Raw genomic sequence first — 56,275 nt, forward strand, 5'->3', positions numbered from 1 at the left:
CCTGGGTCACCAACTGGCTGGACCCGGCAAAAGCCCCCGTTCGCCTGCTGCTGTTCGGCATGATGTTGGCTGGCCTCGTCCTGTCGATGGCCATGCCGCGGGCGTTCGACGACCGGGGGCTGTGGTTTGCCAGCGCTTATGCGGCGATGCAGGTCGGCCGCACCCTGTTCTGGGCGCTGGCGACTCCAGCGCCGCGCCGTAGCGCGCGGGCGAACGCAATCCGCATCCTGTGCTGGCTCAGCACGTCCGCCATATTCTGGCTCCTTGGCGCTTTCGCCCACGGCGATCAGAGGCTGCTGCTCTGGGGCGTTGCGATCGCTATCGAATACGTCTCGCCTTCGGTTCGTTTCTGGATCCCCGGCCTTGGCGCCTCCACCATGGAGGACTGGACCGTCGACGGCGGCCACATTGCTGAGCGCTGCGCCGGCTTCATCCTCATTGCGCTGGGCGAGACCATCGTCATGACCGGGGCGACGTTTGCGGACATCGATTGGACCGAGGCCAGCGTTGCCGCCTTCTTCTGCGCCTTCGTGGGCTGCGTCTCCATGTGGGGGATCTATTTCAACCGTGGAGCCGAGGCCGGCTCCGAGCTGATCTCACGCTCGAGCGAGTCCGGGCGCATTGCGCGTTCTGCATACACCTATCTGCATATGCCGATCGTGGCCGGGATCATCCTGACGGCCGTGTCGGACGAGATTGTCCTCAAGCATCCGACGGGGCATTCAGACCTCAACACGGTCGCAACGACGATCGGCGGCCCATTCGTCTTCCTGTTCGGGACCATCCTGTTCAAGCGCGAGATCCGTGGAATTCTGCAGCTATCCCACGGCGTCGCCTTGATCGCGTTGATCGGGTTGGGATGGTTCGCGCCCGGGCTGTCGCCGCTGGCACTTTCAGCGCTGACCAGCGCGCTGTTGGCGATCGTTGCGGTCTGGGAGACGCTGTCGCTTCGGTCCAAGCCGGAGCCTCATGCCTCCGCGACCAGCGCTTGAACCGAGAACATCTTCGCCGCATCCGTCCAAACGCTCCGTACCGTCCAGCTCGAGCTGCGCGCTAGCGCAGCAAAGCGCTCGATGCTGTATTTGTAGCTGTTCTCGGTATGAATGCTTTCGCCTGCCCGGAAGTGAAGGCTGGTGCCGAGCAGCCGCACGGTCTGCGGCTTCTTGGCGATCAGATGCATCTCGATCCGATGCTGTTCGCGGTTATAGATGGCGCGGTGGACAAAGGCCGACACATCGAAATTGCCGCCGAGTTCGCGGTTGGCGCGGACCAGCAGATTGAGGTTGAAGCGGGCTGTGACGCCGGCTGCGTCGTTGTAGGCGGCGTGCAGGACGCGCTCGTCCTTTTCCAGATCGACGCCGACGATCATCAGCGCGCCCACGCCAAGGATCTCGCGCGCGGAGCGCAGGAAGCGGTAGGCCTCATGCGGCTCGAAATTTCCGATGGTGGAGCCCGGGAAGAAGCCGACCTTGGGAAGGTCCTTGATCGCGTCGGGCAGCTTGAACGACGTGGTGAAATCCGCAGTCACCGGATGTACAGTGAGGGCCGGAAAGTCCTGCCGGAGAGCTTCGGCTTGCGCGTTCAGGAATTCGCCGGAAATATCGACGGGAACGTAAGCTGAAAAGGTGCAGCTTTGCAGCAGCAGCCGGACCTTGGTCGTGGCGCCGGCGCCGAATTCGATCAGCGCCGCCTTCTCAGGGATGATCGCCGCGATATCAGCACCGCGATCGCGCAGGATGCCGAGTTCGGTGCGGGTCGGATAATATTCCGGCAGCCGTGTGATCTGCTCGAACAGCTCCGAGCCGGCGGCGTCGTAGAAATATTTGGGCGACAGCCGCTTGGGTTGATCTGAAAGGCCGGCAACGACATCGCGCGCAAATGCCGAGGTCTGCTCGTCCGGCAGATGAGCGTTGGCCAAGGCAGACATGTGCAAACTCATGGATACTCTCCTCAACGCGCAGTCGGACGCGCTGTGATGGAAAATCGAGACGGGAAGAAGACGGCGATCCTCAGGCGTAGTCGGCGAGCCGCAGCCCCGTGAATTGCCAGCGGTGGTGCGGATAAAAGAAGTTGCGATAGCTAAGACGGCTATGGCCGGCCGGAGTCGCAAGCGAGGAGCCGCGCAACACCATCTGATTGACCATGAACTTGCCGTTGTACTCGCCGAGCGCGCCTTCAATGGCGCGGTAGCCGGGATAGGGCGCATAGGCGCTGCGGGTCCATTGCCAGACGATGCCAAAAGCATCGTTGAGCTGGTTGGCGCGCGCGGCAACCTCCCATTCCATCTCTGTCGGCAGATGCCTGCCGCTCCAGCGGGCGAAGGCGTCGGCCTCGTAGTAGCTGATGTGGCAGACCGGCGCGTCGGGATCGACCGGCCGGAGACCGCCGAGCGTCATGATCTTCCATTCGCCATCGACCTTGTACCAATGGCCGGGCGCCTGCCAGCCTTCCTTGGCGACGGTGGCAAAGCCGTCCATGAGCCACAGCGTCGCGGTCTCGTAGCCGCCACTGTCCATGAAGGCGAGCCACTCGGCATTGGTGACGAGATTGCGCGCGAGTTTGACCGGGCCGACCAAAGTGCGGTGTGCGGGCTTTTCATTGTCGAAATGGAAGCTGTCGTCGGCATGACCGATGGTGTGGATGCCTTCAGGCAGGACTGCCCATTCCTCGGCACTTCGGTGCGACGGCGGAAGCCGCCAATGGATGTCATAGGCCGGCGCGATCGGGTTTTGCGCAAAGGCATGCAGGATGTCGGTGAGCATCAATTCCTGATGCTGCTGCTCATGGTTCAAGCCGACCTCGATCAGCGGCGCGACGGCTGCCAGTGTCGGCGCATCGGCTTCGCTCAGGAAGTCGACCACGGCGGCATCGACGTGGTGGCGATAGGCACTGATCTCCTCCACCCCGGGCCGAGTGATGAGGCCGCGCGCGCCACGGGTATGGCGCGGGCCGGCGCTGACGTAATAGGAGTTGAACAGGAATGCATAGTCGGGATGGAAGGGCTGGTAGCCTGGGCAATGCGCGGCCAGCAGAAACTGCTCGAAGAACCAGGTCGTATGGGCGCGGTGCCATTTGGCCGGGCTCGCGTCGGGCATTGACTGGACCACTTGGTCCTCGGCGCTCAAGGGTGCTGCGCGGGCTTCGGTCTCGCCGCGGACCGCCAGATAGGCCTCAACAAGATTTTGGACGAAGGACTCGGAGCCGGGCGCGGGCGGAGCAGCAATCGACGAACGCGCGGTCGCGGCGGAGGCTGGACTGGTCACGAGGGTCTCCGTTTGGGTGGAGAAAACGTTGCTCCCGGGAACAAGTTCCTGGCAGTCCGTCCTAGATGGGGGCTTGGTTGCAGGATAAAACCCTCGAATCCGCTATTATATTGTTACCATCAGCCTATCGATTTCGGCCCGCCCCTTGCATGCCAGCTCCGCGGCATTTTACTTTGGCGAAACAACCATCTGAGCTACATATAGATTCAGTGACGGTTGGCCGGGGACCGAGCCCGTCCGAGACGACCCAGCGGCAGGGGCCGCCAGGCGCCCCAAAGGAAGCGAAGATGAGCATCGAGCAATTCATTGACAATGAAGTGAAATCGAACGACGTCGTGCTGTTCATGAAGGGCACGCCGCAGTTTCCGCAGTGCGGCTTCTCGGGCCAGGTGGTGCAGATCCTCGACCATGTCGGGGTCGGCTATAAGGGCCTGAACGTGCTGGAGTCTTCCGAACTCCGCAACGGCATCAAGACCTATTCGAACTGGCCGACCATCCCCCAGCTCTATGTCAAGGGTGAATTCGTCGGCGGCTGCGACATCGTCCGCGAGATGTTCCAGAGCGGCGAACTGCAGCAGCTGTTTGCCGACAAGGGCATCCCGGCGGCGGCCTCCGCCTGAGCTTTCCGGTCCGCAAGCTCGGCGCGACCCGATTCGAGATCGTCGTCGCCGACATCACGCGCTTGCGCGTTGATGCCATCGTCAACGCGGCCAACACCTCGCTGCTCGGCGGCGGCGGGGTGGATGGTGCAATCCACCGCGCGGCCGGCCCTGAATTGGTGATGGAATGCCGGCAGCTTCATGGCTGCAAGACCGGCAATGCCAAGATCACGAAGGGTTACCGCTTGCCGGCCACCCACGTCATCCATACCGTCGGGCCAGTCTGGCAAGGCGGTGAGCACGGCGAGGACGGATTGCTGGCCTCCTGCTATCGCCGCTCCATCGAATTGTGCCACGATCGATCCCTCGCTTCGGTGGCGTTCCCTGCGATCTCGACCGGCGTCTATCGCTTTCCGGCCGCCCGCGCTGCCGGCATCGCAGTCCACACGACACTCGAAGCGATCGAGCTCGAGACCTCGCTGGAGCACATTGTATTCTGCTGCTTCTCGGAAGAGAGCGCTCGCCTGCATGATCAGGCGTTCGGTGAGGCGGTCGCCAGCCGCGCGCGTTGAGTTGCGCCGGTAGGATCGCCTCAATGGCGAACGGAGCATCTATGATCGAGCGGCTGGCGTCTCAATGCCTGGTGCTATGTGCGATCATCGCATTCAGCATTGGAGCTGCGTACGCAGACAATTCGTCCGCGACACCGGCGCGGCATTTCGATGCTCAGCGGCTGGAGAAGGTTGAGGACTATTTTCGTCGCGAGGTTGCGGCCGGCCATATTCCCGGCGCGGTGGTACTGATCCAGCAGCATGGTCGACCGGTGCTGCTGCAGAGCATCGGCGTACGCGACGTCGCCACGGGCGCGGCGATGACGCCGGATACGATCTTCCGCATCTATTCAATGTCGAAGCCGATCACATCCGTAGCTGTGATGATGCTGGTCGACGAGGGGCGTCTCAAGCTCGGTGATGACGTGGCGAAATACATTCCGGCGTTCGCGGAGGTGAAAGTCGCAGACATGGCGCGCGACGGCAAGACCGTGCAGTCGCTGCAACCTCTGGCACGCCCGATCACCATCGAGGATCTGCTGCGTCATACCTCCGGCATCACCTACGGCTTCTATGGCGAGACCGCCGTGCGCAAGCTCTATGCGACCTCGAACCTGTTCGACGACGATATCGATAACGCGACGTTTGCGAATCGCTTGGCGAAGCTGCCGCTGGCCGAGCAGCCGGGCACGGTGTGGGACTATGGCCATTCCGTGGATGCGCTTGGCCGTGTCATCGAGGTGGTCTCGGGGCAGACGCTCTATCAGTTCGAACAGGAACGGCTGCTCGATCCGCTCGGCATGCACGACACCGCCTTCTCGCTCGCCGCTCCCGACAAGCGCGGCCGTGTGGCCGAGCCGCTGCCGCAGGATCGTTTCGATGAACCGATCGCAGGCCTCGACGATCCCGTCCGGCCGAGGAGATGGGAATCCGGCGGCGCCGGCATGACCAGCACCCTCGGTGACTATGCGCGCTTTGCGCAAATGCTTCTGAGCGGTGGCACGCTCGATGGTCGCCGCTATCTGAAGGCCGAGACCGTGGCCTCGATGACGCGCGATCATCTCGGCCCGGAGATCGCGCACGACGATTTCTACCATCCCGGACCGGACAGCGGCTTCGGGCTCGGCTTCGCGGTGCGGATCTCCGCCGCGCCGCCGTTCACGTCAGGGGAATATCGCTGGGACGGCGTCGGCGGCACCTTCTTCTTCATCGATCCCAAGGACGACATGTTTGCGGTCGTGATGATGCAATCACCGACGCAGCGCGGCCGCATCGAGATCGAGACGCGGCGCCTGATCTATGAGGCGCTGACGCCGTAAGCCGCGGTCTTACGCCGCGCGTACGATCTCTCGGACGTGCCCGATGGTTTCCTCGATCATCGCCGAGGTTACGTCGAGATGGGTGCAGGCGCGGATGCGGCCGTCCATCATCGCCAGCAGCACGCCGTGCTTGCGCAATTCACCGACCATCTTGTTACCTGGAACTCCCGCGCCGTCAGGCTTGAAGAAGACCAGATTGGTCTCGGGCTCCTGCACCGCAATGCCGTCGATCTGCGCCAGCCCGCGCGCCAAGGCGCGCGCATTAGCGTGGTCCTCGGCGAGGCGGTCGACATGATGATCCAGCGCATGGATGCACGCGGCCGCGGCGACGCCGGCCTGCCGCATGGCGCCGCCCAGGCGCTGCTTCCAGCGCCAGACCTCGTCGATGAAATCGGCGCTGCCGGCGAGCACGCCGCCGATCGGCGCGCCGAGCCCCTTGGAGAAATCGATCCAGGCCGAATCCCAGCCGGCCGCCATTTCGGCGGCAGGAATGCCCGTCGCGACGGTTGCGTTCAGCAGCCGTGCGCCGTCCATATGGGTTACCATCCCATTTGCCTTGGCGATCGCGACGATCTCGTCGAGCGCCGCCTTCTGCCAGATCGTGCCGCCGCCGATATTGGCGGTCTGCTCCACGCTGACCACGGTCTGTGGCGGCTGATAGCGGGTGCGCGGATGGAGTGCCGCACGGAACGTGTCCGGCGTGAACTGGCCGTCGTCGCCCTTCAGCGGCATGATCTGGAAGCCGCCGAGCGCGGCATGCGCGCCGCCCTCGCGCGAGATGATATGCGCGGTCTCGTGCGCCAGGATCTCGTCGCCGGGACGGCAATGCACGAGCGTCGCCGCGACGTTGCACATCGTGCCTGACGGCATGAACACGGCCGCCTGCTTGCCGAGCAGGTCTGCGACGCGCTGGCACAGCAGGTTGACGCTCGGATCATCGCCGATCTGCTCGTCGCCGACATCCGCACGGGCCATCGCATCGCGCATCGCCGCGGTCGGGCGCGTCTGCGTATCCGACAAGAGATTGACACGCACCGGCGGGGCGTTCGGATCGCGCGGGGGAGGGGTGTAGATCATGGGAAATCCGCTTCACGCTTCAGGCTGCAAGCGGCGGATGTAGCCATATATCGAGCCGGCGGGAAGGGGCAGCTTCGAATGGCACGGCCACCAGAGGCGGTGCTTCGGCGTAGTCGAACAGCCAGGGTTCCAGCCGGCTTTGGCGCGACGGCGAAAGATAGAAAGAGCTGCCCATGTCCGGCGGGCGTTGCCGCCGCACATTCCAGCCCACGTTCAGCGCGGCCCAGCCGACCAGCATGGTCCGCCATTCGTCGGCCACCTCGCGCGCATCATCAAAGCAATGCAGAAGCTCGAGCGCGTGAGGGTCGTAAGCAAGCCTGGGGTCGGTGAACGTCAGCCCACTCTCCAGATGGCGGATGAGGTGGACGGAGGGGTCGGTCTGAACGTGCCAGGCGGACCGTTCAAGAATGTCAAAGACCGTCGAAGGAAAGGTGCCGTCGTTGAACCGGTAGCGAACCCCGGAAAGACGGCCCCGTAACGGTGGCGGGGCTCGCAGCGACGGCAAAGGCGGCGCGTTGACCGCGCCGGTCATGACAGTGCCAAAACAGATACTGCGCCTGTTGAACTCCATGGCGAACGCCCCGCTACTTCACAAACGCAGACATTGAATCACGGGACGGATGCGCTGTCAGCGGGGGTAAGGCGATTTCGTGGCAACTGTGGCATTCGGGAATCGGTCGCTGCGCCAGCCCTTCACGCAAAGAGCTCCTCACGCAAAAAGGCCCCGGCAAGCCGGGGCCTTTCACAACTACAATTGGGCGGTGAGCCCCGCCGATCAAGATCAGCGCGAATAGAATTCGACGATCAGATGCGGTTCCATCTGCACCGCGAACGGCACGTCGGACAGGCCGGGAATGCGCACGAAGGTCGCAGTCATCTTGGAGTGATCGGCCTCGATATAATCGGGCACGTCGCGCTCGGCGAGCTGGCTGGCTTCGAGCACCACGGCGAGCTGCTTGGAGGCTTCCTTGACCTCGATCACATCGCCGGGCTTGAGCATGTAGCTTGCGATGTTGACCTTGCGGCCGTTCACCTTGATGTGGCCGTGGTTGATGAACTGGCGCGCGGCGAACATCGTCGACACGAACTTGGCGCGGAACACCGCGGCGTCGAGCCGGCGCTCCAACAGGCCGATCAGGTTCTCGCCGGTGTCGCCCTTCATGCGGCCGGCCTCGACATAGATGCCGTGGAACTGGCGCTCGGAGATGTTGGCGTAATAGCCCTTGAGCTTCTGCTTGGCGCGCAGCTGCACGCCGAAGTCGGAGAGCTTGCCCTTGCGGCGCTGGCCGTGCTGGCCCGGGCCGTATTCCCTGCGGTTCACGGGGCTCTTCGGGCGGCCCCAGATGTTCTGGCCCATGCGGCGATCGATCTTGTACTTCGCCTCACTACGCTTAGTCATCGCGTCCTCTTTAGGTCTCAAGTCGTTTGGGTTTGAGGAAACGCGCCCTCCTGTGTGCCCGAAAATCTCGGGTCACCGACAGGCCCGACCCCTAAGCTTGTGAAGGGACGGACCACGGGTCGCGAAACGCGTCGCGGGCCGAAACGGCCCGCGAGCAGGGCGGTTTCTAGGCGAGAAACCGGTGGTTTGTCAAACCCTTCAGCTTCCATTTTGAGCCGAAATCGCGCCTCAGGCGCCCGATTTCGCCGGTTTTGGCCGTTTTGCGGCCCAAAGCCGGCCCTCAGCCGCCGCGCGCCCGCACCGCCTTCGGCTCGGCCGTACGCAAGGCCCGCAACTCGGCGGCGATGTCGGTATTGAGCACCTGTTCCAGCCGGTCGAACGTCCGGGCGATCAGCGCCGCGTCCGTCACCCGATGATCCCACCGAATCACCGTGGCGATGCTGCCGTCGGGTTTGGCGATATCGAAACTGAGGACATACGGGCCCGGGCTCAGCGCGTGCAGCTCGCCGCCGCCATAGGCCGCGACGCCGGTGACGGCGAAATTGCCGAACCAATTGCCGCGCTGGCGGCCGAAATTCAGCCCGATCCGCCAGGCGAGCCGCCGGAACGGCCAGGGCAGCCGGGTCGCCCGCATGATCTTGCGGAACATCGGCACTTCGGCGATCGGCGCCTCCTTGGCATTGCGGATCAGCCGGTCGATGTCGGTGAGCGCATGCCGGTCCGGTTCGCACACCCGCTGCGGCAGCACGCAAGGCTCGCCCTCTTCGACCCGGGCAATGGCGACCATCGCCACGTTGCGCGGCAGCTCGTAGAAGCAGGGCCGGGGCCATTTGGCATAGACCGTCCGCAGGGCCGGCTCGTCCCGGGCCACGATGGCGAAGGCCTTGACGAAGATCGCCGCAAAACCGGGCGGCCGGGCCAACAGGCTGCGGGCTTCGAGCAGCGGCCGGATGTTCAGGGTACGCGCCAGCGACACGAATGGCACGTCGGACGACGCATGCATCAGGTCGATGATCAGGCGGCGCGGCGGCGATATTTTCTTGCTCGTTCCGCGCATTCCTGGTCCGGACTCCCGAATGGCTCGTTATGGTCTGGCCGGTCGCCTGCCGGCGAGATCAGGCTTCGCTAGCTAGCGTTTATGGTGCCTGCGTGGCAAGCGGCTTCGTCTTGCCGGTCAGGACAAATCGCCCCGGGTCTTCAACCCCTTAATGTGCCTGCGCTGGTCCCAGCGGGAACTTTCCGCGGAGCTGCAGGCAATCGGGTAGGGGCAAGACCAGTTCATCAGCGTTTAATTCCCTCAAAGCTCGCCGCTATGCCGCGCTGAAACAGCGACCAATCGAAGCCGAGCGCCAGCGCCACGTAGCCGCGCGCGATCATCGCGTTCGCCTGCTCGGCGGTGCGCGCAACCCCACCGATCGGCACGCCGCTTCGCAAGATGCCTTGCTCGGCGCGGGCCATGAGCTCCTGCACCTGCGGATCGTCGATCAGGCCGCGCTTGTTGATGGAGGTGGCGAGATCGCCGGGGCCGATCACGGCGATGTCGATGCCTGGAGTGGCCATGATCTCGTCAATGCGCTCTACCGCCTCGACATGCTCGATCGTGATCATGCAGATCATGTCGTCGTCAGCGCTCGCCATGTAGTCAGCCATCGACACGTTCCAGCGGAACGGGGCGTGGAACGGCCCCCACAGTCGCTCGCCGCGGGGTGGGTAGCGCAGGCTGCGCACCGCCTTCTCGGCGTCCGCCCGGCTTGAGATCATCGGAAAATTGATACCGAGCGCACCGATGTCCATCGGCGCCTTCGCCAGATGCGGCTCGTTGGCGGCGACGCGCGCGAACGGCACGCAAGGCGTGCCTGCCGTCGCCATGATCATGCCATGGGCGGTTGAGAGGTCGATCGGCCCGTGCTCCAGATCGACGATGATCCAGTCCAGCGACTGCGCCATGATGCGAACGGTCTGGATGCTCGGGATGGTGGCAATGGCGCCGAAGGTCGGGCGTCCCTCGCGCCAGGCCTGCTTGAGATGATTGAGTGGCGGCGTCGACATGGGAGGCACAACTCCAGGTGATCAGGCCGGCACGCGGCCGCCAAAAAATGGCGTCAGGGCTCCGTTCAGCCGATGCGACTTGTTTGACGTAAAGATCAGGGTCGCGCCGGGCTGATCGGCCTTGGTGCCGGTCGGACCCATGAGATCCGATACGCGACGGGCGATCGCCGGCGCCGGATCGATCCAGGCCACCGGCCAGGGCGCGAGCCGCTGCAACCGCTCCAGCAGCAGCGGGAAATGGGTGCAGGCGAGCACGATGGTATCGGTGCGCGCGGCCGGGTCGGCAGCATCGCCAACGAAGCAGGGCGCGATCTCGGCGGCGATGTCGTCATCGGCAACGCTCTCGCCGCTGAGCGCTGCTTCCGCGAGCGAAGCCAGTTCGGGTGAGCCGACCAGCGTGACCTCGCAGCCCTGGCCAAAATCGCGGATCAGCCCGCGCGTATATTCGCGCGCCACTGTCGCTTTGGTGCCAAGCACCGAGACGCGCTTGGTCGTCGATTGGGCGCAGGCGGGCTTGATCGCCGGCACGGTGCCGACAAACGGTGTGGCGTAGGCGTCGCGCAGCTGCGCAAGCACCTGCACCGAGGCGGTGTTGCAGGCGATGACGACCAACTCAGGCCTATGGGCCGCGATCAGCTCGCCCATCAGCGGCACCACGCGGGCAATCAGCGCCTCCTGGCTGTGGTGTCCATAGGGGAAGAACGCGTCGTCGGCGACATAGACGTAATGCGTGTCGGGCTGCGCCTGCACCACCTCGCGCAGCACGGACAGGCCGCCGAGGCCGGAGTCGAAAACGAGAATCGTGGGATGATTTGGCACGGTGAGGGATTGTAGCTGATTGGACAGGGGGATTCAGCGGGTTTTTTCTGCGGGATGAGTAGGGACAATTTCTGTCTTCGCCCGGCTTGACCGGGCGATCCAGTATTCCAGAGGCGGATATGCTTGAGCGGAGAGGGTACTGGATCGTCCGCTTTCGCAGACGATGACCGCAGAGATTGTGGCGGTAAGGCTGCAACATGGCAAACAATCTCATCCTCGCGCAGCTTTCGCGCCGAGTCTTGCTGACGTCATCACCCTCTGAAACGAAGAGGGTGCAGGGAAGGCCGGATGCAGGGCCTGCACCCATGGCCCGCCTGCAAGAAAAAAGCAGGCGGCAGTCACCACAGGTACGGCCGAACACCGGCCTTCCCTGCGCGATGGTGTGACGGCTTATACGTGATCTCCCCGGGGACCGGCTTGTTTGCCCCCGTAGCGACGATGCGCCAAGGCGCATCGCGCAGGTCTCAGCACCGGGAGACCAGGACCACACGACTTCGCCGTGCGCATCGGATCGTTCGTCGGCATGATTGCTCACGCTGCAACCCGACACGCCCACCGCATCCCGCGCTCAACGTCCGTGACGACCGCGATACGCCCCTCAAGCCGAGGCAGGATGGAGGGGAGTATACATGATTTCTGAAAAAGCGAAAGATAAATTTTGCGGACAGGGATTGGGCGGGTGTGATTGGTTCAAGGTCGATTCGGAATGCGCGGTCAGCGCCGCTCCCGCGCCTCCGGGCTCGGATTTCGCGTTGTCCGCCTGAGGTCGTCTTCGCTCGCCGTCCAACTCATGGGCGGCTTGTTGATGAAATTCAACCTTGTGCTCATGGGCACTACGTTGGGGACAGCGATCGCTGCCTGGCGAAGGTTTTCGTCGATTGATCTGGCGACGAGTACACCGTAAACGGCTCGCCATCGTTCCAGAGCCTGATGTCATCCCTTCTTGCGCGTACGAAATTCCCGCTGATAGCAGACACGCAAGCCGGCGTTTTTGGGCTCCTGACAAAGCGTGGACGAGTACGGGTTCGTATCTTCAGCTGGATAGTGCTCCAGTATCACGTTCAGTGACTGCACCATGTCCTGCTGCCCGTCGGCCCGATAGGCGATCCGTTCGAACATGTCGGGCAACAGCGGCTTCAGAGCCTGGTAGGTTTCCGACGGCAGCTTGTTGGTCTCGATCGGTGCGACAAAGGCGTGCTGCTTCAGCGCCATCCGGATCAGTTCGATATCCTCCTGCTTGAGTTGTCCGGTCTTGAGCCTTTCATTGACGAAGCTTGCGACGAGTTTCGACTGCGTTGTTGGAATCAATGCGCCAACGCCGTAGTCCTGCTTCAAGATGGCATTGACCGTCGCCCGGTCATCCTCCGATGTGGGCGCGTCTGAAAGACGGGCCGGTTTTGACCCCGGCGCCACCGCCAAGCCATAGCGGCGATTGATCATCTCAAAGGGATCAGCGCTGCTGTTCGCAAAAGGCTCGGTCGCCGCGGTGAGGCACAGACTCGGAATTTCACCTCCACCACATCGTCTCGTCGTAAAGTAGAATGGAACGTTCGCAGAGCTCGCATGCAGCGCTGTCCTGATTTCGGCCGGGATGGCCTTACCGTCATGCTGCTCGGCGATCGTGATGGTGGTCGGATCGGCTTCGACGTTGGCGAATGCGATATTCAGATCCGGGCGCAACTGGCCGTCAGCACCGCGTATATCAAGGGGTTTGGACACTGACACGAGGACATCGGCTTCGCGCTGATCGATGGTGTCTTCGATCAAGCAGCGGCCGCCGACGACCTCGTGAACGAATTCAGGTGCGATCAGGCTCAGCGTGTCGGGACAGCTCTCGCGATGTTCGAGGTGAAATCTCCTCCAGCGCGGCAGCCAGGTGACGTGAACCATCCGATGCATCGCGCCGTCAGGCCCTCTTTCATTGGTCTCGGTGTTGGTCATCCGGGCGTTGCGCGAGTTGTGATCGCGGATGATGACGTGGTCGATATGCCCCTTGAACAGCAACTGCTGGCAAAGATCCGCGCAAGGCGGCGGAGGGGTTGGATCGTGGCTTTCGGGCTGGCGCCAGTTCATCCAGTAATTGTCCTGCTCAGGATACGGCAGTTCAAAGGAGCGCGGCTGAAATGACGATGGCAATGGGTCCGACATATCAGACGCGAGCAGTTTCTCGAGCTGGCGTTGGCCCAGATGGTGCGGCAAAAGCGCAGCCGCGACGAGCGTGATCGCCGCTACCGTGGCGCCGAGCAGGTTGGTTCCAAGAAACCGGGCGAGCAGATATCCGGGCAGCGCTGCGAGTGAGTAATAAAGCAGCGTGGGAGCTGCGATCAACGCTTGACCCGGGAGGATGAACAGCAGCAGGCCGAGCGTGATTATCCCCGGTATGAGCGCGATCAATGTCAGCGCCACCAAGACACAAAAGTAAATGCCGACGGGGCGCGGCATCAACGGCAGCGCATTGAAACGATCGGAAGGTGACGCAAAGTCCGACACGTGGCTTCGCTCCGTGCCAAAGGTATCCGTCTGCGTGGCGGGCTGAGCGCAATTAGGTAGCACCTGCCGATTTCGTCAAATTTTTCCGCCCTGGATGCTCAATTTTGCCTGAAACGGACCGATGTCCGGCCCGCACGTTAGCTGAACTTTAACGTTGACGATGCCGTCCCTGATCGCCGGTCAGAGCCGCCTTCGACGGCCGATAAGCGTATAGAGACTTGGGACCCCGACGCGGCGATCATCATCCGGACGCAAATTGCGAGGCCGCCTAGCCCTCGCGTCGTTGCGTTGAACGGAGCGATGAACCGACATTTAGCCGGATGCCTTTACCGTTCAACAAGAATCATCTATTGCCTCGGTAGTAAATCAACCGGAGCGTGCAAGCGGGGCAAGTGGCTCATCGGATCTTACGTGACGCGCGGTGACCGGCTTCAGGTCGTGATTTGCGGGGACCGCGTCGCGTTCGCGCTAGGGCATCAAACGCGTAAGGACCGTGGATATCTTCAGTCCACGAGACATTTTCTCCGGCTTGTAAGTGATCAATTGTAGCATGCAATGAACCGTCGCGATCGCAAGGCGGCCGCCAATCAGGGGAAACCCGACTCGAATGTTCATGCGAACGGCGAGTTCGCTGCGGTCCATGCCGAGGTGGTCGAGAAAATGCGGGCCGGGCGGCTTCTCGAAGCCCAGCTTCGTTGTCGGCAGGCGCTCGAAGCAACCCCTGAAGACGCCGAACTTCTGCACCTGATGGCGCAGGTCTGCCTCAATGCATCCGAATTCGATCATGTGGTGGAATGGGCATCGCGCGCCATCAGGAAGGATCCCAAGCCGTCCTACCTAGCGACGCTCGGCACCGCATTGCAGCGCTCAGGGCGACTCGAAGAGGCCTCGCAGGTCTTCGACAAAGCAGTCCAGTTGAAGCCGGACGATGCGGCGCTTTGGGTTCATCTTGGCAGCGTCCTTGATGAGTTGAAACGACTGTCTGAGGCCGCGTTATGCTTTCAGCACGCGCTCAAGCTTGATCCGCATTATCTCGCGGCCGCATGGGGCAGCGCCGCCACCCTTCAACAGCTGGGACGATTGGAAGAGGCGCTCGTTGACTGTGATCTGTGCGAGCGGTTGCAGCCGAACGATGCTCTGACGGCAACTCTGCGGTCGATGTTGCTGCGAGGCTTGAAGCGGTTCGAAGAAAGTCTGGCCGACGCCCGGCGGGCGCATTCCCTCGATCCAAAGAACGCTGACTTTTGCGTCAACGTCGGTGATGCCCTTTTATGGCTCGATCGTGTGGAGGAAGGGCTGGAGTGGTTCGAACGGGCGCTCGAACTTCGGCCATTCTTGTTGTCAGCGCTCGAAAGCAAAGGCAGGGCGCTGAGGAGGATGCATCGCCTCGTTGAGGCGACCGCGGTGTACCATCAGCTCAGGGCCATCGATCCGACCAATGCCCGCCTCGAGTTTGCCTTGGCGAGCCATCACTTATGGCTCGGAAATTTCGAGTCCGGATGGAGGGAGCGCGAAGCGCGCTGGCGCGTCCCAGGTCTTCCGATCCACTTCCCGGATAGTCCCGGGGCGGTTTGGCTGGGCGAGGAAAGCATCGCCAGAAAGAGCATCCTGATCTACTCGGACGAGGGGCTTGGCGACGCCATTCAATTCACGCGCTATGTGCCGCTGCTGGCTGCACAAGGCGCTCGCGTCGTTCTCGTGGTCCAGGACTCGCTGCAAGGCCTGTTGTCGACCTTGCCTGGCGTCTCACTCTGTCTCCCACATTCGAGCTCGACATTGCCGGCTGTGGACTTTCGTTGTCCTGCCACAAGCTTGCCGCTTGCGTTCAGGACGACGCTCGACACCATTCCGCCGCCGATCCGCTTATCCGCACCGGCCGATCGGGTGAGCGCTTGGGACGAGCGCCTCGGTCCGCGCGACAGGTTGCGAGTCGGCCTGGTATGGTCCGGCAGTCTGACGCATCCCAACGACATGAACCGGTCGATTGCCTTGCAGTCGCTGACGCCGATTTTGGATGTCGGCGCGACCTTTGTCAGTTTACAGAAGGATCCGCGTCCAGACGATCAGGCTGTGCTGCGCGAGCGGCCGGAGATCATCGACCTGACGGCGCAGCTGACGGATTTCCGCGAGACGGCCGCTCTCGTATCCTGCCTCGATCTGGTAATCACCGTCGATACCAGCACGGCCCACCTTGCCGCGACCATGGGCTGTCCGACCTGGATCATGCTGTCCCGCACGCCAGATTTCCGCTGGCTGGTGAACCGTGACGATAGCCCGTGGTACCCCGCTGTCCGGCTGTTCCGGCAGACCGAAACGCGGGAATATGGGAGCGTGATCGAACGCGTCCGTGCCGAACTGTCGGTGGCAGTCGGGCGCGCTGATCACGGAGGGAAGCAAGCCTAGCGAATAAAGCGGTTGCGCTTGCCGTCAGGTCTGACGGCGCGGGTGCGCGCGAGTCCTCATTGTTCGGGCATTGTGGTGGGGAGGGCGCGTCCTCATAAATCTTTGTCGGTGTCTGCTTCGCTCCGTTATCGACCGCTTCGTGCCAGCGCAGCAAATGTCGCGATGGGCCTGAAGCTGACTGCTGAAGTCTGCCCGCGACCCACGTCGAGCCTACTTGCCGCGATTTAGACAAACTCAGACCGCCTAGATCGGAACATCATGATGAACGGTTCGCGGGAGGCCGAACTTGCGGGCATCTATAAATTGTCTTGCAGCCCTGTGTATTCTCGTACTGAGCGCTCTCGGAGCGTTCGCCAGTGCGGCGGCGTCCGACTGTGGCGCACCTTCGAATATAAATGACGGATGGGTCATAAGTGAGCCCGAGAACCAGGCACTAAACTCGACGTTACTCTGCACGATGGGCGAAGGCATAAGTGAAGGTAAGCTCGCCAACGTGGACGACGTTGTCATCGTTCGCCACGGCATACTCGTCTATGAACGATACTATCCGCAGAAGCAGCTTCACGCCGACGCGACCACACTGCACCGTGGATATTCCATGACCAAGAGCGTTGTCTCGCTGCTTGTCGGCATAGCCCTTGATCGAGGTTGGATCAGGGACCTCGATGTACCGGTTGTTTCGTATTTCCCTGAGAACCCCGATCTCAGGATGCTCGACAAGGCACCGATTACTTTGCGTCATCTTCTGACGATGTCGGCAAAATTGGGCTCCAGCGAGGCTCCTGGCGTCTCCTTCGAATATAATAACGGTGAGACAGAACTCGTGGGCGCTGTGCTACAAAAAGCAACCGGGAAGACCGTCGATGTTTTGGCACGAGACAACGTCTTAACGCCGCTCGGCATCACAGATGTTGAATGGATAAGGGATCCGTTTAACGGAATCGCACAATCGGCTCGTGGACTCATTCTGCGCCCCCGCGACTGGGCCAAAATCGGTCAACTCGTTCTCAATCATGGGGTCTGGGAAGGTAAGCAGATCGTTCCGGCTTCATGGATCGCTCAATCCACGGCTGAGCAAATCAGCGCGGAAGGCCCGCTACCGGCTGAGCATGTCAAGGCAGAAGGTTCACGCTCTTATGGCTACCAATGGTGGCTCGGGCAATCACCAGGCAAAGATCGTGCGGTTCAGTGGGTTGCCGCTATGGGCTTCAATTCCCAGAAAACCATCATCATCCCCGCGCTTGACATGGTCGTCGTCTTCAACGCGTCCCGACAATCCAAAAACATGGTCGCGCCGGAGTTAGATCTATTGAACAGATACATCTTACCCGCCGCTGACAACTGACGCTGGTCCGCTCTCGGCCATTTTCGACGAATTCGGCGAGGGGTCTCGGTTGGTTGATGTCCGCTTTTGCCCATAAGCATCGAACCGGGCCAGGAATGCTGGTCGTAACGCGCTACGACAAGCTGGCGGCGAATGACCTCGCTTTCCTTTAGCTTGCCTCGATCAGGCGATGGCTTCGCGTGAGGGAGTCCACTCCATTGGCCGTTTACGCTTGTTCCCCAAGCCGCTATGGTAGGTAGGCGGCTTCGCAATGAGACCTGACGACTGGCGGTTCGTTCGCCCGTAGCACTATGACGAATACCATCGGGTGGATCGTTCGCACCGAAACGGCTGAGCACCATCGATATTGGAAAGTCGGTGAAGTCGACCCGGATCGGGCTGCGATGATGGCTCGCAACACAGCTAGCGCCGATGTGGCAAAAGCGATCACGCGCATTCCCTCTCACGCCTCGTCCATCGGCTCTGGTGTCGTGACGGAACTGGTTTGGCAGAGTGCACCGGTGCCCAACACGTCCGAACAATTCCAACTAGAAGATCAAGTCAGGACCAGAGAAGTCGCATCAGGAGAAGTCACATTTGACATCGTCGTGCCAGAGGAAGGAGTGAGATACGCTGAAGGATGTTATCGAATAGATGGCGGACATTGGCACGTTTACTACGTGACGAATCGGCACAATGGAGCGCCGTGGACCGGCGAGCCGGCCATCAGGAGCGACGCCATCTTTCAAAGCGGTATTTCCGGAGTTGACGGACTTGTTCCTGCGGACTGGATCCTCAACAAGATGACGATCAAGAAAATTCTAGCTGAGGCGCTCGGGGTTGGTGCATGGATCGAGGTGAGCGGGCCAGACTCGCTTATCCTGAAGTGATAGCACCCTCACGTTATGTTCGCCGAATTGTAGCCTTAGTTAAATCGCTCGTCGCCAATGTCCGCAGCGGGTCGCGAGCGGCCTTTCGGTTCCCGAGGTGGTACGTCCAGTTGTGCCCCGCGAGCTGAACTCATCCGGTCCGCGGCTTTCCGAAATCACCAAAGCGCCCCTCCCTAATGCACACAGAGGTGAACCGTGTGGCCGGTGTAAAGTGTTTCAAGAACAGAGACGCTTGCACCGAAACGTTCCGATTTCATGCCTGCGAAATATTCAACCCACCAAAGGGGTGTATCGCTTGGCTTGATAGCTGCAATTTATGTGATGAGTTCAGATGCACCTTGAAGCCGTGCCAAGAATATTTGGACGCCGGTAGGCCGACCTTCGCATGCCGTCGCTGCAAATCCGAAGAATAGAAGCATTACGCCGCACGATGTCCGCTCCCGGGTCACAAGCGGTCTTTTAGTCCTCCGGCCGCTCACTTCGGGTCGTCCCTCGAGAGAGTGGATATCCTCGACACAGACTGGAAGGTCCGAAATGGTCCAATAGCGACATCACGAGTGGCCTAGCGTCGCGACACACTGGCGGTGCTGCTCAAGCCACTCCGGCCGCTGCGTTGCCATGACCTCCACGCAGAACTGAACGCATTCGGTCGTCTGGGCAACGATAAACTGCTTTTGCAGCTTGGCCGTTCGGATGAATACGGTACGCATATCGACTTTAAGTGACGCCAAAAGCTCCACTTTGAATGGAGGACGCCATCGCTCATCGAAGGATCGATTCGGCTTGCTGCCGTCTATTGCGCAGCCGCTGCCGGATGATCTCGCCTAATGACGTATCTGGCGATTTGCGGAATGCCTTGAGCTTTTTCATTTGACCTTTGCGCAGTACCTGAGATTGGGCGTCGTCCGATCTTTCGGCTGCGGCTTGGCCTTGGGCTCCTACAAGGGCCTGTCTGATAACGCGGCGTTCACTCTGATGAGAAAGCTGCTTGCTGCGCGGAATGTTCTTTCGGCTGCTTTTCTGGTTTTCTCCGTATGTATTACGTCGGTCGTGTTCGTAGCTTAACCGCTTCTTTTCCTGAGGCGTTTTGACTTTGCTCACGATGTCTTCCTGCGCTCGCAACGATGCCCGTCGTCGTGACCATATCACAGCTACCGGACGGCCGATATGTCGCCCTGGCTCATTTTCGACGGATTCGGCGAGGGGTGTCGGTTGGTTGATGTCCGCTTCTGCCCATAAGCGTCAAACCGGGCCGGAGGGCCGGTCGTGACGTGCTGCGACAAGCTGGCAGCGAATGACCTCGCTTTCTCGAGAGTAGGCAGATTTGCTTTAGTTGCGACATTTGCTGATTGTCGGAAGCTTCAGGACGCGCGAAAATCCGGCACACTCATCTCTGTTACGATACGAAATTGATTAAAGGTAGGATCGCCGGATCCCGACCGGGCCAGACCAGGTCGCGAGAAAGGCCGATTATTTCTCTCACGCATTGGAATGACCATATCTTTGTCCGGCCAAAGGACAGTTGATAGGGTGTCGTGACAAGGATCATGCCAAATGTCGTCCGTTAATCTGACCGGCTCGCGCGCAACGTTGATTGCGAATATTATTGCTTCTATCGTGGCTTTTATGATCGCCGTTGAGGTAACTTATATTGAGGATGTGCAGTTTGGTTATGTGTTGCCGAACGACACCTTTCTCTGTTTCTTCCCGGCGATTGTGATGTTCTTAGTCCGGAACGAGCCGCTTTCCTGTTTATTCCTTGTGATATATTCGATCATTTTCATCGATTTGTTATTTGTAGCGCGAGATCTCTTTATTGGGATTTCTAGATTTTCCAAAGGAAATGATCCGCTATTGGTTCTCGTCCTATTCGCGATGGCGACAGGGGCGTGCCTAATTGCATATTTCCTTATCAGTCTCATGAGGCTCGCAATCTCATCGTCTAACAAGTGAGGTACTTAGTTGACGTGCTTGCGTGCATGGCTGAAAGCAACGGCCGGACGATCGACAGCAGCAAGCAATTTTTCAACCGAATCGAAGAGCTGACCGGGCGGCGTACTCGATCCGAGCCCTCGGGCGAAAGCAGAAGGAGGGGCGAGCATTGGCAGCCTCCCCAGCCCAGGCTGGGGAGAGTCGCGCGCCGACAGGGCGGATATATGATAGCTAGCCGCGATCGAGCGCTCGCTGTGCCGCCGCCACTGCGCGGTCGACATCGGAGCTGCTGGTCTGCCAGTTGCACACGGAGACGCGCATGCAGCGCTGGCTGCGCCAGGTGGTGCCGGCAAAGAAGGCTTCGCCTGAGGCCGTGATGCGCGCGGCGATGTCGTCGGTGCGGCGATCATGGTCCTCGTCGGTTGCGCCGGGGCGCGGATCAAAGAAACGGACGAGGCCCTGATTGATCACGGGCTCCCACATCACCTGGGCGCCCGGCAGGCTGCCGATCCGCATCACCAGCGTGTGGGCGTGCGCGCAGCAGCGCTCGATCAGCTCGGCCACACCGGCGCGCCCGAGCTGGCGCAGTGCGGCGTAGGTCGGAACGCCGCGGCCGCGTCGCGACCATTCCGGATTCCATTCGATCTGGTCGCGCGCATCATCGACGAACTGCGTATAGCTCGCCCGATGCGAGAAGGCGCTGCGATGCGCTTGCGGATCGGCCACGAACGCATAACCGCAGTCGAACGGCGTGTTCAGCCATTTATGGCCGTCATTGGTCCAGGAGTCCGCGCCGTCAACGCCGCGCAAGAGGTGACGATGCTTCGGGCTCGCGGCAGCCCACAGGCCGAACGCGCCGTCGACATGGACCCAGGCCCCGTGGCGGCGCGCAAGCGGGATCAACTCGGCGAACGGATCGAAGGCGCCGATATTGAGATCGCCGGCATGCAGCACGACGATGATCGGTTGCGACGGCGCGACGTCCAGGGCGCGCGCGAGCACATCCGGTTCGAGCCGGCCGCTGCCATCGCAGGGCAGGGCGGCGATCGCCCGCTTGCCGAGACCGAGCATGCGGACGGCGCGTTCGACCGAGCCATGCCGCTCGCTGCTGGTCAGGACGCGGATCGGAGGCGCCCCAGTGAGGCCGTGCTCCTCGACATCCCAGCCGGCGCGCGCGAGCAGTCGATGACGAGCTGCCGCAAGGCAGGTGACATGAGCCATCTGGGTGCCGGTGACGAACGCGAAGCTTGCGGTTTGCGGCAGGCCGAACAGGTCCTTCAGCCAGGCGCCCGCGATCTCCTCGATGACGGCTTCCGCCGGACCGCAGGCGTGGATCGCGGCGTTCTGGTCCCAGGTCGAGACCAGCCAGTCCGCCGCGAGCGCCGCGGGCAGGGTGCCGCCGATCACCCAGCCGAAAAAACGCCCGCCATTGCAGCCGAGAAGGCCGCCCTCGGCGTCGCGCACGAGATCGTCGATCACCTCTGCTGCATCGGTGCCGCTCTCCGGCAACGGCTTGCCGAACCGCGCGCGGAGCTCGGCAAGACCTGTCGTCGCGTTGACCGGGGCCGTCTCGGCTGATGAAAGATGCGCGAGCGCGTGCGTGAATGCTCGTTGCAAAGCGCGTTGGAAGGATTGGTCGCTCGACATCGTCATCCTCTTGCTTGCCGGTCCGGATCGCGCTCAAGTAGCAGTGCGGTCCCAACGCGGCTCGCCGGAATCGGACTCTGTCCTGGCCCGCGATGCTGGAAAGCCAACATGCTCGATGCGAAGGAATGTGAACGTGCGCGCGTGGCGCGGGATCGCCGCTATGACGGCCGCTTTTTCATCGGCGTCAGGACCACGCGGATCTATTGCCGCCCTGTCTGCCCGGTCCGGCCGGCGAAGGCCGGCAATGTCGGCTTCTATCCGTCCGCCGCGGCGGCGGAGGCCGCCGGATTCCGCCCCTGTCTGCGCTGCCGGCCGGAGACTGCACCGTTCTCGCCGGCCTGGCAGGGCACGCGGACCACGGTCGCGCGCGCCCTGCGCCTGATCGATCGCGGCGCGCTCGATGACGGGAGCGTCGAGCAATTGGCGGCACGTCTGGGAATCGGGGCACGCCATCTCAACCGGCTGTTTCAGCGGCACCTGCATGCAAGTCCGATCCAGGTCGCGCAGACCGCGCGCGTGCAGCGCGCCAAGCGGCTGCTCGACGAGACCGATTGGCCGATCACGGCGATCGCGTTGCAAGCGGGCTTCGGCAGCCTGCGGCGCTTCAACGCCGTATTCGCGGCGGTCTACCGGCGCCCGCCAAGCGAGATCAGACGGGCGCGCCGCAGCTGATCCGTTTCATCACCGCCAGGGTGATAAGACCGACAAGGCACATCTCATCAACTCATGGCTTTCACCGCCAGCCCGGAGCTCCGTCCGCGCACTCCGCCACGCGCCCGCCGGCGTGCATGCAGGCGCGATAGAGTGCGGGTTCGACGAAGCGGCCTGCCCAGATGCCGCGGCCGGCGCGGCGCGCCGCCAGCTGATCGGCGGCGTAGGCGCCGTGCGAATATTGCGGCTCCTCCACGGCGAGCCCGCGCGACACCAGCATCTGGCCGAGATCGATGCCTTGGGCTGCGCAGCGGGCAACGATGCGGCCATAGCGATCGCCGTCGACGGGCGTGCAGCGGACGGTCTTTCCCCTGGTGGTAGTGTACAGCGCCAGCGCGGCCTGCTGGCCGCAGCGATAGGGACGGCGGTCGCGGCCACGACAGGTTTGCGTGCTCTCCGGCGCGTCGACGCCCCAGAGACGGATGCGCACGTCATGGATATCCAGCGTGTCGCCGTCGACCACGCTGACCTGGCCGATCAGAGCTTGGCCGACCAGATCGCGCGCATTGGCGGGCAGGGCGTGGCAGACGATGACGATCGCGCAGGCGATGCGCTTCAGCTGGTCGATCAAATCCGGACCTCGATCAGCGCTGGAAGCTCAGTTTGCCCAGCCGCGCGTGGCGCGCCAGCGCATGCGCGATCAGCCTGTTCATCAGCTCGGGCTGCGGCAGGCCGGTGGCCTCCCACATTCTCGGATACATGCTGATATTGGTGAAGCCCGGCAGCGTATTGACCTCGTTGACGTAGACCTCGCCGCCGCTGACGAAGAAGTCGACGCGCGCCAAGCCCTCGCAGCACAACACGCCGAACACCTCGACGGCGAGCTTCCGGATGCGTGCGGCCAGAGCCGGGTCCAGCTGCGCCGGGACGTGCAGCGACGCGCCACCGGCATCGGTGTACTTCGCGTCGTAGGAATAGAAGCCGTGCTGCCCGGCCGGGACGATCTCGCCGAGCTCGGAGGCGCTGACCTCGCCGCCGGCATCCTCCAGCACCGCGCATTCGATCTCGCGCACCGGCGCGATGCAGCGCTCGATCAGGATCTTGCCATCGAAGCGCAGCGCGAGCTCGCAGCTCGCCGCGAACTCCGCGGCATTGCGCGCCCGGGAGATGCCGACCGAGGAGCCGAGATTGGCGGGCTTGACAAATAGCTCCGATGCACCGGTCGCGCGAACCGCGTCGTCGTAAGGGAGCGGCGCCGCGGCGGACATGGCGATGTAGGGCACGATCGGCAGGCCGGCATCCCGCAGCAGGCGCTTGGCGACGTCCTTGTCCATCGACGCCGCCGATCCCATCACGCGCGCGCCGACATAGGCGACGTCGGCCAGCTCGAGCGCGCCCTGCACGGTGCCGTCCTCGCCATTGGGACCGTGCAGGACCGGAAACACGACATCGAAAGCGGTGAGCTCGCGCATGTCAGTCCCACCGCTTTCGACGACCAGCGCGCGGCCCTGGCCGCCCGGCAGCAGTACGAGAGCAGGCCCGTCGGATGGGATGACCAGCGCAGGGCTCGTCTTGTCGTTGGCCGCATCGGCGACGACCCAGCGGCCGTCACCGGTGATCCCGACCAGCGTGACGTCATAGCGATCGGGGTCGAGCGAGCGATAGATGTTGGCAGCTGACGCCCTGGAGACGTCATGCTCCGCAGAGCGTCCACCGAACAGGATCGCGACCCTTATCTTGCGCTGTGTCATCTCGTTCTTCTGGATTGCGGTACGTTGCGTGGACCCGTTTACAGGAAAGGCACGAGTGCCGCAATTGACGCCGGCATCGCGGCGTGACCCGCGCATCTCGGCGCTCGCTCTCGCCGGGCTGGTTCTCGCGAGCGGAACAAGGCTGTGCTCGATACCGCGAGGCGCAATCGCCACGTTGCCGGCCGCAATTGCCGCTCTGTCCGATTTCTACAATCCGTTCGGCGCCGGTTCGACCTAGCGTCTCGGCTCTGAGCTTCGCCGGTCCCGTCGGAATTGCAGCGGATCGGTGCGTAAATTGGAGAGTCGCATGTCACGCATTGCCCTGTATACGTTCGGCATTCTCAACGCGGCCGCGAAGTCGGATGAGCTCGCGGACTTCCGGGCCGTGGCGCCCGCGGTCTATGGCGAAGCCGAGAGATCGGAAGGTTTTATCGCACATGCGGTCTCAGTGCGGCCCGACCTCTACGGCAAATCCCGGCTCGGCCAGGATTTCGGTCCATGGGGCGTCTATGTCGCGCCCCGCTTCTACCAGCCCGGCGGCGGCGACGACGACGGCACGATGATCGCGACCCTGTCACTCTGGCAGGACACGGACGCGGCATGGAGCTTCGTCTATGGCGGGCTCCATCGCGGCGCATTGCGCCGGCGCCGCGACTGGTTCAAATCGCCGGAATGGCCGGGCTACGTGTTGTGGTGGGTGCCCCACAGCATCGTGCCGACCTGGCGCGAGGGCGCCGGCAAGCTGGAAGCGCTGCACGACAATGGACCGCGTGCGTCCGGCTTCGACTTCGGCCATCGCTATGACGCCGAGGGCCAGCCGGACCTGCCGCCGATGCGGGCAGTCCGCTCGGCGTGACATGCGCAACGATCCTGCGCGACGAGACTCAGCGTGCCGGCAGCGTCATCGCGATGACGCCGGCGAGCACGCAAGCGAGCCCGAACCAGGCGGTGGGCGAGAGCCGCTCACCCAGCACGATGACGCCGATGGCGACGCCGATCGGCACCCGCAGATAGGACTGCGCGGTGGCGCCGATCGAGCCGAGCGTCTGCAGCAGACGAAAATAGATCACGAGCGCAAGCGCGGTCGAAAACATCGACAAAGCGAGCAGGGCGAAGGTCGAGCGCTCCGATGGCGCAAGCGTCCAGGGATGATCGACGAGCAGCGCGAGCGGAATGAGGACAGCGCTGCCTGCGAGCAGTGAGCCGGCCGCCGGCAGCATCGGGTCGAGGCCCTTGAAGCCCTTGCCGACGATCGCCGCACCGGCATAGCAGATGGTGGCGGCGACGATCGCAAGCTGCGCCCAGAGCGCGTGACCGAGCCCCGAAAGCGCCTGCACGCCGATGATCAGGCAGATGCCGGCGAGGCCGGCCACCACGCCCACGAGCTTGCGCGACGTCACCGGCTCATGATGCGTCACGCAGACGGTCAGCAGGAACGTGAAAATCGGCGAGGTCGAGTTCAGGATGGTGGCAAGCCCGGCGTCCGTCACCTGCTCGGCCCAGGCGATCAAGGTGAATGGCACCACGCTGTTGAGGCCGGCCTGGACGACAAAGCGCCGCCACGTCGCGACATTGCGCGGCCACGAGATGCCGCGGGCGCGGATGAGGCCTGTAAGTAAGAGTCCTGCGATCAGCGTGCGCGCCGCAATCAGCGTCACCGGCGGGATGGTCTCGACCCCGATCCGGATGAAGGTGTAGGACGCGCCCCACAGCGTGGAGAGCGCAAGCAGGAGCGCGAGCTCGCGCGCGATGGAAGGATGGCCGGACATGGCTGTAACGCTCGTTGCTGCGACGGCGCAAGGAATAGCCGCGCCGCGTGTGCAACGCTTCGATGCCGGTCGAACAACGGAAGCCAAAGCGGCGCGCTGGCGAGCGGGGATCTAACTCCGCCGAGGCCGCATTGCGAGGAGCCAAAGGCGACGAAGCAATCCAGACTTCCAATTGGGCTCTGGATTGCTTCCGACATCGCCCTTCGGGTTATGGCGGGACGAGTCGCTTCGCTCGCACTGACGACAGCTATCAGCGCCCGAGCTGAGCCGGACTAAGCCGCCGGCATGCTCTTCTCGACCAGCCGCACCCAATACGAGGCGCCGTGGGTGAGCACGTCGTCGTTGAAGCGGTAGGCGGGATGGTGCAGTTCGGCGCCGGGGCCGGTGCCGATGAAAACGAAGGCGCCGGGGCGCTCCTCGAGCATGAAGGCGAAATCCTCGCCGCCCATCCGCGGCACTGCGCGGTCGTCGACGCGATCGGGGCCGGCAATGTCGCGGGCGACGTCGGCAGCAAACGCGGCCTCGCGCGCGTGGTTCATCGTCACCGGGTACATCCGCGTGTAGATGGTCTCGGCCGCGCCGCCATAGGCGCGCGCGGTCGCGTCGGCCACTTCGGCGATGCGCCGCTCGACCAGATCGCGGATCTCGGGATCGAGCGTGCGCACCGTGCCCTTCATCTCGACGGTCTCGGGGATGACGTTGAACGCCGTGCCGCCATGGAAGGCGCAGATCGAGATCACAGCCGATTTCAGCGGATCGACATTGCGCGCAACGATCGACTGCAGCGCATTGACGATCTGCGCGCCGATCAGGATGCTGTCGACCGCCTTGTGCGGACCTGCGCCGCCATGGCCGCCCTTGCCGGTGACCTTGATCTCGATCGCGTCGGCTGACGCGAGCATCGCGCCCGGCGAGAGCGAGAAGTGGCCTGCGGGAAGGCCCGGCATGTTGTGCATGCCGTAGACCTCCTGGATGCCCCAGCGCGTCATCAGTCCGTCGTCGATCATCGCCTTGCCACCGGCGCCGCCTTCCTCGGCCGGCTGGAAGATCACGACCACGGTGCCGTCGAAATTGCGGGTCTCGGCGAGATGTCTTGCGGCGCCGAGCAGCATCGCGGTGTGGCCGTCATGACCGCAGGCATGCATCACGCCCGGCGTTTTGGAGGTATAGGGAACGCCCGAGGTCTCCTCGATCGGCAGTGCGTCCATGTCGGCGCGGAGGCCAATGGTCTTGCCGGAGGCCGTGTTGCGGCCGCGGATCACGCCGACCACGCCGGTGCGGCCGATGCCGGTGACGACCTCGTCGCAGCCGAAGGCGCGGAGCTTGTCGGCGACGACGGCTGCGGTGCGATGCACCTCGTAGAGCAGCTCCGGATGTTCGTGGAGATCGTGGCGCCAAGCCGCCATGTCGTCGGCAAGCGCGGCGATGCTGTTGATGATGGGCACGAGGAATACAACTCACTGTCTGGGATGAGATCGCGGGCAACTATGGCCCGGCGGTCCAGAGGAAGCAAGTTTCAGGCCGAGCCAGGAATCTCGCAGGTGAATCTCGTAGGCGCTCAGGCGGGCGGCGACGGCGGCACGCGCGGATATTTGTTCTCGGGCGCAACGATCAAGCGGAAGGCGCGCAGCCGCGGCTCCCGCCAGTCTGCGAGGAACGCGCCGCAGATGGTGCATTCAGCGCGCCCGGGCCGCCCGGCGGCCGACAGCGACTCCGCGACCTCGTAAGAGGCGCCGCAGTTCGGACAGGTGATGCTGGAGATCTTCATGCTACCATCCTCGCCAATCCGGATGCATGTGTGCTCCGTTCCGGAGTTCGCACCACCCCACCGGCATCCGCACCTGTGAACTTGAAGAGCGGGTGATGAAACCGATTGGGCTTCAGATTCGCCGCGCGCGCATTGAACTGGATCAATGTGCGCGGTCAACACGCGACGTCGACACTTGCGACAGCAAGCGCGCTCTGGCGGACGTCACGTCTCCGTGTCGTCGGACCAGGGCGTCGCGGATTTGGCGAAGTTGCGCCACGCCTGGCGCAAGGGCGCTTCAACGCCGAGCATGGCGTGCGCCTGCCAGCCGGCGATGGCGGCGGCTGCGATCGCGCCATCGGTCGATGTCAGGTCCAGTCCGGACAGCAGACCTGCAGTGACCGCCATGTCGTTATAGTGGCCGAGCTCCTCCTGCAGGTCGGCGAGTTTCTCGGAATATTTCTTGGTCGATTTGCGCTCGGCATAGAAGGGCAGCAGAAAGTCGACGCTGTAGCGCAGCTTCTTCAAGGCGAGCCGCACCCGGTGGCGCTCCTCGGCCGGCAGCGCCTTGAAGTGTCGTCCGCGCTTGAGCACTTTCTGGTGCCGCTCCGAGAGAATGTGACCGGCGAAGCCGATCGCGGGCTCGGCCAGTTGCCCGAGCGTCTCCGGCGTGACGTCGGCGCGCCAGCCGCGGGTCTCGATCCATTCGCCCAGTCCCAGGATGAAGGTCGCACAGCGGCGGTCAGCCAGCGCATGGCGCAGCTTGCGGTAGCCGAGATTGCGCTGCTTTTCGGCCAGCTCGCGCAAGGTGTCGAAGCCGGCAATGGTCGGACAACCCTCGGCGATGGCCGGCAGCGTCGCGGTGAGGAACACGTCCCAGTCGCGCGCCGCCGAGAGACTTTGCGCAAGCCACCGCGCATCCGTCAGCAGGCTGGTCAGCTTGCCGTTGGTGCCGACCGGCTGCATCAGGTGCAACGCCGCTCGCAGGCGGCGCAACGAGACGCGCAACTGATGCACGCCTTCCGGGTTGCGGCCGTCTTCCGCTGACGGCATCGCCTGCAACAGATGGTGGAAGCAGCCGCGCAGGATGCTGGCGAAGGTTTCGTCGAGCGACACCGCCGGATCAAGGTGGAGCTTGCGCGGCTTCTCCGCGCCAGGCGGCCGATCCGCGGCGAGGTCATAGCCGCGCGCGGACTTGCTGCGGATCGAGGGACGCAGCCTGCCGTGCTCGGACAGCCTGAGCGCGATCTCGTAGATCGCAGCCGGACTGCCGCTCTTCAACTCCAATTCGATCTCGCTGACTGGAGCGCTGCGCTCGCTGGCCGTGAGGGCGCCGTGATCAAACGCGATCTCGACCGTGCCGGACGGCAACTCGATCAGGCGCGTGTGGCGATGGACCTGGGCGATGAACACTGTCTCGAGCGCGGCGGCTTGCAATTCGCCACGCAGCTCCTCCGGAATCAGTGGCGTTGCCAGCGCAAGGTCGGGCGCGAGCGAAGGCACGCTGGCCTCCCATTCGCCACGGCGCAGCGGGTCGTTGCTGCGCTGCGCCTTCACGGTCTGCACGAAGCGGGCGCCGCTCTGGCGCACCCGCAAGCTCAGGCCATTGCGCCACAGCGTACGCTCGGGCGTGTCGTAGTAGACCGACTTCAGATGTTTGCGCGTGCCCTTGTTGCGCGCATGCGCGGTGATCACAGCGGCGTCGTTGAAGTCGGCCAGTTGATCGGGATCGACGAGCAGCTTCAGCTCGATCTCGCTCCCGGGCGTAGCCGGGTTGGGCAGCACGACATCGCTTGTTGTCGCGGGCGACGGTGTGCTCGGAGCATCGCCCGTTGCGACAGGAGCAGCTTCGGCCTCGGACGCCGCAGCAGGCTGCTTCGCCGTCGCGGAGAGATCCTGGTCGGGCATGGCGCCGTTGTGGCGCGGTGCGGCGTGGTCGGGTCCAGGAACAGCGTGAGCGCTGCCGCGGACCGATGTCGTCGCATCAGAATCGGGCATGATAAGTCTGTAACAGTTTCATGACAGCTACCCTCAAGCTATAGCCGATACGCTCGCAAAGTAACAGACGAAACATGCCGGCAGATGACGGCTGTGATCCGGTTGTGCACGCTGTTGCGCGATGCGCTTTTTGTCAGACACATCAGCGGCGTAGATGGACGTCGGAGCCGGACCTGCGACCGATCGGCGCAAGCCGTGCAAAAAAGGCAGGGTGTGCAGAAAAAATTGCCGCTGGTCGCTGAGGCCATTCCACGAACAGAGAGAGCAAATGTTGCGCCGGAACACCAGAGCGCTGCGCGGGTCCGGCCCGCGCCTGCCGGAACCTGACGTCAGCTCCGAACATTGCATCTGGGAATGCGTCTCACATGACGTGCGCGCATGCCACTGATCTGTATGGAGACGTTGATGGCAGGGGATGGGGCCGATGCTGCCGATCGTCCAAGCGCAGGCATTGAACGGGCCGGGCAAGGCGGCCGGCCGCGATCTCCGGCAGTGCGCCGTCTCTTGATGATCATCAATCGCGGCAGCCGCGCTGGTGGTGAAGCGGCCGGCGTCGCCGTCTCGCGGCTCACCGCCGCAGGGTTTGATCTCATGATCTCGGCCCCGCACAGCCCGCGCGAAGTAGCACCCTGGATCGAGGCGCATGCCGATGGCGCTCAAGCCGTGGTCGTGGCCGGCGGCGACGGCAGTCTCAACGCGGCGGCGCCCGCGCTGGTCAAGACCGGCTTGCCGCTCGGCATCATTCCAGCCGGCACCGCCAATGATCTCGCGCGCACGCTCGGGCTGCCGGACACGATGGAAGCTGCAGCCGACGTGATTGCGACGGGTCACCAGCGCCAGATCGATCTCGGTGATGTCAATGGTCACATGTTCTTCAATGTCGCGAGCCTCGGTCTTTCCGCCGAACTCGCGCGACAGCTAACGCGCGAAAGCAAGCGCCGGTTCGGCCGTGCGAGTTACGTGCTGACCGCGTTGAAGGTGCTGCTCAATGCGCGCCCGTTCCGCGCGATGATCGTCTCCGACGAAGGCGCGGCGCGCGTCAAGACCTTGCAGATCGCGGTCGGTAATGGCCGTTACTACGGCGGCGGCATGGCCGTGGAGCACAGTGCCGAGATCGACGATTCCCATCTCGATCTCTATTCGCTGGAGATCGGCCAGGTCTGGAAGCTGCTGGCAATGGCCTATGATTTCCGCAAGGGCCGGCACGGATTGTGGCGCGAGGTGCGGGCCACGCGCGGGCCGGCTTTCGAGGTCCGCACCCGCAAGCCGCGGCCCATCAACGCCGACGGTGAGCTCGTGACGTTCACGCCGGCCCGCTTCTCCGTGCGGTCGAAGGCGGTCAGCGTGTTCGTGCCTGCGCCAGTGCAGTCGTGATCACCGGCGCGGGGAAGGTTGTGCCGGTCATGGCTGTGGCTTCGATCTGCCGGCGGCAGGCCACATCCGCGCCAGTGTCTCGTCCTTCAGCACGAGCGCATGCCAAAGCGTGGCGGCGATGTGCAGCCCAACCGCGACATAGACCAGGTAGGCGAGCGTGTCGTGCGCGATCTCGCCGTTATGCGCGATCGCCTTGTCGCCGGCAAACAGGCGCGGCCAGCTAAAGGTGCCGAAATATTTCAACGAGTAGCCACCGGCGGAGGAGAACATGTAGCCGGTGACCGGCATCGCGAACAGGATGAGATAGAGCGCCCAATGATTGAGCCGCGACGCGAGCCGCACCATCGGCCCGAACGATCTTGGCTCCGGCGGCGCGATTGTCCTCGCACGCACCATCACCCGCAGGATGGCGAGAACGAGCAGCGTGATGCCGAGCGATTTGTGCAGCTCCAACAGTTCGCGTCGCGGCGAGGTGCCGGGCGGTTGCAGTCCGCAATAGAGCCCGATCAGCATCGCCGCGATGAACAGCGCCGCGGTGGCCCAATGAATCCAGCGCAACAACGGATCGTAGGCGGCGGTCTCCGACATCATGGCATCCTCAGCACGAACGAGTCTGCGAGGAGCCATAATGCGCCGGAGACAGCAAGTCGAAGCGCCTGAGGTCGACGAGATCGTGTGGGACAACCTGGCGCAGGTGATCTGTCGTCACGACTAGGTGATCTAAATTGGGCCGTGACGCTGCGCCCTCACAGCCGACCGATCTGCGTTACTTGGGCTTCTCCCACGCCAACTTGACCTTGAAGTCGGCTTTGCCGTCGCCGGCGACGACCCAGAGATCGCATTTTCCGCTCAAGGAGGCGCCGAACTCCATTTCCACCTTATCGGGCAACCGTTGCAGCCGCTTCAGCGCATCCTCAAGGGCGCCGACCAAATGTGCCAAGGACCCGAGCGCGGCCTTGAACTGCTCGCTGGTGGCTGTCGCGATCTCCTCGCCGATCCCAACCTCTGCGAGCCCTGCCGTCGGCTCCTTGCCAAAATGGACTTTCGCGCCATCGGGAAATTCCACTATCATTCTTGCGGGCATTTTCATTTCCCTAAAAGCAATGATTGAGCAGGCTCTTGTCTATATCCATTCAGTGTCAGCGACGCCACGCTTTGTTGGCTGCGGCGCGTTGATCGAGGGTGGTTATGTGGCGACCTGCCGGCATGTCTGGCGCATGGCGACCGGGCTGGGAGCGGAAGCTTTGCTGGAGCGAGCACCAGGAGAAGCGGCGGTTGTCGAGATCATCTATCCGCGATCGCTCGAGGAGAACGGAAAACCTGCACGCTCGTCAGCCGCGCTGGCCGATCTGTGTGAGGGGCAATATCCCGTACCCGATCTCGTCCTGCTGCGTCCTGAGATCATCCCGACCAGGGGAACCAGAATCTTACCGCTCGCGTCGCATGATCGCTTTCAGTCGGGCAAAGGTTACGCGATCGCTGGTCGGCTGGAGGACGAAAGCAATCCTGCAACTCTCAGATCCGTCGAAATCGAAGGTAAACTAGCTGATCACGACGGAACGGACGGACGACGCGAGTTCAAGGACTGCAACCCGAGTGCCTATTGGTTCAAGCGAGGGTCCAGTGGTTCGCCCGTGTTCAAGGACGGCGGCGAGCAACTCGCCGGAATTCTCAGTCTCTCCGAATTGGAGAGCAATCGGCGCGAAGCCTTTGTCGTCCCCGGCACCGTGATCCGATCCCATGCGGCCCGATTGACTGCTGCCCCTGTCGCTCACAACAAGCACCTCGCGGTCGAGGACCTGCAGCCTGTTCTCGATGCTCTCGGCGCGCAGGACGTCCCACTGGCGCAAATCCCCGAACGAATTACGACATTCATTGCCGAGGCACGTGCTCGGGCCGACAAGGCTGTACCTCGCTCCAAGGAGGGGGCCGATATCGATGCCGCATTGGCCGCTGCGCGGGCGAGTCTCGGCAAACTCGATGCCGCTGGAGCTCAGACCTTACTGAGTACGAAGATCGCAGAAGTCGAGACCGTGTACAGGCAAAGATTATTGCCCTTGCTGAGAGAAAAGGTGGCGGTCGCAAAGCTCTCATATGACTATTCGGAAGCAAAAATTGCGTTGCGAGGAATTCTTGAGCTCGATCCCGACGACGCGTGGACTTGGATTGACCTCGGTGAGCTCTGCCTGACAATGGGTTCCCTTTCAGATGCCGAGCCAGCGTTTCGGGAGGCTCTGGAATCGGCGGAGCGAACCGGGGACAAACAGGCGGAAAGCGCTGGATTCGACTGCCTCGGGGAGGTCTTGATGACGCGAGGCAACCTAGATGAAGCGCTAAGATGTTTTCGCAGCGGTCTCGACGTAAGCCAATCCTTGGCGCAAACAGAGCTCACCAGCCTCAAGCGGCGAGGCAGTCTGTCGTCTTTGCACAACAGGATCGGTGATGTCCTGAAAGACCAAGGCAAGCTGGACGAAGCTCTGAACAGCTACCGCGATGGCTTCGCAATCGCTGAGCGCTTCGCGCAAGCCGATCCCGCCAATGTCGCTTGGCAGCGCGACCTGTCAGTCGCGTACGACGTGATCGGCGACACCTTAGTAGACCAGGGCCAACTCGAAGATGCGCTGAAAAGCTATCGCGCCGGTCGCGCCATCATTGAGCCTCTTGCGAAGACTGATCCCACCAATACCATATGGCAGCGTGATCTGTCTATTTCCTATTCGAAGATTGGCGATATCCTGAAAGAGCAGGGCAAGCTCGACGATGCACTAAAAAGCTTCCGCGACGACCTCGCGATAATGGAGCCGCTTTCGAAGGCGGCTCTTACCAACACTGTATGGCAGCGCGATCTTGCTCTCTCCTACTACAGGATCGGCGACATCCTGAAAGAGCAGGGCAAGCTCAGCGATGCACTGGAAAATTATTCCGACGGCCTCGCCATCGTGGAAAGTCTTGCGGCGGCTGACCCCAGCAACACTATATGGCAGCGCGATCTGACACTCTTTTACTATCGGATCGGCGATATTTTGAAGGACCAGGGCAAGCTTGAGGATGCATTAAGACGGCATCGCGATGATCTTGCCATCGCTGAGAGCCTTGCGACCGCTGATCCGACCAACAGAACTTGGCAGCGCGATCTCGCTCTATCCCACTACAGGATCGGCGATATCCTGCAAGATCAGGGTAGACTTGACGATGCGCTAACGAGCTATCGCAACGGCCTCACTATCACGCAGAGTCTCGCTGTGGCTGATCCCACCAACACCATTTGGCAGCGCGATCGGGCTGCGTCGTATCACGGGATCGGGAATATCCTGAAGGATCAGGGTGATTTCGATGGTGCGCTGGAGCTTTGTCGTGATGGTCTGGCAATCGTGGAGAGTCTCACCAAGGCAGACCCAGCCAACACTACTTGGCAGCGCGATCTGTTCGCCGCCCACGCAAACATGGGCGAGGTCCTAAAGCGGCAAGGCAAACTCGACGATGCTATGAAGCACTTCCGTGAAGGCCTCGCCGTCTTGGAGATTCTTACGCAGGCTGATGCCGAAAACGGCTCCTGGCGACGCGATTTGGTTGTCTACTACAATAGGATCGGCAGCGCCCTGGAAGAGCAGGGCAGGCTTGATGACGCGTTAGAAAACTACCGCCATGGCCTCGCCGCTATGGAGACTCTTACGCAGGCTGATCCTAAAAACATTACTTGGCGACGCGATCTAGCCTTGTCCTATTCAAATATCGGCGACGTTCTGGCTGAACAGGGGAAGCTTGACGATGCTCTGACAAGCTACCGCGACAGCCTCGCGATTATCGATCCTCTGACGCAGTCCGATCCAACCAATTCGACATGGCGGAACGATTTGCAGTGGGTCCGCGAATGCATCGCGGCCGTGTCGAGTAAGAGAGGCGATGCTCCTGAAATTGGAGGTAGTTCTGCGGAGGATTGAACGACGATCTTCTTGGCACGCTCTCCAGACGTTCGCTTGCTCCAGCAGGGAACGTAGTTGGGGCCATGCGCAGGTACGCGGGCGGTCCCATCACGCATCGAGTGTGCACGGCCCCGCGTGGGGAGGGCTCCCCGCCTATTCCCCTGCAGTCCGTTCGTTGCAGGGAACAGTCGCCTCACGCCGCTCCGAACACGCGCCCGAAGATCGTGTCGACGTGCTTGAGGTGATAGCCGAGGTCGAACTGCTCGTCGATCTCGGCGTCGCTGAGATACTTCTTCACGTCGGCATCGTTCTTCAGCAGCGTCTTGAAGTCGCCTTCGCCGCGCCAGACCGGCATCGCGTTGCGCTGGACGAGCTTGTAGGCGTCCTCGCGGCTGGCGCCCTTCTGGGTCAGCGCGATTAGCACGCGCTGCGAATGCACCAGGCCGCCGAGGCGATCGAGATTCTTTGCCATATTGGCGGGATAGACCAACAGCTTCTCGATCAGGCCGGCGAGGCGTACCAGCGCGAAGTCGAGCGTCACGGTGGCATCGGGACCGATCATGCGCTCGACGGACGAGTGAGAAATGTCGCGCTCGTGCCAGAGCACCACGTTCTCCAGTGCCGGGGTCACATAGCCGCGCACCATGCGGGAGAGGCCGGTGAGATTCTCCGACAGCACCGGGTTGCGCTTGTGCGGCATCGCCGACGAGCCCTTCTGCCCCTCGGAGAAGAACTCCTCGGCCTCCAGCACCTCGGTGCGCTGCAGGTGACGGATCTCGGTCGCGAGCCGCTCGACCGAGGAGGCGATCACGCCGAGCGTGGCAAAATACATCGCATGACGGTCGCGCGGGATCACCTGGGTCGAGATCGGTTCAGGCGTGAGCCCCATCGCCTTGGCGACGTGCTCTTCGACCCGCGGATCGATCTGCGCGAAGGTGCCGACCGCGCCCGAAATCGCGCAGGTCGCGATCTCCTTGCGCGCGGCGACCAGCCGGTCGCGAGCGCGGGAGAACTCGGCATAGGCATAAGCAAGCTTCAGCCCGAAGGTGACGGGCTCGGCATGGATGCCATGAGAGCGGCCGATGGTCGGCGTCATCTTGTGTTCGAAGGCGCGCGTCTTCAGCGCGGCCAACAGGCGGTCGAGGTCGGCAAGCAGCAGGTCGGCGGCGCGGGTGAGCTGCACGTTGAGGCAGGTGTCGAGGACATCCGACGAGGTCATGCCCTGGTGCACGAAGCGCGCCTCGGGCCCGACGATCTCGGCGAGATGGGTCAGAAAGGCGATGACGTCGTGCTTGGTCTCACGCTCGATCTCGTCGATCCGCGCGACATTGAAGACGGCGTCCTTGGCCTTGGCCCAGATGGTCCTGGCGGCGTCCTTCGGGATCACGCCCAATTCCGCCAGCGCGTCCGCCGCGTGTGCCTCGATCTCGAACCAGATCTTGAACCTGGTCTGCGGTTCCCAGATCGCGGCCATTTCGGGACGGGTATAGCGGGGGATCATCGGCGGCTCCGAAGCGAGGCGGCCGGGGAGCGAACAGCAGCCCGGCGAGATTGTTTTTACGCTGCGCTTTAGCAGAGCGGGTTTGGCGAGACAAACAGGGCCGGTCAAAGAGGTGAGGAAAGACTCTGGCGGACTATAATACCAATCACCGAATATTGAGTGACAGATATTGAAATCTGTCAGCGAGAGATGCTATATCAGCTACCCAAGACACTGATACTGAAGTCACCCCGGCTCGCTGGCCATCGACCAGGGGTCAGGGCACGTTAAGGACGCCATCGATGAAGTTTGAAAGATTTTTTCCCAACGCACAGTTCGAGCACTGGCTCAATGAGCAGGTTGCCCGTCACCTGGAGGCTCAGGCTGCGACGTTCCGGCCCGCGGATCGCAAGGACATGGGACGATTGATCCATGTCGAGGCGGCTCCGGCGAAAGAGGGTATGGTGCGCGCATGAACGAGGCTGTGGTTCTGACATCCGAGCGAATCCTCGAAGTCACCGAGGATGTGTTGCGCCGTTATGGGCTCGCCAAGGCCACGGTCGTTGACGTGGCGCGGGCGCTCGATGTCAGCCACGGCAGCGTCTACCGGCATTTTCCGAGCAAGGCGTCGCTGCGTGAAGCGGTGGCGAAGCGCTGGCTCGATCGCGTCAGCGAGCCTCTGGAGCAGATCGCCGCGGAGTCGGGACCGGCGCCCGTGAAGCTGGAGCGCTGGTTGCGGGAGCTGGTCGACGCCAAATACAGACGGGTCTCCGAAGATCCCGAGATGTTCGCGACCTACCTGACCCTGGCGCGCGAGGCGTGCAAGGTCGTGAGGGCGCATAAGGAGCAGCTGGTTGTCCAGGTCGAGCAGATCCTATCCGAGGGAGTCGAACAGGGTGTGTTCCGGATCGACGACGTCAAAGCGGCAGCCGGCGCGATCTTCGATGCCACAAGCCGTTTCCATCATCCGGCCCATGCCGACGAATGGAAGGATCCGGCGCGCGCGGCCCGGCTGGACGCCGTGCTGACGCTCGTGCTTCGCGGCCTGGGAGCCGCGCGGAGCTAGAGGCGACAATCAGCCCGAAGCCGCGGCCCCCGCGCAGGATTGCCTGAGCCGGGACGCCAGAATTTCAAAGCTGCGCTGTCGCGCGACCTGATCGTAGATCAGCGTCAGTATCGTCAGTTCGTCCGCCGCCGTCTCGGCGATCAGCCTGTCGAGTTCGCCGAACACCCGATCGGGCGCGCCGACCACAGCAAGCGGCAGCGCCTTTGCCAGCGCCGCGCGTTCCTCCACGGTCGAGACGGTCTCGATATCAGCCACCGGGCGCTGCAGCGGTCCCGGAGTGCCGCGCAGACGCGCCAGCATCATCAGCTGCAGCGACGTGAAAAGGTATTGGGCGGTCGCGTCATCGTCGGCGGCGATGACGACGACGCTGATCGCCGCATAAGGCCGTTCGAGCTGATCGGAGGCACGAAAATTCGACCGATACTCGGCGAGGGCCTGGCCGACCAGATGGGGCGCGATCTGGGTCGCGAACACGAACGGCAGTCCCAGTGTGCCGGCTTCGGCGGCGGAAAATGTCGACGATCCCAACAGCCAAAGCGGCACCTGCAGGCCGCTGCCGGGCACGGCCTGGACTTCCTGCCCCTCGGCCGGAGCGCGAAAGTAGGATTGCAGCTCGCGCACGTCGGACGGATAGCGCTCGCGCGCTTCGGGCGCCAGCCGCAGAGCGCGCGTCACGATCGCTTCTCGTCCGGGCGCGGCGCCCACCGCGCGGCCCAGCCCGAGATCGATGCGGCCGGGATGCAGCGAGGCCAAAGTGCCGAACTGCTCGGCAACGATCAGTGGCACGTGGTTCGGCAGCATGACGCCGCCTGCGCCGACCCGGATCGAGCGGGTGTGACTGGCAATGTGGGCGATGACCACCGGCGTCGCCGAGCTTGCGACCATCGGCGCATTGTGATGTTCCGCCACCCAGAAGCGGTGGTAGCCGAGCTCTTCGACATGCGCTGCCAACTCAGTGGCCTGCAGCAGCGCATCCCGCGGCGTCTCGCCCTCTCGGATCGGACAGAAGTCGAGAACCGAAATCGGAAGCTTCGATAATTTGGCGCTCATTCCTCGGTGCTAGTCAAAACATCGCTTGGCATGAAGGGACGTTTGGCTACCGGCGTAACGCCGGGCATCACGTCTGTGTTGTTCTCTCCGTCGACGGACGCGCCGTGGGCTCCGATCGTGGTGCTACAGCTCGGTCAGTCCGCTGGCGACGGCGAGCCGCACCAATTGCGCATCGGTCTGCGCGCCGGTCTTGGCCTTGACCAGATAGTGATAGTTCTGGACCGTCTTGACGCTGAGATGGAGATTGGCGGCGATCTCTTCGGTGGTGAGGCCCGCGGCGAGCTGGCGGAGGATCTCGATCTCGCGATCGCCGAGCCGGTCGAGCATGGTCTGCGCGCCGTCGAGACTGTCGGCGGCGAGCGCATGGGCAACGTCGTCGCTGAGCGCCCGCTCGCCACTGATGACGCCGCGGATCGCCCGCACCAGCGCCGCCGGCTCGCTGCTCTTGGTGACATAGCCGCTGGCGCCGGCATTAAACGCGGCCTTCACCAGCGCTGCCTCGCCATGCATGCTGAACACGAGGATGCGGGCTTGGCCGTCGCGCGCGCGGATGTTGCGGATCGCCTCGATGCCGCTCGCGCCCTTCATCGAGATATCCATCACCACGACATCGGGCGCGTGCGCCTTGTAGGCGGCGTAGGCGGCTGCGGCGCTGTCGGCTTCGGCCACGACCGCAAAGCCGTCCTGGCTTTCCAGCACCCGCCGATAGCCCTGCCGGACCACCGGGTGGTCGTCGACCAGCAGAATGGTGATGCGGGTCGGCTCGGACATCGTGGGCGGCTCAGGCGGCAAGCGGGATGGTGGCGGCGACGCGAAGCCCATGCGCCGCACGTCCAATCGACAAGGAGCCGCCGACCGCGGCGATCCGTTCGCGGATGCCGGTCAGGCCAAAGCCCTTCGATTGCGACAGCTGCGCGGTGTCCCCGCCGCCATCGTCTTCGATGCAGATCACGAGCGCGCCATCGGGGCCGCTACGCCGCTCCACCTTGAGCGAGATCTCGCTGGCCGTGGTGTGGCGCAACGCATTGGTGAGGCATTCCTGGGCGACGCGATAGGCGGTGACGGCGACGGGACCCTGGATGTCGGCGAGATCGCCCTGCAGGTCGAGCCGGATGGTCGGCCGGGCCGCATGCTGGCAGTTCTCGGTCAAGGCGACCAGGCCGGCCGTGAGCCCCAGCTCCTCGGCAAGCGGCCAGCGCAGCCGGCTCAGCGTGCCGCGCAGGCAGGCCATCAGATGGGTGACGGCCTGCGTGATCATCCGCGCGTCTTGGGCGGCGCGCATCTCCCGCTGCGCGGTTTCCGTCTCGATCGTGCTGGCGAAGGCGAGGATGGCGGTGAGGTTCTGCCCGAACTCGTCGTGCAGTTCGCGCGCCAGCGCCCGGCGTTCCTCGTCTCTGATGTCGAGCAGCCGCTCGGTCAGCGCGGCCCGCTGCTCAGTTGCCTGCGCCAGCCGGTTGCCGAGCTCGGTCACCGCCTGGCCGATCATCGCAAGCTCCATCGAGCGGAAGATGGGCAGAGCGGGGCGGTGCTCGCCCTCGGCCATGCGTTGCAGCGCGGTGACGATGGCACGGGCCGGCGCCAGCGCATGCGCGATCGCGAGCGAGGCGAGCAGCCCGATCGCAAGCGCCATCGCGAGTGCCACGCCAAAGCTGTCCTGGATGCGCTGCCAGGCGAGCTGGATCGCAGCCTCGGGATCGGCGATCGCCGAGACCGTGCCGGCGGTGGTCGTGCGCGCGCTGATCGACTGCGCGACCGCGCTGTGGTCGCCGAGCAGCCCCTGCACCAGGGCGGCGAACCAGCGCGGTGGTGCCTCGCCCAATCCCTTGCTCTGGCCGCAGAGCGGCTTCTCAAAGGCGGCCTGCGGCTGGAATTGAATGCAGATGCCGGGCGCGATCAGCTTCATGGTCTCGGTGGTGCGCCAGTCCGGAACCGGCAGCAGATGCTCACGGTTCCTGCTGCTATGCAGCAAGAGCTCGCGCCAATACAGCGCTTCCAGCGCGTGCGACACCCGTTCGGCCGAGGCGGTCGTGGCGCGGTCGACACTGCGATAGGCATCGACAGTGACCCACGCGGCCGCCGCGGCCACGCACAGCACGACGATCAGGGCCAGGCGGGCGATGAGCTGAAGCACCAGGCGCATGCGGTCCCTCCACCTTGGTTTTGCCGACCGTAACACACCGGCTGACTCCGCCAAGCGGAAGCACTGCAGCAAAGCTGAGATCGGGAAATTTGCCCAACGCCTTCAGGGCATATCTCTTTGGACGGAGCCATGAGGCTCTGCTTAACTCGCCGCCGCGGTTCGCACGCAGGGTTGCGAACTGGAATTTCAGGGGAGGTGGAACGCATGAGCGCGGTCAGCAGTATCGAGGGGCCGACGGCCGTTGCCGATGCGCCCGAGCGCGGACCGCTCCTGCTGTGGATGATCTTCACCGGGTTGTCGGTGTTCGCCGCGGTGCTGCTGTGGCGCTATGGCCTGATCCATCTCATGCTGGCCTCGGACCGCACCTACATATCGAGCGTGATCGTCGTTCTCTACGTCGTCACCTGCGTGCACTGCTTCTGGCGCACCCGCGTCATTGCACGCGAGGCGGACGCGGCGCGGCGCTGCCGCGCCATCCTTACCACGGGCGATGCCGCAAAAGTCCTCGATGCCAATGCGCGTGGGCTTCCCGCAGGGCTCGTGAGCGATCACATCCGAAGCCTGGTGACCAAGGCCGACACGCAACGCGGCGGGCGCATCGACCAGACCCTGCTGCTGCGGACGCTGGCGGATCGCCTGCGCGGCTCCAACGGCTTCGGCGGCTTCGCCTCCGACACGCTGATGAAGCTCGGCCTGCTCGGCACCATCATCGGCTTCATCATCATGCTGGCGCCGATCGCCGGCCTCGACGTCTCCGACAAGCTGGCGATGAAATCCTCGATGGGGCTGATGAGCGACGGCATGGCGATTGCGATGTACACGACGCTCGCAGGGCTGGTCGGCTCGATCCTGGTCCGCATTCAGTACTACATGCTGGATGCAGCGACGCAGCGCGTGTTCTCCGACGCCGTGATGCTGACGGAAACACGGGTCACGCCGCTGCTGGAGCGTCCCTGATGATGGACGATTTCGGGCTCTATCCGCGTGATGAGCAGTTCGATCCGTTCAGCGTGATGCTGTTCAAGGCGCTGCAGATCGTCGCGTTCTTCTTCTTCATTGCGGTGCTCGCGATCTCCCCTGACGCCAAGGACGGCAAGGTCGACACCAAGGCCGAATTCATCATCACGCTGGACTGGCCGGACAATCACCCCGATGATCTCGATCTGTTCGTGCAGGACCCGCTCGGCAACATCGCCTGGTACCGGCATCGCGAGGCTGGCTTCCTCACGCTCGATCGTGACGATCGCGGCGGCGCCAACGACTTCATCCTGGTCAACGGCATGAAGATCCCGTCGCCGATCCGCGAGGAGATCGTGACGGTGCGCGGCATCGTGGCCGGCGAATACACCGTCAATGTCTCGCATTTCCAGGCGGTGGCCGGCACGCCGGTGGACGCGATGGTGAAGGTGCAGAAGCTCAATCCGACCGCGCAAGTGATCTTCGACGACAAGGTGACGCTCGACCACACCGGCGACGAGAAGACGGCGCTGCGCTTTCGGCTCGACGCCGAGGGTAAGGTGGTGGACGTGCAGCGCCGGCCGAAATCGCTGCTCGAGACCTTCCGGAACGTCCGTGCCAACGGCGCCGACATCGATCCGAAAACCGGCGTGAGGATGTTGCGGCAGTGACGAACCTGCAGACCGTGATCCTGATGCTGTCAGCATGCTACGCGCTGATCGGCGCGCTCTTGCTGCTGGTCCTGGTCTATGCCCGGCTGCCCTGGCCGGCCAAGGCCACCGCCGTGATCGTGACCAGCGCGTTCTATGTCGGCAGCTTCGTCGGCGCGCGCGGCCTGATGGGATGGGCCAGCATCGACCCGCTGCCGCCGCGCTTCAAGCTGCTGCAGACGCGGATCGTCGACCCGCATACGGTGGACGGTGATCCGGGCTCGGTCTATCTCTGGGTCGAGACGCTCGACGACGATAACCGGCCGAGCGGCGTGCCGCGGGCCTATCGGCTGCGCTACAGCGATACGCTGGCCGAGAAGGCCCAGCATGCCTCCGACCAGATCGCGGCCGGACATCCGCAGGGCGGCCGCGCCGCCGATTTCGGCACCGGCGAGGGCGGCATCATCGATGCCGCACGCGAATACATCCTGCCCAAGACCATCCTTGAAACCTCCGGCGGCGATCCTTCCACCGGCGAGTTCAAGGCGGCAAAACAGGCCGGCGACGGCGTCTCGTTCACCCCGCTGCTGCCGCCGCGCATGCCGCCCAAGGACGAGCAGGAATAGGTTCGACGATGCGGTCTCTCTTCACCATCGCCTTGGTGTATCCTGCTTGATATTGCTCAACTCCCGTGCGAAGGGCGCGGGTAGGGTGGGGCAGGAGGAAGCGGGTGCTGCTGGCGTTTTTCTCGGATATCCACGCCAACCGTCAGGCATTTGCTGCGTGCCTGGAGGTGGCGCGCGCCAAGGGCGCTGAGCGCTTCATCTGCCTCGGTGACATCGTCGGCTATGGCGCCGATCCCGAATGGTCGGTCGACACCATCATGGCGCTGGTCGAGCAGGGCGGCCTCGCGGTGCGCGGCAATCACGACAATGCGGTGGCGGTCAGCAGCGAAAACATGAACGCCGAGGCGCAAGCCGCGATCGAATGGACCCGCGGTCGGCTCAGCGCCGCACAGCGCCGCTTTCTCGCCGAGCTGCCGATGATGGTTCCCGACGACGATCGGCTTTACGTCCATTCGGAGGCCTCGAGCCCTGCGCGCTGGCGCTATGTGCAGTCGACCGCCGACGCCGCGCGCAGCATGATCGCGACCGATGCCCAGGTGACCTTCTGCGGTCATATCCATCGTCCGACTCTGTATTCGATGTCGGTGACCGCCAAGATGACGAGCTTCATCCCGACCTCGCATGCGCCGATCCAACTTTTGCGCGGGCGGCAATGGCTGGCGGTGGCAGGCTCCGTCGGTCAGCCGCGTGACGGCGATCCGGCGGCGTCCTTCGTCACCTACGAGACCCAAACGCGCGAGATCACCTATTGCCGCGTGCCTTATGACATCGAGACGGCGGCGGCGCGCATCCGGGCCAACGGCCTGCCGCCCTGGCTCGCCGAGCGGCTTGCGATCGGACGGTAAGCGCCATGCCGAAATCCGCTCTCCAGCCCGGCGCCGTGTTCGATGGTTTCACCATCGGCGAATGCGTGCATGCCGGCGGCATGGCGACGTTGTGGAGCGTGACCCATGCCGACATCGCTTCGCCGCTCTTGATGAAAGTCCCGCGCGTCGCGGAGGGTGAAGACCCGGCGGCGATCGTCAGCTTCGAGATGGAGCAGATGATCCTGCCGAAGCTGTCGGGCCCGCATGTGCCGGCCTGTTTCGCCACCGGCGATTTCGCCACCCAGGCCTATGTCGTGATGGAGCGCATCCCCGGCGATACGCTCTACAAGCGGCTGCCGGAGCTGCCGCTGTCCTATGAAGAGGCTCGAGTCCTGGTTGGGAAGATCGCAACCGCGCTCGCCGACCTTCACCGTCAGCACGTGATCCATCACGACATCAAGCCGTCGAGCATCATGTTCCGGCCCACGGGCGAGGCGGTGCTGATCGATTACGGGCTGTCGTGCCACCGGCATCTGCCTGATCTCCTGCAGGAGGAATTCCGGCTGCCCTACGGCACCGCGCCCTACATGCCGCCGGAGCGGCTCATGGGGACGCGCTCGGATCCACGCAGCGATTTGTTCGCGCTCGGCGTGCTGCTCTATTTCTTCACGACGGGCATGCGGCCGTTCGGCGAGACCGAGACCTTGCGCGGCATGCGGCGCAGGCTGTGGCGCGATCCCTATCCGCCGCGACAGCTGAAGAGCGACTATCCGCCCTGGCTGCAGGAGATCGTGCTGCGCTGTCTGGAGATCGAGCCGGTGTGGCGCTATCCGACCGCTTCACAGCTCGCCTTCGATCTCGGCCATCCCGACCAGGTCAGGCTGACCGCGCGCGCGGAGAAGACCAAGCGCGATCCGCTCACCACGGTGTGGCGGCGGCGCTTCAACCGCGGGCTGGTCCAGCCGGAAATCAAATCGGACGTCGCTGTGCAGCTTGCGACGAGCCCGATCGTCGCGATTGCGATCGATGTGGCTGAAGGCGCCGACGAACTCAACGGCGCGCTGCGCGTCACCGCAGATCGCATCCTGGCGACGCTGCCATCGGCGCGGCTCGCCTGCGTCAACGTGCTCAAGCTCGGCCGCATCACCATCGACCGTACGCTCGACGAGCAGGGCAACAACAAACATATCGACCGCATGGTGGCGTTGAAGCACTGGGCCTCGCCGCTCAAGCTCGACGCCAGCCGTTTGACGGTCCATGTGCTGGAGGCGATCGATCCGGCCACCGCGATCCTCGAATTCGCGGAAGTGAACCACGTCGACCACATCATCATCGGCGCGCGGCGCGACTCCGTCTTGCGCGCGCTGCTCGGCAGCGTCTCGGCCAAGGTCGCGGCTGAAGCCAAGTGTACCGTCACCGTGGTGCGGCCGCCGCGCCTTGTCGCGCGCGCGGACGAGGCTGCGGACACAGCGACGACGCAGGCTGCGTCCTAAGCAAGGTCGCTAATCCCGTTAGCACTACCCATGTGGTGACTGGCGGCATCGCCGGTACCCTGATCGGCTCCGGCGCCGGCGTGCAGCGGACTACCCGCTGATCGCGGTGGCCTGGATCCTGACCTTGCCGGCGACGATTGCAATCTCCTGCGGGCTGTTCTTCCTCCTGTCCTGAACTTGACGGCAAAAGCGGCAGGACAGGCTGCAAAATGAGGCGCGGCCCGCGTTGCTTTTCATCAGTTCCCCATCCAAAGTGATTCGTTCAGCCGGCGCGGCCATGCGCCGCAGGATTCAGGGGGACTTTCATATGACGGCAACGGATGCGGCAATTGCGGGTGCCACGCGCGGCAGAGGCAGCCTGTTCGGCTCGCTGTTCGTCCAGGTGGTGGCAGCGCTTGTTCTCGGCATCCTGATCGGCGTCGTTGCGCCGGAGATGGGGCAGGCGCTGAAATTCTTCAGCGACGCCTTCCTGAAGCTGATCTCGATGGTGGTCGCGCCGATCGTGTTCTGCGTGGTGGTGCACGGCATCGCCAGCGCCGGCGATCTGCGCAAAGTCGGCCGGGTCGGGGTCAAGGCGCTGGTGTACTTCGAGGGCATGACCACGATCGCGCTCGCCTTCGGCCTGGTGCTGGCGCTGATCTTCGGCCCGGGCCACGGCATGAATATCGACGTCAGCAAGCTCGATCCGAAGGTGCTGACCAGCTTCGCCGACAATGCGCACAAGCTGCAGGGCGGCGGCTTGAGCAGCTTCATCCTCAATATCATTCCCTCGACCGCGTTCGATGCCTTCGCCCGCAACGACGTGCTGCAGGTGCTGTTCTTCGCGGTGATCTTCGGCGTCAGCCTGGCGCTGGTCGGCGAGCCGGCCAAGCCGGTTGTCACGTTCATCGACACCACGGCCAAGGTGCTGTTCCGCGCCATGGGCCTGATCGTGCGGGTGGCGCCGCTCGGCGTGCTCGGCGCGATCGGCTTCACCGTCGGCAAATACGGCATCGGCTCGCTGCAGCAGCTGTTGACGCTGGTGGTGCTGTTCTATCTCTCGGTCGCGCTGTTTGTCGTGATCGCGCTCGGCACCGTGATGCGGTTGGCCGGCCTGAGCCTGTTCAAGTTCCTGCGCTACCTGAAAGAGGAGCTGATGATCGTGCTGGCGACCGCATCGTCCGATGCCGTGCTGCCGCAGATCATGCGCAAGCTTGAGGCGATGGGCGTCAAGCAGGAGGTGGTCGGCCTCGTCATCCCCACCGGCTATTCGTTCAACCTCGATGCGTTCTCGATCTACCTGACGCTCGCGGTGGTGTTCATCGCACAAGCCACCAACACGCCGCTGTCCATCCCCGATCTCCTGCTCGTGCTTGGCGTCTCGCTGATCACGTCGAAGGGCGCGCATGGCGTGCCGGGCTCGGCGATCGTGATCCTGGCCGCCACCTTGAGCGCGGTTCCCGCGATCCCCGCCATCGGCCTCGTGCTGGTGCTGTCGATCGATTGGTTCGTCGGCATCGCCCGCGCGGTCGGCAACCTGATCGGCAATTGCGTAGCGACCGTCGTGGTGGCGGCCTGGGAGAACGATCTCGACCACGCCAAGGCCGTCGCCGTGCTCGACCGCGGCAGCTCGGATGAGGTGGAGTATCAAGGCGCGTGATTTGGCCGTCTCGCGTGACGCTCCGTGCGCGAGACAGCGTTGGAAATGACGGACCCGTAGCCCGGACGAGCGCAAGCGACATCCGGGGGCCGCACGAGCCGCACGGAGACCCGCATGTCGCTGTCACTCATGCGGGCTACGTACTGCTTACATCTTTATGCCTGGAGCAGGCTCACCGGAATGGCCGCAGGGCCATGTGGCGGTTGGCGTCCTTGTAGAGCAAATAGCGGAAGCGGCCGGGGCCGCCGGCGTAGCAGGCCTGCGGACAGAAGGCGCGCAGCCACATGAAGTCGCCGGCCTCGACCTCGACCCAGTCGCGATTGAGCTTGTAGACCGCCTTGCCTTCGAGCACGTAGAGCCCGTGCTCCATCACATGCGTCTCCAGGAACGGGATCACCGCGCCGGGCTGGAAGGTGACGATGTTGACATGCATGTCGTGGCGCACGTCGAGCGGATCGACGAAGCGCGTGGTGGCCCAGCGGCCATCGGTGTCGGGCATCGCGACGGCCGGGACGTCGGCCTCGTTGGTGACGAAAGCGTCCGGCGTAGGAATGCCCGGCACGGCCTGATAGGCCTTGCGGATCCAATGGAAGGTCGCAGGGCCCGTACCGGCGTTGCGGAGCGTCCATTGGCTCGCCGGCGGCAGGAAGGCATAGCCGCCGTGGCGCAGGCGATGCTCAACGCCGGCCAACGTCAGCGTGATCTCGCCGCCGACCACGAACAGCACGCCCTCGGCCTCCGTATCCGGCTCGGGCTTGTCGCTGCCACCACCGGGCGCGACCTCCATGATGTATTGCGAGAACGTCTCCGCAAAGCCGGAGAGGGGGCGTGCAATCACCCAAACCCGGGTCTTGTCCCAGAACGGCAGCGCCGAGGTGACGATGTCGCGCATGACGCCCTTGGGGATGACGGCGTAAGCCTCGGTGAAGACGGCGCGCCCGGTCAGAAGGTCGGTCTGCGGCGGATGCCCGCCGCGGGGAATGAAATAGGGCTCGTCCATTCTTATGCTCCAACGCCCGCGTCGCGGTGTTACTTCGGCATCAGCGACAGCGGCTGATCCAGCCACACTTCCTCGAGATTGTCAGCACCGAGGCGGTCGACGACCAGGAAGCGCTCGCCTTCCCCCAGCACCAGCAGCGGATGGTGCCAGGCATTGCGCGCATAGTTGACGCCCTGCCGGCCGCTGGCGGTAAAAGTGCGATAGCTGGAGGGATCGCGCGGATCGTCGCAGACCAGCACCAGCCAGGGCTTGTCCTGCAACGGCATGAACAGCTGGCTGCCAAGCGGGTGCCGCTCCATCAGCTTGATCTCGATCGGCTGCGGACGCGGTTTCGCTTCAAACCAACTGATGTTCACCGCGGCGCCGCCGCTGGTCACGTCGATATTGGCAAGGCCGTTGAAACGGCGCGCAAAACCCTGGTTGATCTCGATCGGCCCAGCGCCGTCGATCTCGACGACGTCGCCGAACCGCGCGAACGCCGCCTTGGTCAGGGGCTCCGGCTTGATCTCCACCATGTCCGTCTCAGATCGCCTCACCGCGGGCCATCGCTGCGGCGCTGCGGATGGCGGAGATATTGCTGCGATAGGAGTCCATGGTGCCGCCCTTGAACACGGCAGATCCGGCGACGAAGGCGTTGGCGCCGGCCGCGGCGAGCGGTCCGGACACTTCGGGCCCGACGCCGCCGTCGACCTCGATGTCGATTCCGCGGCCCGCGACCATCGCCCGCAGATCCTGGATCTTGCCGACCGCGGACGGAATGAAGGCCTGGCCACCGAAGCCCGGATTGACCGACATGATCAGCACGAGATCGATCATGTCGAGCACATATTCGATGACATTGAGCGGCGTCGAGGGATTGAGCGAGACGCCGGCCTTCTTGCCGAGCGCGCGGATCGCCTGCAGCGAGCGATGCAGATGCGGGCCGGCTTCGGCATGGACCGTGATGTGGTCGCAGCCGGCCTTGGCGAAGGCCTCGAGATAGGGATCGCAAGGGCTGATCATCAGATGCGCGTCGAACACCTTCTTGGTGTGCGGTCGCAGCGCCTTGATGACGTCGGGGCCGTAGGAAATATTCGGCACGAAGTGGCCATCCATCACATCGAGATGGATCCAGTCGGCGCCGGCGGCGTCGACCGCACGGACCTCTTCGCCGAGCTTGGAGAAGTCGGACGCCAGGATCGACGGCGCAATGACGAGCGGACGCGGCATGAAGGCTTGGGTCAAGGCGTTGTCTCCCGGCGAATTGATATGAGAAGCGCCCTAACATGCAGGCGCTGTTCCGGCAACGCGGCCCGGCAAAATCTACCCGCTACGGCACCAATTGCCCGGTCCGCCGCGCGCGTCGACCGAGAAATATCGCGACATATCAATCGTTTGACCGGCCGTTCGGCGTTGGCACGACACTTGCGAAACATTCGGCAACGTTGATTGCCGCGAGATGCTGCGGCGTTGTTTTCGGAGTCCTGCCATGTTGTTTGCGCTTGGGGCCGCTGCGTCGATCCTTGACAGCCTGCAGTCGTTGGGCTCGTCGAAGTCCGGCTCGGGGCAATCGAACGGCTCCGGCTCGGGCCCGTTCGATTTTCTCGGAGGCTCCGGCTCGGCAAGTTCGTCGGCGAATTTCACACCCTGGCAGCCGAGCGCCGGCGGCTCGGTGCAGATCTCGCCGACCACCATGAGCGCCCTGATCTCGGCGCAGAGCCAGTCCGGAACGAGCGCATCGGGGACGACATCCTCCAAGGATCCGCTGCAGGACCTGTTCTCGCAGCTCGACGCCAATGGCGACGGGCAGATCAGCAAATCCGAATTCGAGAATGCGCTGGGCGCCGGCGGCACCAATGTCGCGAATGCCGACAGCGTGTTCGGCAAGCTCGACAGCAATGGCGACGGCAATGTCAGCCTCGACGAGCTGAAATCGGCGCTGAAAGGCGGCCATCATGGCCACCATCACGCCGCGAGCTCCGAGGACAGCAGCGGCTCCGGCAGCAGCGGTTCGAGCAGCGATCCGCTGATGCAGGCGCTGTCGGGCGCATCCAGCAGCTCGACCAGCAACAGCGACGGCTCGACCACGACCACCATCACCTATGCCGACGGCTCCAAGGTGACGATGACGCTGCCGGCGGCATCGACCAGCGCGAGCTCGGCGACCTCGTCGTACAACCTGATCGAGAAGCTGATTCAGCGTGAGTCGAACGCGTTGTCGAGCTCCGCGTCCTCGACGGCCGCGGTCAGCGCCTGATTTCGTCAGCGGCCGAACCGGTCCTGCCAGGCTGGCAGCGCGCCGGCAAAGGGCAGGGCGGTCGCGTGATGCACGCCGCGGGCGATGGCTCGCGCCAGCACGTTGGCAGCGGTCATGCCGAGTGCGCTCAGTTCGACCAGCGGTTCAATCGGCTTTTCGCAGGTGGCGGCCGCAAACACCACATCGCCATCGAGCGGCAGATGCACCGGGTAGATCGCGCGCGCCATGCCGGTCTGCGCCATCATCGCCAGTCGCTTCGCCTGCGATTTGGTCAGGATCGCGTCGGTCACGACCACTGAGACCGTGGTGTTCTCGGCAGCAGTCGCCGCCGGGCCGCCCTTGATCCGCATCGCGAGCATGTCCGGCGTGAACGAGGTGGGCAGACCGCGGCCGCCGAATTCGCCGTTCATCTCGAATGGTGCTGCCCAGAACCACGGCCCGTCGCCGACCGTGACGCTGCCGACCGCATTGACCACCGCAAGGGCCGCGACAGTGATGCCACTGGCTGTCACGGCCGAGGCAGAGCCGAGCCCGCCCTGGAAATTCGCGGTCGTGGCGCCGAGGCCAGCGCCGACGCTGCCGAGCTTGAAATCGGTGTCCGCCGCGGCGGCAGCCGCGTAGCCAAGATCGCGATATGGCGCAAAACGTCCCCACGCCTTGTCGCCGCCGTTCAAGAGATCGAAGATGATCGCTCCTGGAACGATCGGGATCAGCGCATCGCGCACCGCAAAGCCGCGCCCCTGTTCGACAAGCCAGGCCTGCACGCCGCCGCCGGCATCGAGGCCGAAGGCCGAGCCGCCGGACAATGCAAGCGCGTCGATCCGCTCCACGGTGTTGACTGGATCGAGCACGGCGTCATCTCGCACCCCAGGACCGCCGCCGCGGATATCGATGGCGGCGACCGCTGGTGCATCGAACAGGATGGTGGTGACGCCGGAGGCAAGCTTGGGATCGTCGGCGTGACCAACGCGCACGCCTTTGACATCGGTGAGGAGGTTCTTCACGGGACGGTCCCTCGGCTGCAACCTGTCTGCTCGATAGCGCAACGCTGCTCGGACCTCAACGTTCGAGCGCGACCCGGATCATGCGCGCCAGCTCGCCCTTGCGATAGGGCTTGGCCAGGAGCAGCACGCCGGCGTCGAGCCGGCCGTGATGGACCACGGCATTTTCAGTGTAGCCGGATGTGAACAGGACCTTGAGCCGCGGACGGTGCTTGAGCGCCTCATCAGCAAGCTGGCGGCCGTTCATGCTTCCGGGCATGATCACGTCGGTGAACAAGAGATCGACCTCGTCACCACGGTCGATGATGTCGAGGGCCTCGGCGGCATTCGCCGCCGACAATGTCGTATAGCCCAGGTTCGCAATCTGGGTGACCACGTATTTGCGGACCAGCTCGTCGTCCTCGACGACCAGGATCGACTCATGGCCGCTCTGGATCTCGCGCGACGCCGGCGGCGCGGCCGCAACGGGCTTGGCGTCGGATCGCGGCAGATAGAGCTTGACGCTCGTGCCGTGATCCACCTCGCTGTAGATCTTGATGTGCCCGCCTGACTGCTTGACGAAGCCGAACACCATGGAGAGGCCGAGGCCGGAGCCCTTGCCGACACCCTTGGTCGAGAAGAAGGGATCAAACACTTTGTCGAGATGGTCTGGGTGAATGCCGGAGCCGGTGTCACTGACCGCGACCATCACGTAGTCGCCAGCAGCCACTTCGCTGTTGGCCTGGGCGTATTCGTCGTCCAGCGCGACGTTGCGGGTCTCCAGCGTGAGCTTGCCTCCCTCCGGCATCGCGTCGCGCGCATTCAGGGCCAAATTGAGCACGGCCGAGGTCAGTTGGTTGGGATCGACCAGCGCGCTCCAGGCATCCTCGGGCAGCACCGAGACGATCTCGATATGCTCGCCGAGCGTCGGCCGCAGCAGTTTGGCGGCGTCGAGCACCAGCGCATTGACGTCGAGATCAACCGGTTGCAGCGGCTGCTTGCGCGCAAAGGCAAGCAATTGCCGCGTCAGCTGCGCGCCCCGTTCCGCAGATTCGTCGATCATCGTGGTGATCGAGGCGAGATGTGGTTGTTCGGCGACCGCATCGGCCAGGATGCCGACCGTGCCGGTGATCACAGTCAGGATGTTGTTGAAATCATGCGCCACGCCGCCGGTCAGCTGACCGATCGCCTCCATCTTCTGCGCCTGCCGGAACTGTGCCTCTGCGGCGCGCTTCTCAGTGAGATCGCGGCCGACGAAGAAATAGCGCTGGACCGGGTCCGACCAGGTCGCGATCCAGTTCAGGACCACGCCGCGTCCGTCCCTGTGGGTGAATTGCGCTTCGAAATTGTGAGGCTGCCGTCCTGCGCGGGCGGCATGGACTTCGCTGCGCGCGGCATCGAGATCGGCGGGCCGAATGAAATCGGCGCTGTTGCGGCCGATCATTTCATCGGGATCGTAGCCGAGGATGGAGAGCGAGCTCGGGCTCACCTGCATCAAGCGGCCGGCCTGATCCGTGACCAGGATCAGGTCCTGCGATGTCTCGAAGATGCGCTGGCGTTCCTCGATCTCCCGCGAAAGTTCGCGCTGGGTGCGCTTGCTCTCGGTGATGTCGCGCGCAACCTTCGAGGCGCCGATGATCGCGCCGCCGGCATCAACGATCGGCGAGATGCTCAAGGAGACGTCGAGCTGCTCGCCGTCCCGGTGGATGCGCACCGTTTCATGATGCTGGATCTTCTCGCCGGCGACGATGCGCGCGAGCATGTCGTCGACTTCGGTGCGCCGATCGGGCGGCACGATGAGCTCGATATGCCCGCCGATCGCCTCCGCCGCGCGGTGGCCGAACAGATGCTCTGCCGCGCGATTCCAGGAGGTGATCTTGCCGTCGAGCGATTGGGTGATGATCGCATCATTGGAGGATTCAACGACAGCGCTGAGCAGATGTTCGCGCTCGGTGAAGCGCGCGCGTTCCGAGGCTGCCTGCAGGCGCAGCCGGCCGAGCAGCCGCGCCAGCTTGGCCTGGAGCTGGATATTGTCGACGAGAAGCATGCCGAGCACGAAGCTGGTCGCACCGAGGCCGTAGAGGCGGCCGGCATAGTAGCCGAGATCGAAGCGCCCCGCGTTGAACAGGGATGAAAGACCGATGTCGAACAGCCAGGCACAGAGCACGACCATCAGCCACAGATCCAACACGCTGTGCGGGCGCTGCAACCATAGCGACACAAGCGCAACGCAGGTCACGGCACAGATCGCCGCAACCACGACGGTCAGGTTCCAGGTGGTCAGGTCCTGGTCGATCAGGATCGGAAGGTGCTGCTCCCACGCGATCGCGGCCCAGCTCAGGACCGCGACCGAGGCGACCACCGCAGCCGCGCCAAGCAGGATGGACCGCGCCGCCGAGCCGCTGAGGCGGTTGCCATCCTTGTCTCCGCGCAGCTCCACATAGGCGAGCACGAACAGCGGAAAGCCGCCGTGCCAGATCATGTAGATCCAGACGGCGGCCTGCGAGCCGGCGCCGAACAGTCCGGTCGGCGTGAACAGGCCGGGAAACACCAGGGTGTGGACCGTTGTCGCCGAGGCGGTGAACAGATAGCCGCAGGCCAGCACCAGCAATGCACGTGAGCGCAGCAGTGCAAATTGTGAGAACAGCAGGATCGCGGTGATCACATCGTTGAGCGCCAGCGCGGACTGGTAGCTCGCGATGAATGCGGGCACCGGCGCGAGCGGCAGCTTTGCAAACGGGACGGCGAGCGCGAATGCGATGGCCGAAACGGCCACCACGAGCAACGCCGCGGTCTGATCGCGGCGCGTGGCGGGAGCTGTCGAAAGGAAAATATCGTGTTCGTTTCGGGCGGTCTCCATGACCCCTTCCTGCGGGCCGGCGACACGCGCGCCGAGGTCCAGCTGCGTCTCCGCCTTGCCCTTCGTCTCAATCAATTGAGGTTACATTTTACCGATCAAAATCTTGTCCTATGTGAGTGCCATATAATGCGGTAACTGCACCTTTACCCCAGGTCGCATAAATACCCGTAGTTGTGTCTAAGTTGGCTTCGTCGCTGTAGCAATTCGACAAAATGCTGGAGCCGTTTATGCCGCGTATTCTCGTTGTCGACGATCAGAAAGATGTACGCGCGATGATTAGCATGGTGCTGCGCGTGAATCACGTCGACGTCGTCGAGGCCGCGAGCGCATCCGCCGGCCTGCAAGTCTTTCGGGAAACGCCGTGCGATGCGGCAATCGTCGACGTCTTCTTGGGCGACGCGAATGGTCTCGACCTGGTCGCGAGGCTGCGCGAGATTGTTCCCGATCTACCGGTTGTCGCGGTCTCCGGCATGACGGCCTTCGATGGTGCCGCGCTTTCCGAAGAGCTGACTCGCGTGGTCTATCTGCAGAAGCCGTTCCGACCGGCAGAGCTGATGCATGCCGTCGCTGCTGCGCGAACTGCCGTCGCGCAGCCGGATGCGAACGGAACTACGATCGCAGCCTCGGCCTGACGATCGCTTCCAAGCTCTCGGTCCAAGTTCCTGTTTCGGAGATCTTGTTTCCAAGATCTTGCGCAAAACGAAAGCGCCCCGGCATGCCGGGGCGCCTGACGTTTGTAGCTACGGTTGGAAGCTGATCAAGACCCCTTCTTGATTAAGAACCCTTGGGGTTGATCTCGGCGTAGTTGCCGCTGGCGTCCCACTTGTAGACGACGTAGTCGAGCTGCTTGATGTCGCCCTTGGAGTCGTATTGGAGCTTGCCGATCACGGTATCCCAGGAACCCGCCTTGATGGTGTCCATCACCTTCTTGGCGTCCGCGGTCCCGGCCTTCTTCGCCGCCTGCGACCACACCTGCATCGCGGCATAGGTGTAGAGCGTGTAGCCTTCGGGGTCGATGTTCTTGGCCTTGAACTTATCGACGATCGAGGCGGCCGTCGGCTTCTTGCGCGGGTCGGGGCCGAAGGTGAAGAGCGTGCCTTCGCCAGCAGGTCCGGTGATCGAGGCATATTCCTTGTCGGCCATCGCATCGCCGGCCATCAGGATCGTCTTGAGGCCCTGATCGCGCATCTGACGCAGGATCAGACCGGCTTCCTGGTGATAGCCGCCGACATAGACGAGATCGATGTTCTCGCGCTTCAGGCGCGAGACGATCGCGTTGAAGTCCTTGTCGCCCTTGTTGTAGGACTCATAGAGCTTCTCGGTGACGCCGGCCTTGTTGAGCGCCTTCTTGGTCTCGTCGGCCAGGCCCTTGCCGTAGGTGGTCTTGTCGTTGAGGATCGCGATGTTCTTGCCCTTGAAGTTCTTCGCGATGTAGGCGGCGGCAACTGCACCCTGCTGGTCGTCACGGCCGCAGACGCGGGCGACGTTCCAGAGCTTGCGCTCGGTGAAGGTCGGATTGGTCGAGGCCGGGGTGATCTGCAGCACGTTGCCGTCGGCATAGGCTTCGGAGGCCGGGATCGACGACGACGAGCAGTAATGTCCGGCGACAAACGGAATGCCCTGGCCGGCGATCTTCTCGGCGACCGATCGCGCCTGCTTCGGATCGCAGGCATCGTCCTCGGTGTCGAGCGCGAGCTTCTTGCCGAGCACGCCGCCGGCAGCATTGATGTCCGCGACCGCCATCTCAGCGCCGTTTTTCATCTGTCGTCCGAACGCGGACTCGGTGCCGGTCATCGGACCGGCCACCGCAATGGTGAGGTCATCCGCCAGCGCTGCCGTCGAGAGCGCAAGCGTCGCGCCCAGAGCCAAGCCGAAGAGTTTGAGTGGTTTCATGAGAAATCCTCGCATGATCGATACGGACGTCCCGGGACGGCCGGGTTGGAAGAGCGCGCGCATTGTGGCTGATTTTACCACGAAGTCACCGGCTAATTTCGGGCAGATGACGCTGGTAACGAAATCTGGCGAGTGGAGACCTTAGCCGTGCCGGCCGCCTTCGAGATAGGCGGCGCGGATCTCCGGCCGCTGCAGCAACTCAGCGCCGGAGCCGGCCAGCGTAATCAGGCCGTTGACCAGGACATAGCCGCGATGGGCGAGTTTCAGCGCATGATTGGCGTTCTGTTCGACGATCAGCACCGTGAGCCCGTCCTGCCGGTTGAGCGTGCGGATCGCGTCAAAAATCTGTCGCGCGATTAGCGGCGCCAGACCGAGCGAGGGCTCGTCCAAAAGTAGTAGGCGCGGGCGGCTCATCAGGGCCCGT

Annotated in this window: 54 protein-coding genes (2 of these 54 only partly in view); 23 read left to right on the forward strand and 31 right to left on the reverse strand. The window is 63.6% G+C overall.

What is annotated here, in order from left to right; all coding sequences use genetic code 11:
- A protein-coding gene (locus ACQR1W_RS20110) for a low temperature requirement protein A (protein ID WP_434852404.1) crosses the window boundary here: on the forward strand, window positions 1-992 show its 3' portion. 211 nt of this gene lie to the left of the window's left edge; 992 of the gene's 1,203 nt are visible here — the last part of the coding sequence; its start codon lies off the left edge, out of view; its stop codon occupies window positions 990-992.
- Here ACQR1W_RS20110 and egtD read toward each other — a convergent pair.
- Window positions 968-1,939, reverse strand: coding sequence for an L-histidine N(alpha)-methyltransferase (gene egtD / locus ACQR1W_RS20115; RefSeq protein ID WP_434852405.1), 972 nt, complete (start codon window positions 1,937-1,939; stop codon window positions 968-970). The genes ACQR1W_RS20110 and egtD overlap by 25 nt on opposite strands.
- A 70-nt stretch (window positions 1,940-2,009) precedes the next feature.
- Window positions 2,010-3,263: an ergothioneine biosynthesis protein EgtB gene (gene egtB / locus ACQR1W_RS20120; protein WP_434852406.1), complete on the reverse strand. Its 1,254-nt coding sequence runs from the start codon at window positions 3,261-3,263 to the stop codon at window positions 2,010-2,012.
- Window positions 3,264-3,550: 287 nt separating this feature from the next.
- Here egtB and grxD point away from each other — a divergent pair, with 287 nt between their 5' ends.
- Genes grxD through ACQR1W_RS20135 form a run of 3 tightly spaced genes read left to right on the forward strand, consistent with a single transcriptional unit; the run spans window position 3,551 to window position 5,732 of the window.
- On the forward strand, window positions 3,551-3,883 hold the full coding sequence (gene grxD, locus ACQR1W_RS20125) for a Grx4 family monothiol glutaredoxin (protein ID WP_434852407.1): 333 nt from the start codon (window positions 3,551-3,553) through the stop codon (window positions 3,881-3,883).
- A complete protein-coding gene (locus ACQR1W_RS20130; RefSeq protein ID WP_434852502.1) occupies window positions 3,880-4,434 on the forward strand; it encodes an O-acetyl-ADP-ribose deacetylase in 555 nt (184 codons plus the stop codon). Before grxD ends, ACQR1W_RS20130 begins: the two co-directional genes overlap by 4 nt.
- A 23-nt stretch (window positions 4,435-4,457) precedes the next feature.
- Window positions 4,458-5,732 carry a serine hydrolase domain-containing protein gene (locus ACQR1W_RS20135; protein WP_434852408.1) on the forward strand — a complete coding sequence of 425 codons (1,275 nt, stop codon included), beginning with the start codon at window positions 4,458-4,460 and terminating at the stop codon, window positions 5,730-5,732.
- 9 nt (window positions 5,733-5,741) lie between these two features.
- Here ACQR1W_RS20135 and ACQR1W_RS20140 read toward each other — a convergent pair whose 3' ends face one another.
- The 7 genes from ACQR1W_RS20140 to ACQR1W_RS20170 all read right to left on the reverse strand — a co-directional run bounded on the left by ACQR1W_RS20140 (window position 5,742) and on the right by ACQR1W_RS20170 (window position 13,566).
- Window positions 5,742-6,809: a threonine aldolase family protein gene (locus ACQR1W_RS20140; protein ID WP_434852409.1), complete on the reverse strand. Its 1,068-nt coding sequence runs from the start codon at window positions 6,807-6,809 to the stop codon at window positions 5,742-5,744.
- Between the two features lie 19 nt (window positions 6,810-6,828).
- Window positions 6,829-7,380: a hypothetical protein gene (locus ACQR1W_RS20145; RefSeq protein WP_434852410.1), complete on the reverse strand. Its 552-nt coding sequence runs from the start codon at window positions 7,378-7,380 to the stop codon at window positions 6,829-6,831.
- Between the two features lie 210 nt (window positions 7,381-7,590).
- Complete coding sequence (gene rpsD / locus ACQR1W_RS20150; RefSeq protein WP_434852411.1) at window positions 7,591-8,208, reverse strand: 30S ribosomal protein S4; 618 nt, start codon at window positions 8,206-8,208, stop codon at window positions 7,591-7,593.
- Between the two features lie 280 nt (window positions 8,209-8,488).
- Entirely contained in the window at window positions 8,489-9,265 is a 777-nt protein-coding gene (locus ACQR1W_RS20155; RefSeq protein ID WP_434852412.1) for an acyltransferase, read from the reverse strand.
- A 224-nt stretch (window positions 9,266-9,489) separates the two neighbouring features.
- A complete protein-coding gene (locus ACQR1W_RS20160) occupies window positions 9,490-10,257 on the reverse strand; it encodes an HpcH/HpaI aldolase family protein (RefSeq protein ID WP_434852413.1) in 768 nt (255 codons plus the stop codon).
- Between the two features lie 21 nt (window positions 10,258-10,278).
- Window positions 10,279-11,076 (reverse strand): glutamate racemase, encoded by a 798-nt coding sequence (gene murI / locus ACQR1W_RS20165; protein WP_434852414.1) that lies wholly within the window; start codon window positions 11,074-11,076, stop codon window positions 10,279-10,281.
- Window positions 11,077-12,009: 933 nt separating this feature from the next.
- A complete protein-coding gene (locus ACQR1W_RS20170; protein ID WP_434852415.1) occupies window positions 12,010-13,566 on the reverse strand; it encodes a hypothetical protein in 1,557 nt (518 codons plus the stop codon).
- A gap of 555 nt (window positions 13,567-14,121) precedes the next feature.
- Here ACQR1W_RS20170 and ACQR1W_RS20175 point away from each other — a divergent pair.
- The 3 genes from ACQR1W_RS20175 (at window position 14,122) to ACQR1W_RS20185 (ending at window position 18,183) form a co-directional block, all read left to right on the forward strand.
- A complete protein-coding gene (locus tag ACQR1W_RS20175) occupies window positions 14,122-15,969 on the forward strand; it encodes a tetratricopeptide repeat protein (RefSeq protein ID WP_434852416.1) in 1,848 nt (615 codons plus the stop codon).
- A gap of 493 nt (window positions 15,970-16,462) precedes the next feature.
- Window positions 16,463-17,314: a serine hydrolase domain-containing protein gene (locus ACQR1W_RS20180; RefSeq protein ID WP_434852417.1), complete on the forward strand. Its 852-nt coding sequence runs from the start codon at window positions 16,463-16,465 to the stop codon at window positions 17,312-17,314.
- 290 nt (window positions 17,315-17,604) lie between these two features.
- Window positions 17,605-18,183 carry a hypothetical protein gene (locus tag ACQR1W_RS20185; protein WP_434852418.1) on the forward strand — a complete coding sequence of 193 codons (579 nt, stop codon included), beginning with the start codon at window positions 17,605-17,607 and terminating at the stop codon, window positions 18,181-18,183.
- Window positions 18,184-18,945: 762 nt separating this feature from the next.
- Here ACQR1W_RS20185 and ACQR1W_RS20190 read toward each other — a convergent pair.
- A complete protein-coding gene (locus ACQR1W_RS20190; RefSeq protein ID WP_434852419.1) occupies window positions 18,946-19,284 on the reverse strand; it encodes a hypothetical protein in 339 nt (112 codons plus the stop codon).
- A 453-nt stretch (window positions 19,285-19,737) separates the two neighbouring features.
- Here ACQR1W_RS20190 and ACQR1W_RS20195 point away from each other — a divergent pair, with 453 nt between their 5' ends.
- Window positions 19,738-20,136, forward strand: coding sequence for a hypothetical protein (locus ACQR1W_RS20195; protein ID WP_434852420.1), 399 nt, complete (start codon window positions 19,738-19,740; stop codon window positions 20,134-20,136).
- A 210-nt stretch (window positions 20,137-20,346) separates the two neighbouring features.
- Here the strand turns inward: ACQR1W_RS20195 and ACQR1W_RS20200 are convergent, their stop codons facing one another.
- The gene (locus ACQR1W_RS20200) at window positions 20,347-21,762 is read right to left on the reverse strand and encodes a pyridoxal phosphate-dependent decarboxylase family protein (protein WP_434852421.1); all 1,416 of its coding nucleotides are present in this window, start codon (window positions 21,760-21,762) and stop codon (window positions 20,347-20,349) included.
- Between the two features lie 108 nt (window positions 21,763-21,870).
- Here ACQR1W_RS20200 and ACQR1W_RS20205 point away from each other — a divergent pair, with 108 nt between their 5' ends.
- A complete protein-coding gene (locus ACQR1W_RS20205; protein ID WP_434852422.1) occupies window positions 21,871-22,434 on the forward strand; it encodes a bifunctional transcriptional activator/DNA repair enzyme AdaA in 564 nt (187 codons plus the stop codon).
- A 61-nt stretch (window positions 22,435-22,495) separates the two neighbouring features.
- On the opposite strand, the gene ACQR1W_RS20210 is transcribed toward ACQR1W_RS20205, so the two are convergent.
- Together ACQR1W_RS20210 and ACQR1W_RS20215 are read right to left on the reverse strand one after the other, a co-directional pair.
- The gene (locus tag ACQR1W_RS20210; RefSeq protein ID WP_434852423.1) at window positions 22,496-23,044 is read right to left on the reverse strand and encodes a thermonuclease family protein; all 549 of its coding nucleotides are present in this window, start codon (window positions 23,042-23,044) and stop codon (window positions 22,496-22,498) included.
- Window positions 23,045-23,057: 13 nt separating this feature from the next.
- Window positions 23,058-24,164, reverse strand: coding sequence for a D-alanine--D-alanine ligase family protein (locus tag ACQR1W_RS20215; protein ID WP_434852424.1), 1,107 nt, complete (start codon window positions 24,162-24,164; stop codon window positions 23,058-23,060).
- A gap of 55 nt (window positions 24,165-24,219) precedes the next feature.
- Between ACQR1W_RS20215 and ACQR1W_RS20220 the strand changes: the two genes are divergently transcribed.
- Together ACQR1W_RS20220 and ACQR1W_RS20225 are read left to right on the forward strand one after the other, a co-directional pair.
- Window positions 24,220-24,402: a hypothetical protein gene (locus ACQR1W_RS20220; protein ID WP_434852425.1), complete on the forward strand. Its 183-nt coding sequence runs from the start codon at window positions 24,220-24,222 to the stop codon at window positions 24,400-24,402.
- Between the two features lie 69 nt (window positions 24,403-24,471).
- Window positions 24,472-25,020, forward strand: a complete 549-nt coding sequence (locus tag ACQR1W_RS20225) for a DUF3291 domain-containing protein (protein WP_434852426.1) — start codon at window positions 24,472-24,474, stop codon at window positions 25,018-25,020.
- A 28-nt stretch (window positions 25,021-25,048) separates the two neighbouring features.
- Here the strand turns inward: ACQR1W_RS20225 and ACQR1W_RS20230 are convergent, their stop codons facing one another.
- The 4 genes from ACQR1W_RS20230 to ACQR1W_RS20245 form a co-directional block, all read right to left on the reverse strand.
- The gene (locus ACQR1W_RS20230) at window positions 25,049-25,933 is read right to left on the reverse strand and encodes a DMT family transporter (protein WP_434852427.1); all 885 of its coding nucleotides are present in this window, start codon (window positions 25,931-25,933) and stop codon (window positions 25,049-25,051) included.
- 272 nt (window positions 25,934-26,205) lie between these two features.
- Window positions 26,206-27,378 (reverse strand): M20 aminoacylase family protein, encoded by a 1,173-nt coding sequence (locus tag ACQR1W_RS20235; protein ID WP_434852428.1) that lies wholly within the window; start codon window positions 27,376-27,378, stop codon window positions 26,206-26,208.
- A 113-nt stretch (window positions 27,379-27,491) separates the two neighbouring features.
- Window positions 27,492-27,701, reverse strand: a complete 210-nt coding sequence (locus ACQR1W_RS20240) for an MJ0042-type zinc finger domain-containing protein (protein ID WP_434852429.1) — start codon at window positions 27,699-27,701, stop codon at window positions 27,492-27,494.
- Between the two features lie 204 nt (window positions 27,702-27,905).
- Window positions 27,906-29,678, reverse strand: a complete 1,773-nt coding sequence (locus tag ACQR1W_RS20245; RefSeq protein WP_434852430.1) for a CHAD domain-containing protein — start codon at window positions 29,676-29,678, stop codon at window positions 27,906-27,908.
- Between the two features lie 405 nt (window positions 29,679-30,083).
- Between ACQR1W_RS20245 and ACQR1W_RS20250 the strand changes: the two genes are divergently transcribed.
- Window positions 30,084-31,052, forward strand: a complete 969-nt coding sequence (locus tag ACQR1W_RS20250) for a lipid kinase (RefSeq protein WP_434852431.1) — start codon at window positions 30,084-30,086, stop codon at window positions 31,050-31,052.
- A gap of 27 nt (window positions 31,053-31,079) precedes the next feature.
- Here the strand turns inward: ACQR1W_RS20250 and ACQR1W_RS20255 are convergent, their stop codons facing one another.
- Both ACQR1W_RS20255 and ACQR1W_RS20260 read right to left on the reverse strand, forming a co-directional pair.
- On the reverse strand, window positions 31,080-31,643 hold the full coding sequence (locus ACQR1W_RS20255; RefSeq protein ID WP_434852432.1) for a cytochrome b: 564 nt from the start codon (window positions 31,641-31,643) through the stop codon (window positions 31,080-31,082).
- Window positions 31,644-31,818: 175 nt separating this feature from the next.
- Window positions 31,819-32,136, reverse strand: coding sequence for a CU044_2847 family protein (locus tag ACQR1W_RS20260; protein ID WP_434852433.1), 318 nt, complete (start codon window positions 32,134-32,136; stop codon window positions 31,819-31,821).
- A 19-nt stretch (window positions 32,137-32,155) separates the two neighbouring features.
- Between ACQR1W_RS20260 and ACQR1W_RS20265 the strand changes: the two genes are divergently transcribed.
- On the forward strand, window positions 32,156-34,993 hold the full coding sequence (locus ACQR1W_RS20265) for a tetratricopeptide repeat protein (RefSeq protein WP_434852434.1): 2,838 nt from the start codon (window positions 32,156-32,158) through the stop codon (window positions 34,991-34,993).
- 175 nt (window positions 34,994-35,168) lie between these two features.
- Here ACQR1W_RS20265 and purB read toward each other — a convergent pair whose 3' ends face one another.
- Window positions 35,169-36,476 carry an adenylosuccinate lyase gene (gene purB, locus ACQR1W_RS20270; protein WP_434852435.1) on the reverse strand — a complete coding sequence of 436 codons (1,308 nt, stop codon included), beginning with the start codon at window positions 36,474-36,476 and terminating at the stop codon, window positions 35,169-35,171.
- Window positions 36,477-36,757: 281 nt separating this feature from the next.
- Here purB and ACQR1W_RS20275 point away from each other — a divergent pair, with 281 nt between their 5' ends.
- Window positions 36,758-36,931 carry a hypothetical protein gene (locus ACQR1W_RS20275; RefSeq protein ID WP_434852436.1) on the forward strand — a complete coding sequence of 58 codons (174 nt, stop codon included), beginning with the start codon at window positions 36,758-36,760 and terminating at the stop codon, window positions 36,929-36,931.
- Window positions 36,928-37,521, forward strand: a complete 594-nt coding sequence (locus tag ACQR1W_RS20280) for a TetR family transcriptional regulator (protein WP_434852437.1) — start codon at window positions 36,928-36,930, stop codon at window positions 37,519-37,521. Before ACQR1W_RS20275 ends, ACQR1W_RS20280 begins: the two co-directional genes overlap by 4 nt.
- 9 nt (window positions 37,522-37,530) lie before the next feature.
- Here the strand turns inward: ACQR1W_RS20280 and ACQR1W_RS20285 are convergent, their stop codons facing one another.
- From ACQR1W_RS20285 to ACQR1W_RS20295, 3 genes are all read right to left on the reverse strand, one after another.
- Window positions 37,531-38,571, reverse strand: coding sequence for an LLM class flavin-dependent oxidoreductase (locus ACQR1W_RS20285; protein WP_434852438.1), 1,041 nt, complete (start codon window positions 38,569-38,571; stop codon window positions 37,531-37,533).
- Between the two features lie 123 nt (window positions 38,572-38,694).
- A complete protein-coding gene (locus tag ACQR1W_RS20290; protein WP_434852439.1) occupies window positions 38,695-39,342 on the reverse strand; it encodes a response regulator in 648 nt (215 codons plus the stop codon).
- 10 nt (window positions 39,343-39,352) lie between these two features.
- Window positions 39,353-40,711 (reverse strand): histidine kinase, encoded by a 1,359-nt coding sequence (locus tag ACQR1W_RS20295; protein WP_434852440.1) that lies wholly within the window; start codon window positions 40,709-40,711, stop codon window positions 39,353-39,355.
- Window positions 40,712-40,915: 204 nt separating this feature from the next.
- On the opposite strand from ACQR1W_RS20295, the gene ACQR1W_RS20300 reads away from it, so the two are divergent.
- The 5 genes from ACQR1W_RS20300 (at window position 40,916) to ACQR1W_RS20320 (ending at window position 45,243) form a co-directional block, all read left to right on the forward strand.
- Window positions 40,916-41,668: a MotA/TolQ/ExbB proton channel family protein gene (locus tag ACQR1W_RS20300; protein ID WP_008970291.1), complete on the forward strand. Its 753-nt coding sequence runs from the start codon at window positions 40,916-40,918 to the stop codon at window positions 41,666-41,668.
- Window positions 41,668-42,339 (forward strand): hypothetical protein, encoded by a 672-nt coding sequence (locus tag ACQR1W_RS20305; protein ID WP_008970292.1) that lies wholly within the window; start codon window positions 41,668-41,670, stop codon window positions 42,337-42,339. The genes ACQR1W_RS20300 and ACQR1W_RS20305 overlap by 1 nt, the downstream gene beginning before the upstream one ends.
- A complete protein-coding gene (locus tag ACQR1W_RS20310) occupies window positions 42,336-42,944 on the forward strand; it encodes a hypothetical protein (protein WP_434852441.1) in 609 nt (202 codons plus the stop codon). The genes ACQR1W_RS20305 and ACQR1W_RS20310 overlap by 4 nt, the downstream gene beginning before the upstream one ends.
- 104 nt (window positions 42,945-43,048) lie before the next feature.
- Window positions 43,049-43,789: a metallophosphoesterase family protein gene (locus ACQR1W_RS20315; RefSeq protein WP_434852442.1), complete on the forward strand. Its 741-nt coding sequence runs from the start codon at window positions 43,049-43,051 to the stop codon at window positions 43,787-43,789.
- Window positions 43,790-43,794: 5 nt separating this feature from the next.
- The gene (locus ACQR1W_RS20320; RefSeq protein ID WP_434852443.1) at window positions 43,795-45,243 is read left to right on the forward strand and encodes a serine/threonine protein kinase; all 1,449 of its coding nucleotides are present in this window, start codon (window positions 43,795-43,797) and stop codon (window positions 45,241-45,243) included.
- 90 nt (window positions 45,244-45,333) lie between these two features.
- Here the strand turns inward: ACQR1W_RS20320 and ACQR1W_RS20325 are convergent, their stop codons facing one another.
- Entirely contained in the window at window positions 45,334-45,522 is a 189-nt protein-coding gene (locus ACQR1W_RS20325) for a hypothetical protein (RefSeq protein WP_434852444.1), read from the reverse strand.
- Between the two features lie 28 nt (window positions 45,523-45,550).
- Between ACQR1W_RS20325 and ACQR1W_RS20330 the strand changes: the two genes are divergently transcribed.
- Window positions 45,551-46,882: a dicarboxylate/amino acid:cation symporter gene (locus ACQR1W_RS20330; RefSeq protein WP_434852445.1), complete on the forward strand. Its 1,332-nt coding sequence runs from the start codon at window positions 45,551-45,553 to the stop codon at window positions 46,880-46,882.
- Between the two features lie 172 nt (window positions 46,883-47,054).
- On the opposite strand, the gene ACQR1W_RS20335 is transcribed toward ACQR1W_RS20330, so the two are convergent.
- Genes ACQR1W_RS20335 through rpe form a run of 3 tightly spaced genes read right to left on the reverse strand, consistent with a single transcriptional unit; the run spans window position 47,055 to window position 49,106 of the window.
- Window positions 47,055-47,882: a bifunctional allantoicase/(S)-ureidoglycine aminohydrolase gene (locus ACQR1W_RS20335; protein WP_434852446.1), complete on the reverse strand. Its 828-nt coding sequence runs from the start codon at window positions 47,880-47,882 to the stop codon at window positions 47,055-47,057.
- A gap of 29 nt (window positions 47,883-47,911) precedes the next feature.
- A complete protein-coding gene (locus ACQR1W_RS20340; RefSeq protein WP_434852447.1) occupies window positions 47,912-48,397 on the reverse strand; it encodes an ureidoglycolate lyase in 486 nt (161 codons plus the stop codon).
- Between the two features lie 7 nt (window positions 48,398-48,404).
- Window positions 48,405-49,106, reverse strand: a complete 702-nt coding sequence (rpe, locus tag ACQR1W_RS20345) for a ribulose-phosphate 3-epimerase (RefSeq protein ID WP_434852448.1) — start codon at window positions 49,104-49,106, stop codon at window positions 48,405-48,407.
- Window positions 49,107-49,350: 244 nt separating this feature from the next.
- On the opposite strand from rpe, the gene ACQR1W_RS20350 reads away from it, so the two are divergent.
- Window positions 49,351-50,118 carry an EF-hand domain-containing protein gene (locus tag ACQR1W_RS20350; protein ID WP_434852449.1) on the forward strand — a complete coding sequence of 256 codons (768 nt, stop codon included), beginning with the start codon at window positions 49,351-49,353 and terminating at the stop codon, window positions 50,116-50,118.
- A gap of 5 nt (window positions 50,119-50,123) precedes the next feature.
- Here the strand turns inward: ACQR1W_RS20350 and ACQR1W_RS20355 are convergent, their stop codons facing one another.
- Both ACQR1W_RS20355 and ACQR1W_RS20360 read right to left on the reverse strand, forming a co-directional pair.
- Complete coding sequence (locus ACQR1W_RS20355; protein ID WP_434852450.1) at window positions 50,124-51,122, reverse strand: P1 family peptidase; 999 nt, start codon at window positions 51,120-51,122, stop codon at window positions 50,124-50,126.
- A 55-nt stretch (window positions 51,123-51,177) separates the two neighbouring features.
- Window positions 51,178-53,958 (reverse strand): PAS domain S-box protein, encoded by a 2,781-nt coding sequence (locus tag ACQR1W_RS20360; RefSeq protein WP_434852503.1) that lies wholly within the window; start codon window positions 53,956-53,958, stop codon window positions 51,178-51,180.
- A 227-nt stretch (window positions 53,959-54,185) separates the two neighbouring features.
- On the opposite strand from ACQR1W_RS20360, the gene ACQR1W_RS20365 reads away from it, so the two are divergent.
- Window positions 54,186-54,590, forward strand: coding sequence for a response regulator (locus ACQR1W_RS20365; protein ID WP_434852451.1), 405 nt, complete (start codon window positions 54,186-54,188; stop codon window positions 54,588-54,590).
- Window positions 54,591-54,732: 142 nt separating this feature from the next.
- Here ACQR1W_RS20365 and ACQR1W_RS20370 read toward each other — a convergent pair whose 3' ends face one another.
- Entirely contained in the window at window positions 54,733-55,851 is a 1,119-nt protein-coding gene (locus ACQR1W_RS20370) for a branched-chain amino acid ABC transporter substrate-binding protein (RefSeq protein WP_434852452.1), read from the reverse strand.
- A 141-nt stretch (window positions 55,852-55,992) separates the two neighbouring features.
- Window positions 55,993-56,275, reverse strand: the 3' portion of a protein-coding gene (locus ACQR1W_RS20375; RefSeq protein WP_008970307.1) for an ABC transporter ATP-binding protein. It continues 452 nt past the right edge of the window; the window shows 283 of its 735 coding nt (coding positions 453-735); its start codon lies off the right edge, out of view; the stop codon is at window positions 55,993-55,995.

This window comes from Bradyrhizobium sp. HKCCYLS1011 (assembly GCF_051167795.1).
Taxonomy (GTDB): Bacteria; Pseudomonadota; Alphaproteobacteria; order Rhizobiales; family Xanthobacteraceae; genus Bradyrhizobium.

Excerpts from the sequence above, each read along its gene's own strand:
- ACQR1W_RS20145 (WP_434852410.1), bottom strand. The coding sequence starts at position 7,380 with ATGGAGTTCAACAGGCGCAGTATCTGTTTTGGCACTGTCATGACCGGC.
- ACQR1W_RS20255 (WP_434852432.1), bottom strand. The coding sequence starts at position 31,643 with ATGATGTCGGAGACCGCCGCCTACGATCCGTTGTTGCGCTGGATTCAT.
- ACQR1W_RS20320 (WP_434852443.1), top strand. The coding sequence starts at position 43,795 with ATGCCGAAATCCGCTCTCCAGCCCGGCGCCGTGTTCGATGGTTTCACC.
- ACQR1W_RS20265 (WP_434852434.1), top strand. The coding sequence starts at position 32,156 with ATGATTGAGCAGGCTCTTGTCTATATCCATTCAGTGTCAGCGACGCCA.
- rpsD (WP_434852411.1), bottom strand. The coding sequence starts at position 8,208 with ATGACTAAGCGTAGTGAGGCGAAGTACAAGATCGATCGCCGCATGGGC.
- ACQR1W_RS20370 (WP_434852452.1), bottom strand. The coding sequence starts at position 55,851 with ATGAAACCACTCAAACTCTTCGGCTTGGCTCTGGGCGCGACGCTTGCG.
- ACQR1W_RS20215 (WP_434852424.1), bottom strand. The coding sequence starts at position 24,164 with ATGACACAGCGCAAGATAAGGGTCGCGATCCTGTTCGGTGGACGCTCT.
- ACQR1W_RS20185 (WP_434852418.1), top strand. The coding sequence starts at position 17,605 with ATGACGAATACCATCGGGTGGATCGTTCGCACCGAAACGGCTGAGCAC.
- ACQR1W_RS20330 (WP_434852445.1), top strand. The coding sequence starts at position 45,551 with ATGACGGCAACGGATGCGGCAATTGCGGGTGCCACGCGCGGCAGAGGC.
- ACQR1W_RS20340 (WP_434852447.1), bottom strand. The coding sequence starts at position 48,397 with ATGGTGGAGATCAAGCCGGAGCCCCTGACCAAGGCGGCGTTCGCGCGG.
- ACQR1W_RS20305 (WP_008970292.1), top strand. The coding sequence starts at position 41,668 with ATGATGGACGATTTCGGGCTCTATCCGCGTGATGAGCAGTTCGATCCG.
- ACQR1W_RS20260 (WP_434852433.1), bottom strand. The coding sequence starts at position 32,136 with ATGCCCGCAAGAATGATAGTGGAATTTCCCGATGGCGCGAAAGTCCAT.
- ACQR1W_RS20335 (WP_434852446.1), bottom strand. The coding sequence starts at position 47,882 with ATGGACGAGCCCTATTTCATTCCCCGCGGCGGGCATCCGCCGCAGACC.
- ACQR1W_RS20155 (WP_434852412.1), bottom strand. The coding sequence starts at position 9,265 with ATGCGCGGAACGAGCAAGAAAATATCGCCGCCGCGCCGCCTGATCATC.
- ACQR1W_RS20245 (WP_434852430.1), bottom strand. The coding sequence starts at position 29,678 with ATGCCCGATTCTGATGCGACGACATCGGTCCGCGGCAGCGCTCACGCT.
- ACQR1W_RS20360 (WP_434852503.1), bottom strand. The coding sequence starts at position 53,958 with ATGGAGACCGCCCGAAACGAACACGATATTTTCCTTTCGACAGCTCCC.
- ACQR1W_RS20225 (WP_434852426.1), top strand. The coding sequence starts at position 24,472 with ATGTCACGCATTGCCCTGTATACGTTCGGCATTCTCAACGCGGCCGCG.
- ACQR1W_RS20195 (WP_434852420.1), top strand. The coding sequence starts at position 19,738 with ATGTCGTCCGTTAATCTGACCGGCTCGCGCGCAACGTTGATTGCGAAT.
- ACQR1W_RS20240 (WP_434852429.1), bottom strand. The coding sequence starts at position 27,701 with ATGAAGATCTCCAGCATCACCTGTCCGAACTGCGGCGCCTCTTACGAG.
- ACQR1W_RS20160 (WP_434852413.1), bottom strand. The coding sequence starts at position 10,257 with ATGTCGACGCCGCCACTCAATCATCTCAAGCAGGCCTGGCGCGAGGGA.
- ACQR1W_RS20175 (WP_434852416.1), top strand. The coding sequence starts at position 14,122 with ATGAACCGTCGCGATCGCAAGGCGGCCGCCAATCAGGGGAAACCCGAC.
- ACQR1W_RS20275 (WP_434852436.1), top strand. The coding sequence starts at position 36,758 with ATGAAGTTTGAAAGATTTTTTCCCAACGCACAGTTCGAGCACTGGCTC.
- ACQR1W_RS20300 (WP_008970291.1), top strand. The coding sequence starts at position 40,916 with ATGAGCGCGGTCAGCAGTATCGAGGGGCCGACGGCCGTTGCCGATGCG.
- ACQR1W_RS20290 (WP_434852439.1), bottom strand. The coding sequence starts at position 39,342 with ATGTCCGAGCCGACCCGCATCACCATTCTGCTGGTCGACGACCACCCG.
- ACQR1W_RS20205 (WP_434852422.1), top strand. The coding sequence starts at position 21,871 with ATGCTCGATGCGAAGGAATGTGAACGTGCGCGCGTGGCGCGGGATCGC.
- ACQR1W_RS20230 (WP_434852427.1), bottom strand. The coding sequence starts at position 25,933 with ATGTCCGGCCATCCTTCCATCGCGCGCGAGCTCGCGCTCCTGCTTGCG.
- egtD (WP_434852405.1), bottom strand. The coding sequence starts at position 1,939 with ATGAGTTTGCACATGTCTGCCTTGGCCAACGCTCATCTGCCGGACGAG.
- ACQR1W_RS20135 (WP_434852408.1), top strand. The coding sequence starts at position 4,458 with ATGGCGAACGGAGCATCTATGATCGAGCGGCTGGCGTCTCAATGCCTG.
- ACQR1W_RS20285 (WP_434852438.1), bottom strand. The coding sequence starts at position 38,571 with ATGAGCGCCAAATTATCGAAGCTTCCGATTTCGGTTCTCGACTTCTGT.
- ACQR1W_RS20350 (WP_434852449.1), top strand. The coding sequence starts at position 49,351 with ATGTTGTTTGCGCTTGGGGCCGCTGCGTCGATCCTTGACAGCCTGCAG.
- ACQR1W_RS20280 (WP_434852437.1), top strand. The coding sequence starts at position 36,928 with ATGAACGAGGCTGTGGTTCTGACATCCGAGCGAATCCTCGAAGTCACC.
- ACQR1W_RS20250 (WP_434852431.1), top strand. The coding sequence starts at position 30,084 with ATGGCAGGGGATGGGGCCGATGCTGCCGATCGTCCAAGCGCAGGCATT.
- ACQR1W_RS20295 (WP_434852440.1), bottom strand. The coding sequence starts at position 40,711 with ATGCGCCTGGTGCTTCAGCTCATCGCCCGCCTGGCCCTGATCGTCGTG.
- grxD (WP_434852407.1), top strand. The coding sequence starts at position 3,551 with ATGAGCATCGAGCAATTCATTGACAATGAAGTGAAATCGAACGACGTC.
- ACQR1W_RS20325 (WP_434852444.1), bottom strand. The coding sequence starts at position 45,522 with ATGGCCGCGCCGGCTGAACGAATCACTTTGGATGGGGAACTGATGAAA.
- ACQR1W_RS20140 (WP_434852409.1), bottom strand. The coding sequence starts at position 6,809 with ATGATCTACACCCCTCCCCCGCGCGATCCGAACGCCCCGCCGGTGCGT.
- ACQR1W_RS20200 (WP_434852421.1), bottom strand. The coding sequence starts at position 21,762 with ATGTCGAGCGACCAATCCTTCCAACGCGCTTTGCAACGAGCATTCACG.
- ACQR1W_RS20365 (WP_434852451.1), top strand. The coding sequence starts at position 54,186 with ATGCCGCGTATTCTCGTTGTCGACGATCAGAAAGATGTACGCGCGATG.
- purB (WP_434852435.1), bottom strand. The coding sequence starts at position 36,476 with ATGATCCCCCGCTATACCCGTCCCGAAATGGCCGCGATCTGGGAACCG.